The 43838-nt window shown below is 68.7% G+C and carries 43 protein-coding genes (1 of these 43 running past the window's edge); 14 read left to right on the top strand and 29 right to left on the bottom strand.

Features of this window, described 5'->3' with window-relative positions; genetic code table 11:
• On the top strand, positions 1-153 hold the 3' portion of the coding sequence (locus ACLJO0_RS32330; protein WP_410582690.1) for a hypothetical protein. It extends 417 nt beyond the left edge of the window; 153 of the gene's 570 nt are visible here — the last part of the coding sequence; its start codon lies off the left edge, out of view; its stop codon occupies positions 151-153.
• An 8-nt stretch (positions 154-161) separates the two neighbouring features.
• The gene (locus tag ACLJO0_RS32335; RefSeq protein ID WP_410582692.1) at positions 162-287 is read left to right on the top strand and encodes a hypothetical protein; all 126 of its coding nucleotides are present in this window, start codon (positions 162-164) and stop codon (positions 285-287) included.
• Between the two features lie 59 nt (positions 288-346).
• On the opposite strand, the gene ACLJO0_RS32340 is transcribed toward ACLJO0_RS32335, so the two are convergent.
• The 3 genes from ACLJO0_RS32340 to ACLJO0_RS32350 form a co-directional block, all read right to left on the bottom strand.
• Positions 347-979: an FMN-dependent NADH-azoreductase gene (locus ACLJO0_RS32340; RefSeq protein ID WP_410582694.1), complete on the bottom strand. Its 633-nt coding sequence runs from the start codon at positions 977-979 to the stop codon at positions 347-349.
• A 252-nt stretch (positions 980-1231) separates the two neighbouring features.
• The gene (locus tag ACLJO0_RS32345) at positions 1232-2053 is read right to left on the bottom strand and encodes an ABC transporter permease (RefSeq protein WP_410582696.1); all 822 of its coding nucleotides are present in this window, start codon (positions 2051-2053) and stop codon (positions 1232-1234) included.
• Positions 2053-2994: an ATP-binding cassette domain-containing protein gene (locus ACLJO0_RS32350; protein WP_410582698.1), complete on the bottom strand. Its 942-nt coding sequence runs from the start codon at positions 2992-2994 to the stop codon at positions 2053-2055. Before ACLJO0_RS32350 ends, ACLJO0_RS32345 begins: the two co-directional genes overlap by 1 nt.
• 85 nt (positions 2995-3079) lie before the next feature.
• On the opposite strand from ACLJO0_RS32350, the gene ACLJO0_RS32355 reads away from it, so the two are divergent.
• A complete protein-coding gene (locus tag ACLJO0_RS32355; RefSeq protein WP_410582699.1) occupies positions 3080-3871 on the top strand; it encodes a TetR/AcrR family transcriptional regulator in 792 nt (263 codons plus the stop codon).
• 218 nt (positions 3872-4089) lie between these two features.
• Here ACLJO0_RS32355 and ACLJO0_RS32360 read toward each other — a convergent pair whose 3' ends face one another.
• Complete coding sequence (locus ACLJO0_RS32360; RefSeq protein ID WP_410582771.1) at positions 4090-4371, bottom strand: hypothetical protein; 282 nt, start codon at positions 4369-4371, stop codon at positions 4090-4092.
• A gap of 417 nt (positions 4372-4788) precedes the next feature.
• Between ACLJO0_RS32360 and ACLJO0_RS32365 the strand changes: the two genes are divergently transcribed.
• Together ACLJO0_RS32365 and ACLJO0_RS32370 are read left to right on the top strand one after the other, a co-directional pair.
• On the top strand, positions 4789-5733 hold the full coding sequence (locus tag ACLJO0_RS32365; RefSeq protein ID WP_410582700.1) for a hypothetical protein: 945 nt from the start codon (positions 4789-4791) through the stop codon (positions 5731-5733).
• 110 nt (positions 5734-5843) lie between these two features.
• A complete protein-coding gene (locus ACLJO0_RS32370; protein ID WP_410582702.1) occupies positions 5844-6077 on the top strand; it encodes a hypothetical protein in 234 nt (77 codons plus the stop codon).
• Positions 6078-6089: 12 nt separating this feature from the next.
• On the opposite strand, the gene ACLJO0_RS32375 is transcribed toward ACLJO0_RS32370, so the two are convergent.
• From ACLJO0_RS32375 to ACLJO0_RS32465, 19 genes are all read right to left on the bottom strand, one after another.
• Entirely contained in the window at positions 6090-6446 is a 357-nt protein-coding gene (locus ACLJO0_RS32375; protein WP_410582703.1) for a histone-like nucleoid-structuring protein Lsr2, read from the bottom strand.
• Positions 6447-6568: 122 nt separating this feature from the next.
• Positions 6569-7591, bottom strand: a complete 1023-nt coding sequence (locus ACLJO0_RS32380) for a hypothetical protein (protein WP_410582705.1) — start codon at positions 7589-7591, stop codon at positions 6569-6571.
• A gap of 137 nt (positions 7592-7728) precedes the next feature.
• Positions 7729-8226, bottom strand: a complete 498-nt coding sequence (locus ACLJO0_RS32385; protein WP_410582707.1) for a hypothetical protein — start codon at positions 8224-8226, stop codon at positions 7729-7731.
• 172 nt (positions 8227-8398) lie between these two features.
• The gene (locus ACLJO0_RS32390) at positions 8399-12709 is read right to left on the bottom strand and encodes a trypsin-like peptidase domain-containing protein (RefSeq protein WP_410582708.1); all 4311 of its coding nucleotides are present in this window, start codon (positions 12707-12709) and stop codon (positions 8399-8401) included.
• A 2-nt stretch (positions 12710-12711) separates the two neighbouring features.
• Positions 12712-13038, bottom strand: a complete 327-nt coding sequence (locus ACLJO0_RS32395) for a CU044_2847 family protein (RefSeq protein WP_410582709.1) — start codon at positions 13036-13038, stop codon at positions 12712-12714.
• Positions 13039-13076: 38 nt separating this feature from the next.
• The gene (locus tag ACLJO0_RS32400) at positions 13077-13574 is read right to left on the bottom strand and encodes a type II toxin-antitoxin system RatA family toxin (protein WP_410582711.1); all 498 of its coding nucleotides are present in this window, start codon (positions 13572-13574) and stop codon (positions 13077-13079) included.
• Positions 13574-15151, bottom strand: a complete 1578-nt coding sequence (locus ACLJO0_RS32405) for an aldehyde dehydrogenase family protein (RefSeq protein ID WP_410582713.1) — start codon at positions 15149-15151, stop codon at positions 13574-13576. The genes ACLJO0_RS32400 and ACLJO0_RS32405 overlap by 1 nt, the downstream gene beginning before the upstream one ends.
• Positions 15148-16530 (bottom strand): FAD/NAD(P)-binding protein, encoded by a 1383-nt coding sequence (locus ACLJO0_RS32410; RefSeq protein ID WP_410582715.1) that lies wholly within the window; start codon positions 16528-16530, stop codon positions 15148-15150. Before ACLJO0_RS32410 ends, ACLJO0_RS32405 begins: the two co-directional genes overlap by 4 nt.
• Positions 16523-17812, bottom strand: coding sequence for a sulfate adenylyltransferase subunit 1 (locus ACLJO0_RS32415; RefSeq protein ID WP_410582716.1), 1290 nt, complete (start codon positions 17810-17812; stop codon positions 16523-16525). The genes ACLJO0_RS32410 and ACLJO0_RS32415 overlap by 8 nt, the downstream gene beginning before the upstream one ends.
• A complete protein-coding gene (gene cysD / locus ACLJO0_RS32420; RefSeq protein ID WP_410582718.1) occupies positions 17812-18726 on the bottom strand; it encodes a sulfate adenylyltransferase subunit CysD in 915 nt (304 codons plus the stop codon). Before cysD ends, ACLJO0_RS32415 begins: the two co-directional genes overlap by 1 nt.
• Positions 18723-19271: an adenylyl-sulfate kinase gene (cysC, locus tag ACLJO0_RS32425; RefSeq protein WP_410582720.1), complete on the bottom strand. Its 549-nt coding sequence runs from the start codon at positions 19269-19271 to the stop codon at positions 18723-18725. The genes cysD and cysC overlap by 4 nt, the downstream gene beginning before the upstream one ends.
• A gap of 28 nt (positions 19272-19299) precedes the next feature.
• Complete coding sequence (locus ACLJO0_RS32430) at positions 19300-20445, bottom strand: acyl-CoA dehydrogenase family protein (RefSeq protein ID WP_410582722.1); 1146 nt, start codon at positions 20443-20445, stop codon at positions 19300-19302.
• A 15-nt stretch (positions 20446-20460) separates the two neighbouring features.
• Positions 20461-22110 carry an AMP-binding protein gene (locus ACLJO0_RS32435; RefSeq protein WP_410582724.1) on the bottom strand — a complete coding sequence of 550 codons (1650 nt, stop codon included), beginning with the start codon at positions 22108-22110 and terminating at the stop codon, positions 20461-20463.
• Positions 22111-22125: 15 nt separating this feature from the next.
• On the bottom strand, positions 22126-22884 hold the full coding sequence (locus tag ACLJO0_RS32440) for an SDR family oxidoreductase (protein ID WP_410582726.1): 759 nt from the start codon (positions 22882-22884) through the stop codon (positions 22126-22128).
• The gene (locus ACLJO0_RS32445; RefSeq protein ID WP_410582728.1) at positions 22884-23801 is read right to left on the bottom strand and encodes a hypothetical protein; all 918 of its coding nucleotides are present in this window, start codon (positions 23799-23801) and stop codon (positions 22884-22886) included. Before ACLJO0_RS32445 ends, ACLJO0_RS32440 begins: the two co-directional genes overlap by 1 nt.
• Positions 23798-24706, bottom strand: coding sequence for a family 3 encapsulin nanocompartment shell protein (locus ACLJO0_RS32450; RefSeq protein ID WP_410582729.1), 909 nt, complete (start codon positions 24704-24706; stop codon positions 23798-23800). Before ACLJO0_RS32450 ends, ACLJO0_RS32445 begins: the two co-directional genes overlap by 4 nt.
• Before the next feature lie 42 nt (positions 24707-24748).
• On the bottom strand, positions 24749-25537 hold the full coding sequence (locus ACLJO0_RS32455) for a 2-amino-3,7-dideoxy-D-threo-hept-6-ulosonate synthase (RefSeq protein ID WP_410582731.1): 789 nt from the start codon (positions 25535-25537) through the stop codon (positions 24749-24751).
• Between the two features lie 16 nt (positions 25538-25553).
• The gene (locus ACLJO0_RS32460) at positions 25554-26807 is read right to left on the bottom strand and encodes an aspartate kinase (protein WP_410582733.1); all 1254 of its coding nucleotides are present in this window, start codon (positions 26805-26807) and stop codon (positions 25554-25556) included.
• 249 nt (positions 26808-27056) lie between these two features.
• Complete coding sequence (locus ACLJO0_RS32465; protein WP_410582735.1) at positions 27057-29849, bottom strand: LuxR C-terminal-related transcriptional regulator; 2793 nt, start codon at positions 29847-29849, stop codon at positions 27057-27059.
• Between the two features lie 402 nt (positions 29850-30251).
• Here ACLJO0_RS32465 and ACLJO0_RS32470 point away from each other — a divergent pair, with 402 nt between their 5' ends.
• Entirely contained in the window at positions 30252-32036 is a 1785-nt protein-coding gene (locus ACLJO0_RS32470) for an MFS transporter (protein ID WP_410582737.1), read from the top strand.
• 3 nt (positions 32037-32039) lie between these two features.
• On the top strand, positions 32040-32783 hold the full coding sequence (locus ACLJO0_RS32475) for a 3'(2'),5'-bisphosphate nucleotidase CysQ (RefSeq protein ID WP_410582739.1): 744 nt from the start codon (positions 32040-32042) through the stop codon (positions 32781-32783).
• Positions 32784-33858: 1075 nt separating this feature from the next.
• On the opposite strand, the gene ACLJO0_RS32480 is transcribed toward ACLJO0_RS32475, so the two are convergent.
• Positions 33859-34821: an AraC family transcriptional regulator gene (locus tag ACLJO0_RS32480; RefSeq protein ID WP_410582740.1), complete on the bottom strand. Its 963-nt coding sequence runs from the start codon at positions 34819-34821 to the stop codon at positions 33859-33861.
• 91 nt (positions 34822-34912) lie between these two features.
• Here ACLJO0_RS32480 and ACLJO0_RS32485 point away from each other — a divergent pair, with 91 nt between their 5' ends.
• Positions 34913-35833 (top strand): NADP-dependent oxidoreductase, encoded by a 921-nt coding sequence (locus ACLJO0_RS32485; protein ID WP_410582742.1) that lies wholly within the window; start codon positions 34913-34915, stop codon positions 35831-35833.
• 47 nt (positions 35834-35880) lie between these two features.
• On the opposite strand, the gene ACLJO0_RS32490 is transcribed toward ACLJO0_RS32485, so the two are convergent.
• The gene (locus ACLJO0_RS32490) at positions 35881-36072 is read right to left on the bottom strand and encodes a hypothetical protein (RefSeq protein WP_410582744.1); all 192 of its coding nucleotides are present in this window, start codon (positions 36070-36072) and stop codon (positions 35881-35883) included.
• A gap of 484 nt (positions 36073-36556) precedes the next feature.
• Between ACLJO0_RS32490 and ACLJO0_RS32495 the strand changes: the two genes are divergently transcribed.
• Positions 36557-36763 (top strand): heavy-metal-associated domain-containing protein, encoded by a 207-nt coding sequence (locus ACLJO0_RS32495; RefSeq protein WP_410582745.1) that lies wholly within the window; start codon positions 36557-36559, stop codon positions 36761-36763.
• A gap of 5 nt (positions 36764-36768) precedes the next feature.
• Positions 36769-37002, top strand: coding sequence for a CDGSH iron-sulfur domain-containing protein (locus ACLJO0_RS32500; protein WP_410582746.1), 234 nt, complete (start codon positions 36769-36771; stop codon positions 37000-37002).
• Between the two features lie 50 nt (positions 37003-37052).
• On the opposite strand, the gene ACLJO0_RS32505 is transcribed toward ACLJO0_RS32500, so the two are convergent.
• Positions 37053-37334: a metal-sensitive transcriptional regulator gene (locus ACLJO0_RS32505; protein ID WP_410582747.1), complete on the bottom strand. Its 282-nt coding sequence runs from the start codon at positions 37332-37334 to the stop codon at positions 37053-37055.
• Between the two features lie 186 nt (positions 37335-37520).
• On the opposite strand from ACLJO0_RS32505, the gene ACLJO0_RS32510 reads away from it, so the two are divergent.
• Genes ACLJO0_RS32510 through ACLJO0_RS32525 form a run of 4 tightly spaced genes read left to right on the top strand, consistent with a single transcriptional unit; the run spans position 37521 to position 41331 of the window.
• Positions 37521-37802, top strand: a complete 282-nt coding sequence (locus ACLJO0_RS32510; RefSeq protein WP_410582749.1) for a metal-sensitive transcriptional regulator — start codon at positions 37521-37523, stop codon at positions 37800-37802.
• Between the two features lie 21 nt (positions 37803-37823).
• The gene (locus ACLJO0_RS32515; protein WP_410582750.1) at positions 37824-38030 is read left to right on the top strand and encodes a heavy-metal-associated domain-containing protein; all 207 of its coding nucleotides are present in this window, start codon (positions 37824-37826) and stop codon (positions 38028-38030) included.
• 50 nt (positions 38031-38080) lie between these two features.
• A complete protein-coding gene (locus ACLJO0_RS32520) occupies positions 38081-39049 on the top strand; it encodes a hypothetical protein (RefSeq protein WP_410582751.1) in 969 nt (322 codons plus the stop codon).
• 26 nt (positions 39050-39075) lie between these two features.
• Positions 39076-41331, top strand: coding sequence for a heavy metal translocating P-type ATPase (locus tag ACLJO0_RS32525; RefSeq protein WP_410582752.1), 2256 nt, complete (start codon positions 39076-39078; stop codon positions 41329-41331).
• Between the two features lie 504 nt (positions 41332-41835).
• Here the strand turns inward: ACLJO0_RS32525 and ACLJO0_RS32530 are convergent.
• The 3 genes from ACLJO0_RS32530 to ACLJO0_RS32540 form a co-directional block, all read right to left on the bottom strand.
• Complete coding sequence (locus tag ACLJO0_RS32530) at positions 41836-42108, bottom strand: hypothetical protein (protein ID WP_410582754.1); 273 nt, start codon at positions 42106-42108, stop codon at positions 41836-41838.
• Between the two features lie 239 nt (positions 42109-42347).
• Positions 42348-42884, bottom strand: coding sequence for a DUF4396 domain-containing protein (locus ACLJO0_RS32535; protein ID WP_410582756.1), 537 nt, complete (start codon positions 42882-42884; stop codon positions 42348-42350).
• Positions 42874-43431, bottom strand: coding sequence for a carboxymuconolactone decarboxylase family protein (locus tag ACLJO0_RS32540; protein WP_125792468.1), 558 nt, complete (start codon positions 43429-43431; stop codon positions 42874-42876). Before ACLJO0_RS32540 ends, ACLJO0_RS32535 begins: the two co-directional genes overlap by 11 nt.
• Between the last annotated feature and the right edge of the window lie 407 nt (positions 43432-43838).

The following is a 43838-nucleotide window of genomic DNA, read 5'->3' on the forward strand; positions in this document are numbered from 1 at the left end:
CACACAACCGCTCGGGCTTGGGGATACGACGCACTCGGGCAGGTCACCACGATCGACTACGCCTTCACCCTTGTCGCGCGGGCGGGCCGCTGGGAAGTGAGCGGGATCGACCCCATTCCGCTGCTCGCCGGAGTATCCCCAGCCGGAAAATAGGAGAAGAGATGTCGACCATCGTGCTCGCAGCCGACGTCAAGACCTGGATCGACACCAACCTCGCCTGGGGAGACCAGGCCGTTCGCCGGCTGATCCTGCTCGCGGCCGTCGGTTCCGCGCCAGCAGCAAAGTGAAGCAGAGAGCCTGCAAGCATGATCGTTGGCCGCCGGCTCCTCGATTCAGACAGACGATGTCACTTGGCTGCGGTTTCGCGGCCGGCATCGCGCGCCGCAGCCAGGGCTTTGGTATGCAGTTCACTGGCGAGGTCTTTGAGGTGTTCCATGCCGGGGGAGGTGGCGGCGAGGGTGAGCTCGCGTTCGATGATGATGAGGTCAGCCTGCCACACGTCGGCGAGGATGCGCTTGAGGTACGGGGTGGAGTGGTCCCAGCCTTCGCGCGGAGTGCCGGGGGCGTAGCCGCCGCCTCGCACGGTGGTCAGGACGGTCGGCTTGCCCTTGAGTATCGGGCTGCCCAGGGGTGCCCCGGCGATGACCAGATCGACCCAGGTCTTGAAGTGCTGGGAGACACCGAAGTTGTACAGCGGCACGGCCAGCACCACCGCCTCGGCGGCCTCGAGTTCCGCTGTGAGCGACCCAGCGAGGGTAAGCGCGTCGCGCTGGGCGGGAGTGCGGTCGGGTTCGGGCGTCAGGTTGCCGATGTGGGCGTGTGCCCAGGCGTCGGCGGGCATCGGATCGGTGCCCAGGTGGCGGCGTACCACCGGCGCGTCCCGGTGGACTGCGGTCCACTCCGATTCCACGAGGTCGGCGAGTTCGGCGCTGTCGGAGGTGCCGGGAAGGATGCTGGCGTCGAGTCGGAACAGGCTCATGGCGTCTCCATGGTGTGGGTGTAGGTGTTGGTGGCAAAGCGATTCCGGTGGTTCGCGTCGTTCGACGCGGTGTGATGTGCGGTCTTTCATCGGTCGAGTTGTTGGTGTCGTTGCGCGGCGTTCCGGCGCGGTGAGCGGCGATCAGGCTGTTCGGCGGGACCCGAGCGCTGTGCCGGGTGAGTCGCGGTTGCTTGGGTTTCGGAGGAGAGCCATTCAGGAAGAGAACATGCGGTCTGCGAAAGCCCGGAGGGTTCAGCGTCCTCTGCGTGTGTAGGCGCGGAGCGACAGCGGGACGAAGATGACCAGCAGCGCGGCCGACCAGAGCAGGACCATGGTTACCGGATGCGCGAGTGGCCAGGCCACGTTTCCAGACGGGGCGCCTGGGTTGCCGAACAGCTCCCGTGAGGCGGCGGTGAGCGCGCTCACCGGGTTCCAGTCGGCCAGGAAGCGCAGCCAGCCCGGCATGCCGTCGGTCGGGACGAACGCGTTCGACAGCATCGTGAACGGCAGGCCCAGCGGCACCATCGCGTCGGCGATCTGCTCATTCTTCACCGCCAGGCCTGCGTAGACGCCCACCCAGCTCAGCGCGTACCGCAGCACGATGATCAGCAGGAACGCCTGGGCCGTGGGGATCAGGCCGTGGTGCGGTTGCCAGCCCACCAGCAGGCCCGTGACCACCATGATGGCCAGCATCAGAAGGCCGGTCAGCAGGTCGGCGCCGGTCTGCCCGAACGGCACCGCCAAACGCGCCATCGGCATGGAGCGGAACCGGTCCATCACACCGCGGGCGGCGTCGGCGGCCATCCGCGTCATGACTCCCAGCCACGCGGAGAACGTCACCATCGCGAACAGGCCGGGCATGAGGTACTCGCGGTAGTCGCCGCCGTCCGGCACCTGGATCGCGCTGCCGAAGACGTACCCGAACAGCACCACCATGACGGCCGGGAAGAACAACGCCGCGATGAGTTCGCCGGGATTGTGTCGCAACCGTCCCAGTTCGCGGCCGACCAGGGTCAGCCCGTCGGTGAACGTCCACCGCAGGCGGCGGCCCAGTGGCGGGGCGAGGTCGGTCATCAGACCAGTTCCTTTCGGTCGGTGAGGCGCAGGAACACCTCGTCGAGGGTGGGACGGCGCAGCCGCACGTCGGCCGCGGCGACCCCGGCGCGGTCGAGCGCGCGCACGATGTCGGCGAGCCGGAAGCCGCCGCCCGGTAGGGCGATGCTGAGCCGGTCGGCACCGGTCATCGTGGGATCGGCCCCGGCCAGGGCGGTCAGCACGGTCGCCGCCGGATGCAGAGCGGCAGGGTCTTCGAGCTCGACGTCGAGGCGGTCGCCGATCGTGGCCTTCAGCTCGTCCGGTGTGCCCGTGGCGATCACCTGTCCGTGGTCCACGACGGCGATGTCGTCGGCGAGCTGGTCGGCCTCGTCGAGGTACTGCGTGGTGAGCAGCACCGTGGTGCCGTCCGCCACCAACTCACGGATGCTGTCCCAGATCTCGCCGCGGCTGCGCGGGTCAAGACCGGTGGTCGGCTCGTCCAGGAAAAGGACCTCGGGGCGCAGGATGAGGCTGGTGATCAGGTCGAGCCGGCGCCGCATACCGCCGGAGTAGCCGGCGACCTGCCGATCGGCGGCGTCCAGCAGACCGAAACGTTCGAGCAGCTCGTCAGCCCGCCGGCGCGCGTCGTGCCGGGACAGATGGGACAAGCGCGCGAACATGCGCAGGTTGCCGCGGCCGGTGAGCTTCTCGTCCACAGCGGCGTGCTGGCCCGCGAGCCCGATCCTGGCACGCACCTTGCCGGCCTCGCGGACGACGTCGTAACCCGAGATGCGGGCGTACCCGGCATCTGGGTCGGACAGGGTCGCCAGGATGCGCACCGCGGTCGTCTTGCCCGCGCCGTTGGGCCCCAGCACGCCGCAGACCGTTCCTCTCGGGACGCTCAGGTCCAAACCTCGCAGGGCATGGGTATCGCCGAAGGACTTGCGCAGCCCTTCGGCGATCACGATCGGATCAGGCATAACTCCCCCACTGGGTACGGTGTACGCGGTCATGGCGGACACGTTAGATCACCGGGTACGATGTACGCAACCAGGGAGGTGGACGGTGCCCGACGCCGAGTACGTGAACATCTGGATGCGCCCCGAGCGCGCCGCCTACGGGCCGTCGCCGGTCTACAGTCGCGCGCAGATCACCGAGGCGGCCGTCCGGATCGCCGACGCCGAGGGGCTGGAGGCCGCCACCATGCGGCGGATCGCCGCCGAGATCGGCGCTGGCGCGATGTCTCTCTATCGGTACGTCCCGAGCCGCGAGAACCTGGTCGAGCTCATGGCCGACCAGGTGATGGGCGAGATCGACCTCACCGGTATGCCCTCGGCTGACTGGCGCGCCGACCTGACCCGCTACGCCGACGGGCTGCGGGCCATGTGGATGAGGCATCCGTGGATCGCCACCGTGCAGCGGTCACTTCCCAGCTTCGGCCCCAACCAGCTGCTCCTGGTCGAACGGCTGATGGGAGTGCTCGATGCCTTCGTCTCCATCGACGAGAACCTAGGTCTTGTGGCCCTGCTGAACGGCTACATCGAGGGCACGGTCCGCGAGGAGATCAGCTCGGCCCGGGAACTCCGCCGTAGCGGGCTCAGCGAGTCGGCGTGGATGGCGCGGAGCCACCAGTACATCGACCAGCTGACGAAGAGTGGGAAGTACCCGATCTTCACCAAGATCGTGATGGAAGCGCGCCAGCCGCACCTGAGCCGCGACGACCAGTTCCGGCACGGGCTCCAGCGCGTCCTCGACTGCATCGCCGCAGCCCTCCCGGAAACGGCCGAGTCTTCGATATCGGCGCACCGAAAGGAACGGAAAGAGCACGAGCGCGGTGCTCATCCTGATCGAGTTTGAGGCTAGCGATGACTGGCTGGAACTCCCCATATTCTGCTAGCCGGGATTACCGGTAAAGCCGGGGTGATTGTAGAGCTTCTTAGGTGGTCTCTGCAATCTTTCTTGTGAAGCTTAGTGAGGGCACTGCGGTATGTTCGACCGTAGAGATCAGAGTCCTGATTTGCGCAAAGCTTCCACACTGCTACTGCCCTCCGAGAGCGTCAAGTGACGCTTTCGGTTCACTCAATTGTTGGTGGCAGTTTTCCAAGTTCATGACCGCTATCGTCGACGACCTGTCGAGCTGGGTCAGCGACTCGCAGAATCTCGCCTGCGTGGGCAAACGGCTGATCGAGGCGCCCGAGGCGCACGCGCTGGGCGCCTTCCGTAAATTGCTGCGTGCCGGTGGCCAGGAGCGCGAACTGGCGGCCGTGGATGTAAGAGGCGTAGGCGGCGCCGAGGGCGACCAGGGCGGTGCAGCCGCATTGAATCCAAAGGGTGAGGTCCCTAAGGGCGCTGTTCATGACGCGGATCCACCGCGGTCTCGGCGGAGTCGGTTGGTCCTCAGTGTGGCGGAAAGCCGCAGCTCAGGGGGCTGAGACGACGCGTGGTTGCTGCCGGCACCTCGTCGACGGCGAGCTGATGCTGGTGGACAGTGCCGGGTGTCGGCAGGGGAGTGGCTGCCACGCTGCCGTGCAAGGCCACGCGGACTTTGCCGCGTTCCTGCCAGCGCCTGAACTGCGAGTCGGTTTCACTGTTCCAGTGCGAAGACGGTAGGATCGGATCCGGCAGAAGCGCCTGCCTGATCCGAGTGATCCCCGCCCACGTCGGCGGTCACGCCGAGGACAAGGTTCTCTGAATCGCGCAGTACGGTCCGCATTGAAGTCATCGAACCCACGCGGAACGGGACGTGGGGACGTTTCGCAGCTGGGATGTTGACGATGACCAGGGAACGTGTCGACAAGCGCGCCGTGCGCGATCTGCAGGAGGCCACCGGCGTCGCCTACGCCGATGCTGTCCGGCTCAAGGCTGCCTTCGAGAAAGTCCTCGAGGAGCAGCCCCGCCTGACGTACTTCGGATTCGGGATCTTCCAGCAACGAGGCCAGACCCTGCAGGAGCGACAGCAGGAGTTCGCGCAACGCCGCACGCGGCTGGCTGCCGCCTTGCCGAACGTGGTGAAGGTCTATCTGTGGCTTCGCCGGAACGTTCAGCCGATCAAGACTCCCGCACAGGGCAGCTACGGCCTCAAACACCTCGCCGAGAACGTGCTCGGCGATTACGTGTCCAACGGCGAACTGATCGCCGCGGCGATCATGGCCGGGTACCCCATGAGCACTCCCCATGGACCCAACGCCAACTTCGCGATGAGCAAACGCGACATCGACCGCCAACGCGCCCGCGCGCGAGAGGAACGACCGTCCCAGCGTGACGTGTACCAAGGACGGGCAATCCTCGACGAGTTCTCCCACCTCCCGCTGATCTCGGACCGGGACGGGGATCGCTGGCCGTGTCCGACCGTCGGCCAGCACCGCGCGGCCCTCGGCGCGATCGAGCTGGCGCTGCGCGACAGCTGGATCCTCGACGGCGTCCAGCAGCGCGACCGGTGGCGCACGATCGACGGCCACATCGACCTCGACTGGGTCGGCGGCCCGTACGCGTGGGAAGTCGTCCGCGAGCTCCTGTACTTCGCGGAGAACCCGAACACCGGCACCATCGAGCCGGGCGAACTCTCGCCTGGGATCAACGCACTCGGCGAGCTCAACGCCGTCTGGCTCGACGGAGTCCGAGTCCGTTTCCGGCCGTTCCGGCCGACCGGACTCGCTCGCTCCCGCATTGCGATGTGGCGACACGCGGAGCAGGACGAGCCATCGCCGACTCCGGCTTGATCCGTTTCGGTAAACCCTAACTCGGTATCAGGTGAGAAGCGTTCCCGGCGTCGGCACGGCGCCGGGAACGGCCGTAAATCGCCAGCTAGTGGGCGGCTCGGCTCAGCGCGATGTCGTCGTTCGTCTGCGACCATCCGGCGCAGGCCTCCGTATCCCAGCCCGTCGGCGCCGGCATCGGCGGCGACCTGCGCGATCGCGTTCGTCAGCACCTGGCGCAGGAGCGGCTCGGCCCAACCAGCCAAGGCGGCCGCGGAACGAGACTCGGCACTCCTGATCAGCATCGCCGCCGCTGGCCCGCCGAGGTCGCACCTCAGCACGCCACCGGCGGCGACCAGGACTCGTGAGCGCGCGAGTCGCTAGTGCTTCTTGTTGTACGCCTCGGCGATCTTCGACGAGATCCGGCCACGGTCCGATACGGAGAAGCCGTTCTTCCGGGCCCATTCACGATGGCCTGGTTCTGCTCGCGATCCGTCGAAGCCCGCACCGGTGCCGTCACGGGAGCTGCCGCCGTCTTGACCGCCGTCCGCTTTGCGGCCACCCACACGTCGAGCGTGCTCCATGAACTGCGCGAGTGAGTCACGGAGCTCGGCGGCGTTCTCCTCGGAGAGGTCGATCTGATAGTCGACGCCGTCGAGACCGAAGTGGACGGTCTCCTCGGTCTCGGACCCGTCGATGTCGTCGACCAACGCGACGACGACGACGTGCTGCGCCATGAAACACCTTTTAGGAAACCGGTCGTCTACTGCTCGTGGGATCGTAGGCTGGGAATAAACGCGACCAGGCGGCGGAACTGGGCATCGTGCGACGTCTGGCAGACCTGCACCGTCGGACCGGTTCAGCCGACGCCGCTCGCTGGCAGGCGCGGCTGGACGAACTCACCGGTCAAGGTGACGGTGACTGAACCGGAGAGCCGGCCCGCCCGGACAAGGATCTCGCCGCTCCGGCGCTTTTGGTGACTGAGCAGCGCGTAGAGCCCTGCCACGCTCAACGCGTTGTCCCAAGACGCGTCGTCGGTCGCGGTGGAGATCGTCGCGCGGGTGCCGTCGCGGAACCACACATCGAGTGTGCCGTCCCCGGACGGAGCCGCGACGAACAGACAACCGGGAAACCGGGCCAAGGTCGTCGTGGCCCGATCCTTGCCGGGTTCGTCGGTGACGATCGCTCCGGCGTTGCGCAGGATCGTTTCGTCCGGCTCGTCGTCGTAGGCGAGCAGATATCGGTGAGTGGGTCCCTGGTGGGCGAGCCGCGCCGGAATCCGGTGCAGGCGCATGGTTTCCGGTTCGCCCGGCACCGGTTCGGCCCGGACCTGGAACGAGCGGGGATTCCGCGGAGACGGGAGATCCGGCAGCCGGGTGGCCGGTACCGGGGGATGGGCGGGCTCGGGGAGATCGAGCAGGTCGTACACCCGCCGCCGGATCCGTGCCAGTGCCTCGCCGGGATGGCTGAACACCTGGTCGGCGAGATCGGTGAGCAGGCGGGTGTTCGGGTTGTCGAGGGCGTGCTGGAGCTGCTCGCCGAGGGACCTGTGACGTTCCAGGCGGGGGATCTTCTGCCCGAGTGACGCCATCGCGGTGCCCGGTGGCACCTGCGTTTCGTCGAAGGCCGCGAGCAGCAGCGGATGCCCGAGGCCGCTGGTGTAGGCGGAAAGGGAACCGTGGTCCCCCAGAACGGCATCGGCCGTGACGAGGCCGAGATGCCAGGGACCGTCCGGGGACAGCAGGATCAACCCGGCGTCGGTGGCGCGGGTGAGCCAGTGCCGCACCTGCCAGCTTCCGTGGTAGGTCCACACGTTCGGGTGAAGTACTGCGGCGACCCAGTAGCGGTCGTGATCGAGCTCGGTGAGCAGGTCGGCGGGCAAGGTCGCAGCGACCCAATGCCGACCCCGGTCCCCAAGTCGACGTCACGGTGATCAACCGCTGATGTGGCCCGACGCCGAGCGCGGCCCGATGCCGGGCACGGTTCAGGGACAAGGCTCGGAGCCGGTCCATGCAGGGGTCACCCGCGACGAGCGCCAGTGCGTCGGCGTCCGGTGTGGCGGCCCGGAGCAGGTCGAGCTGATTCGGGTGGGACAACGCCACCGAGGGCAGGCACCGTGCGCTCGCCGTGGCGCAGCGCGGAACCGGTCAGCCCGGAGAGCTCGCGGCGGTCGCCGGCGCTGTGCACGGTGTACTTCTGGTAGCCGGCTCCGTGCGGCAACAATACGAGTGGCCCCCGGAGCAGATGGAGGTCGCTGTGATCGCTGGCCGCGATAATCGCGTCGAACTCGCGGCTGATGGCCTCTTCCCAGCCGATCACCCGCATTCCAGTGGCCTGCAGGTGCTCCGGGAGACCGACACTGAATACCGATCCCTGGTCGACTGTGAAGATCACCTGGACACGGGGATCGTCGGCGAAGATCGGCAGGACATCGCGGATCCGGTCCAGCGAGGTCCAGGTTCTGGTGACCGCCAGTACTCGACGGTCAGCCGGAACGGTCGACCACGACACGGTCACCGGGCCGCCCGGTCAGCTCCGGAGCTCCTTTGCACCATGATCGTTACCCTGCGTAGTCGCCAGTTATCTTCTCTGTGTGCCGGATATGCGTCCGCGACCTCGTCGATGTGCCGGGCGAGGGGTGCGGACCTCGGCCCAGCGCGAGGGGGAACGGCCACCGCGCCGTCGTCGGTCAAAGGCGGTACCGGCGCCGTTCGGCCGGGGTGAGGTCTCGCACCAGCCTCGGCTTCGCTTCAGCGACGAGCGAGGCCGTGTCGACGTGGGAGACACGCATGTCCCGTCCCCCGAACGTGATCAGGTGTCCCTGGCGAGTGAAGTCGGCGCGGAAGACGTGTGCGCCCTCATGTTCGATGAGGCACAGCAGTTCTCCGCTTTCGGTATCGGCGACCGAGGCCGCGCTGTCGCTGACGAACGCCAGCCTCCGGTCGTCTTGCGAGAACGCGAATCCTCCCCAGTTGCGGGTTTCGTAGGTGGCTATCGTGGTTCCGCGCCGGGTATCGACCAGTGTCAACGGACCGGCGCGGTCGGCGAAGACGACCCGTGTCCCGCGAGGACTGACCAGCAAGTCCCTCGCTTCCACCGACAAGTCCATGGTCCAGAATGGACTTCCGTCGAGTCGGAGTTTCGACAGTGCACCTTCCGACAGTGCGGCGATCCAGCCCGGGCCGATACCGACCGACTGCCCGTCGTTCCAGGCTTGGAACCGGCACCGTTCCACCCCGTCTGCCAAACCGAAAACCGAATGGGAGGCCACACTCGGATCTCGGTGGAGTGCGAATTCCGCGCGTTCCTGGGCAAGCACGACAGCGGACACGCCGTCCCGGGTCAGCGCGATCACGTCGCCCTCGAACTCGACGGACGATCTGGCCACCCCGGTGCTCAGGTCGGTCACTCGTACGATCGACCGAGCGGTACCCCAGCCGTCAGGTTCGGCGTAAGCGGTCGTGACGAGCCCGCCATCCGAAGTGAAGGAGACGGCGCCTATCCTGCGGCCGCGTTCGTGGTTGATCACCAGTGCTGGTTCCGGCGGGTATACGCGCACTTCGTCGCCTTGGGTCAACGCCATCAGCCCGCCGTCGGCGCTGGTGGCCGCGACGACCGCGTCCGCATGATGCCGGAGCCGGTAGTGCTCCTGTCCGCTGACAGGGTCGAGCACGACAGTCTCCCTTTCCCTGACCTCGGGCGGGCGACTGTAGTCATAGAGCGAGGCGAACACCCGACTGCCGTCCGGGCTGACGTTGATGAAACCGCCGTACTCCCAGTTCGTTCGCGAGACCTCCACACTCCTCGATCGGAAGACGCGGGTCGGGCCGATGTGGGCCTGAGTGACGGTGACCAGCCGGTCACCGTCACCGGTGAAGGCCGCTCCGGCGAGATCGTCCTCGTGATCGACGCGGACGAGTTCCTCGCCGAGACCCGTATCGAAGACTCGCGCCGACCACTCGCCGGCGAACATCACCCGCGAACCGGTCGCGTCGAAACACGCGGTGACCACTTGATAATCATGATGCAGACGACGGTGCTCCCGGCCGGTCCTGGCTTCGTACAGCAGGCCTCCGCCGGGATGCCTCCGGAAGCGCGTATCGCCGAGTGCCACGGCGAGCCACCTTCCCGTCGGGTCGAACGTCAGCGCCGAGATCGGGACGTATTGGTACATCCGATAGAGCTGTCTGCCATTTTCGAGAAGACCGAACACCTCGACGTTGGCGTCGTTCGCGGTGCCCTCGCCATCGACGTTGTTGGCGCCTGCGGCGAGCAGCGTGTTGTCCGGGCTGAACACGAGCCGGCTCCAGACCGACCCGGTGTGCTCCAGATCCACGGGCGCGCGTTGCCCGGTGAGGTCGTGCACCCTGGTGTGACGGTCATCGAGAGCAAAGGCCACGAGGCTGCAGTCGGCACTGAAGGCCAAGTCGTCTTGAACGGTTCCCAGTCCGACGACGTGCAAGCTGGTCGTCGTGGTGAGGTCGATGACCGTCACCACCGTTTCGTGGAAAGCGGTTCTCCTGCTCGACTCCACGGGAGTTCCGCGTACGACGGCCAGGGTCGTCCCGTCCCTGCTGAAAGCCGTCGAGATCACGGGGATCCGCCCGTGATCTTCGAAGAGATCAGCGCCGGATTCCACCTCGGCCACCGTGACCCGCTTGCCGTCGGTCCGCACCGCGAGCCGCCCGTCCGGGCCGAACCGAACCGCCGCCTGGCCGTCGAAGAGGTGGACGAGCGCGCAGTCCCGGCGGTACCGCTCGGTGCCGTCCAAGTCGTAGAGCCGCATCTGCCTGCGCATCCGGTTTCCGCTGTCGTTGACCACCTCCCGGATGAGGTGTGAGCCGGTGGTCGTCAGCCGGGCGAAGACCCGTTCACCCGCGGCTTCCGGAATTTCGGCGGCGACGACCGGCGCGGTACGCATAGCGCGCCGCAACGCACCGTCCCCCTCGAGTGTCCACATTGTTCTGATCGACTCGATGGCGAGCGTCAGCGGCACCGTCCTCCCGCGCTTCGTGGTGGCCGTGGCCAGCTCGGACGCGGCGGCCAGCCGACGTGCCTCCGCCTCGGCACGGGCCGCCTCCACCTCGGCGATCCGTTGCCGCCACACGGTTCGGCTGCGTTCGACCAGATGAACGACTTCGGCCGGGATGTCGGCCTTCCGCGTGTCCAGCCACTGCTCCGCGGCACCGATATGCGATTCGCTCAGGAGGTCGTCGTCGGCAGCGCGTTCCTCCACCGTCGCGAGCCAGCGCTGGAAGTCGGCGTCCTCGTCGACCCAGCGCGCGAACCGCGACCAGGACCGGATCAGCGACTCGTGGGCCAGCCGGACCAGCGGCACACCGTCGGAGTCCACGACGAGCAGGCGCTCCTTGACGAGGTCGTCCACGATCGAGACCTCGAACCGGTCCAGCGGGACGGCCCGGCCGCCCGCCTCGGCGGCGCCGCCGCGAGTCCTGACCAACGCGAGCATGATCGCCTTGACCTCTGAGTCCGCGCCCAGCCGCTGGTGGACGCGCTCCGCGTACCGGTTGATCGCACCGGTCACGCCGCCGAACTCGTGGTAGTCGGAGAAGGTCAGCCGCCGTTGGCGCTGATTCTGCCAGAGTCGTGACAGGGTGAAACCCATCAGCGGGAGACTGCCGGGCCCGCCCCCGGCGTCCGCGGCGATCTGCCCGGCGAGGCCTGCCTCGTAGTCCACCCCGCAAGCACGAGCCGGCTCGGTGATCGCACGTTCCAGCGCGGGAACGCTCATCGGCGACAGCAGAAGGACACCGTGCTCGATACGCGGGCCGAGACCGGGCAGGCCGAGCAGGGACGGCAGGAAGTCCGCACGCATCGTCGCCACGACCCGGCACCGCTGGGACACGTCGCGTGAGACAGGGAACAGGAAGTCGATCAGGCCCGCGCGTTCGTCGGCCCGTGTACCCGCGAGCAGCTCCTCGAACTGGTCGAAATGGATCAGGATCGAGGTGTCGATCGCGCCGGCCCGTCGTGCCACCGCTTCGATGAGACCACCTGACGCGGTGCCGAGATCCCAAACGTCCTGCCCGGTCTTCACTCGGAGCGCGGCCTCGAGATCCAGCAGGATCGACTCGCGTGGCCGCGCCGTCGACGGCCCTGGCCGGATGGTCACGGCGATACCGCCCGACGCACGCCAGCGCGGTATCAGCCCGGCGTTCACCAGAGAGGACTTGCCGATTCCCGACGGGCCGACGACCAGCGCGAGTGTCTCGGTCTCGACCATGGAGAGCAGCCTCTCGACGTCGTCCTCCCTGCCGACGAAAATCCCTTCGTCGGCCGAGGTGAACGGACGCAGCCCTGGGTAGGGGCACGGCGGGATGACGGCCAGAACCTCCGGCCACGCCTCGATCAGCCGGTCGACGGGTATCCCGTAGGCGTCACGCCGGTCGTCACGGGTGCTGGCGACGGAGAGCATCCCGACGACGACGTCGTCGCCCTTCTCGGAGACGACCAAGGGCGAGCCGCTGTAGCCCGGCTGTAGGCGCACTGCGGACGTCAGCTCGGAATCGACTTGCAACATGTCGCCACCGACCCGGCCACGCACCCGCGCTGTGGCCCAGGCGCCACCGTGTCGCGCGGCGGGCTGACCGAACACGTGCGCTTCCGACCCCACCGCCAGTTCTTCGGGCAGCCGGGCCGCCCCGGCGGACCGGGGCACGTCCTCCCCGACAACGGTGAGGCCTGCGATGTCGTCCCCGGTCGTGCCCGTCACCGGGGGTGGCAACCAGCGCGAGACCTGACAAAGTCGGATCGGGGCTCCAGCGGCGTTACCCAGCAAGGGAAAGTCGACTGGCACGCGGACGTCGTGCTCCGGTGCGTCCTGCGTGCGTTCCGGCCGGCCGAGCGCCGTGTTGATCACGTGCGCGCAGGTGACGAGATGCGAGCCGTCCACCAGAAACCCCACACCGACGGGCTGGTGGTTGCCGACGGCGAGGACACGGACGAGGAACCCCGCCCGGTCGACGTACCGCCGGTTCACGGCTACTCCGCTGTCCACACCAACGTGAGTTTGAAATTCGCCTCCGCGGTGCCCTTGGCCACGATGACCCCGGTCTCGCCGCCCATCTTCAATCCGAACTCCAGCTTGGTCTCCGAAGGAGCCAGCTCCTTCACCAGCGCCGCGACCTTCACGAGCGACGGCTTCACCTGGTTGAGCGCGGCCTCCAGCGACGTCTGCGCGCGCCCGAACACCGCGGTGCTGTCACGCGACGCCAGAACGAGGTCGTCGGACAGTTCGTCGGCGTCGACCTCGAACGTCACCAACGCCTTCGTGTCTTCACCGACCGGGAACTCGACCAGTTTCGTCACTCGCGCCTCCACTTCCGCGTCCAGAAGATCCTTATACCTCAATCTCCCGTGCGACGTGCCCGGATGTTCGCCGCTGCCCCCGCTTGGCCTAATTGCGAGCGGAGCGCGCGTTCGCCGTCGAGGATCTCCACCGGTCCGGTGAGTCCGGTCACCACCTCGACGGCGGCCCGCAGGAGGACGCGGCCGACCATCGGGTCGATCGCCCCCGCCAGCTGGGGGACGCTGGTCCGGAACGTCACCCGGTAGGTCACGGTGCTGCCGCCCGGGGCGTCGGCGAACTCCCACGAACCGCCGAACGAGACGAAGTCGCCGTCGGTCTGGTCGAACCGGAGCCGGAGCGGGCCGGTCTCGGTCGCCTGGGTCCAGCGGGCGACGCCGTCGCGGAAGGCGAGGACGTACCGGTGGACGTCGGCTTCGGCCGCTTCGACGGAGATGATGTCGCCCGCGACCTCCGGGAACCGTTCCTGCTCGCGCACGAGCGCGAAGACCTCCGCCGCGGGACGGCCGGTGGACAGGGTGAGCGCGTATTCGGTCATCACGAGCCTCCGGTGACGATGTTGACACCTTGCAGATGCGTCGTCCGCAGCATCAGGTAGTTGGCCTCGCCGAACGCGCCGCCGGTCAGGCCGGTGCCGCCGTGGGTTGGCAGGAACGGCCGGAACGCCGAATGCGAGTCGTTGACATTGACGACGCCGCAGTTCGTGACCTCGCCGGCGATCTTCCGCACGACCCGCTCATCCCGCGCCCAGAAGGAATTCCGCAGACCGTAGGCGTTCTCGCCGACGAACCGGAGCACCTCGTCCAGCATCGTCCCGTCGTCGCCGGGTTCCGGGACCACCACCGGCACCAGCGGCGAAAAGGTCTCCTCGCGCACGGCTCGGGTCTCCCGTGCGACCCGCAGCCCGTCCACGCGGAGCACCGCCGGTTCGACGAACAGCCCGGTGTCGGACAGCGCGCCGTCGACTTCGAGCCGCCGCCCGCCGTGCAGAAGCCTCGCGCCCTTGTCGAGGGCGTCGGCGATGTCGGCGAAATGGGTTTCGGCCATCAGTACCGGGGTGAGCACGGTCTCCGGGTCGTCGGGGTAGCCGGGTTTGGTCTTCGCGGCGGCGTCGGTGAGGCGTTCGAGCAGTTCGTCCGCGATGGCGGGATGGGCGACGACCTGGTTGGGGATGTTGCAGATCTGCCCGGACTGGCGGAAGTTCTCGGTGATGGACGCGACCGCGCCGTCGAGATCGGCGTCGCGCCAGACCACACAGCAGTCGTTGCCCGCCAGTTCGAGGATCGGCTTCTTGCCCGCCGTGACGGCGGCTCGTTCGAACTCGAGCCCCTTCGCGCTGCCACCGACATAGACGATGTCGTCGACACAGGGACTGGTCAGCCACAGGTCGGTCATCGGCGGTCCACAAAGGACGTTGAGCACCCCGGGCGGCGCGCCCGCCTCTTCGAGAACGGGAACGACCACCTCGCGCAAGGTGTGCGTGGTCGCCAGCGGGACCCCGCGCGGGGCGCGCACCACGACCGCGTTGCCCGCGAGCAGCGCGGTGACCCCGAAAAGCGCGTTGGGGGTCGACGCGTTCTGCGGCGGGTTCACGCAGACGACCCCGTCCGGCGCCCGGCGGACGGTCGCCAGCCGGTTCTCCGTATGCCGGGTGAACTCCATCTGCCCGGCACACCAGTCCAGCGTCTCCGGACTGAAGTCGGCGCGCCAGTATTCGTCGAGCGTCGGACCGGCCAGCGCCCGCGGTTGGCCCTCGGCGACGAGCAGGTCCACGAGGTCGTCTCGCCGCTCACGCAGCCGTTCGCCGATCCGGACGCCCAGCGCGACACGGTCCCGCAGGGGGACGCGGGCCCATTCCGGCGCCGCCCGCGCCGCCGCTTCCACGGCCTGCCGCGCCATCGCCTCGTCCGCCACCGCGCACCCACCCGCGACATCCGGACCCGCCGAACGCGGATCCACGAGCCCCGCGTCGAGGTCGCGTTTGAGCGCCAGCGCGCCGAAAGTGTCCTCCAGGACCGCCCGGGCGGTGACAGTGTGCACGTAACGGCCCTCGGGATGGTCGACGTCCTTGCCGTCGATGTAGGCCGGATACATCAGGAGCTCGTTTGCGGTCATCGCCGCGTCACCTCTTCCTCGCGGGCCCCGACCGTGGCCGCGGCGATGGCCGCCGCCTGGCTCCGGATTTCGGGTACCGCGGTGCTTTCGAACTCTTCGCCACGGCGGAGCGCGCCGAGGGTGTAGATACGCCGTCCGTCGCCGTGCCGTCCGAGTACGCGGCCGTCCCGGCCGGTGGCCATGCCGAGGCCGATCGGATCGGGCTTGGCCGTACCTTCGGTGAACAGGCGTCGCAGCAAGGGATCGGGATCGTCGCGGACCTCCGGCCGGAACCCGGTGGCGTTGACCAGCCACCCCACCGGGAGCTTCCGGCTGCCGGACGGGGTGGCCAGGCCGACGTCGAAGCCCGTCGTCGTCGGCCGCACCCGCTCGACCCGGCCGCGGTGCAGCCGGAGCCGTCCGGATCGCAGCAGTTCACGGATCCGGTGGTGGGTCGCCGGGGCGGCACGATGCCGGTGCACGTCCCAGAACCGGTTGACGCGGTCGAGGAAGCGGCGCCGTTCACCGAGGTCCAGTTGCCGCCACAGCCGCGCGGTGTGCGGCCGCATCCGGTCGACGAACTCGCGCCAGTGCTCCGGTTCCCGTGCCAGGCACCGGCGCGCGTACCCGAGCAGATCCCGCAGGGAGTCCAGTTGTTCCGGTGGTTCCGGCACGGACACGGCCTCCGACGCGCGGCCGGAGCGATGGGGCCTCGGCAGCAGCCCGTGCCTCGACACGGCGTGCACCACCGTCTCCGGATGCGCGCGGGTCACCGAAACGGCGATGTCCATCATGGACAGACCGGTGCCGAGGACCAGCACCGGCGAACCGTCCGTCGCCGCTTCCGGTCCCGCGCCCCGCCAAGGATCGGCCACGTACCGATCCGCCCCGCCGGGCAGCAGGCCCGCCAGCGGATCGCCGTGCCCGGCGCCGGGAGCCAGTACGACGGTGTCCGCCCGGATCGGGCCGGGCCCGTCCAGTTCGACGGTCACCCCTCCCTCGTCCGTCGCCAGGCCGACGGCGGTCGCGGTGACCCGCTCGACCGTCGCCACCCCGGCCGCCCGCCGTTCTTCGGCCACCAGCGTTTCGGTCAGGTAGCGGCCGTAGTCGCCACGGGGCAGGAACGTGCCGTCTCCGGCTTCCCATCCCCGCGCCCGGCTCCAGCGGACGAAATGCCCGGGATCGTCGTCGAGCGCGCTCATCTTCCCCGCCGGGGTGTTGAGCAGGTGCTCGGGATCGGTGGTCCGGTAGGCGACACCGGGGCCGAACTCGCCGCCGCGGTCGACGAGCACGAGCCGCAGCCGTCGCCGGTGTTCGACGGCCGCGCCGAGCAGATGCGTGGCGGCCAGCGCGCCGCTGGCGCCGACCCCGATCACGGCGACCCGCGCGGGCTCAGTCATCCGCGCTCCGCCGTCCGGTGGTCACCGCGGCCAGGGTGTCGCCGAGCATCCCGGCGGCCAGGGTGTCGCCGTCCTTCGGGTCGATCAGCAGGAAGGAACCGGTGGCCGCGCAGTCGACGTACTCGTCCGCGGGCAGGGAATCGGCCACCCGCAACCGGACCTGGCCCATGTCGTTGAGCGTCAGTTCGCCTGGACCGTCCACAAGGGACAACTGCTGCTCGTCGAACCGGGAGAGGAGATCGGGCACGACGCAGGACGTGGTCCGCGTGCCGTGCTTGAGCAGGGCACGCGCGCCCGGTCGGAGCGGGGTTCCGGCCAGCCAGCAGAGCGTCGCGTCGAGCTCTTGGCGCACCTCGGGACGGCGGGCCGCCGCCGCGATGAGGTCGCCCCTGGAGATGTCGAGTTCGTCGGTCAGCACCAGGGTCACCGGACTCCCCGCCGTCGCCTCGTCGACCTGCCCGTCCGGAGTGTCGACGGTGGTCACGGTGGTGGTCGTCCCTTCGGGCAGGACGACCACCTGGTCGCCGGGCCGGACCACGCCCGCCGCGACCTGACCCGCGTAACCGCGGTAGCCCTGGTCGCCGTCGCGCAGCACGTACTGCACGGGCATCCGGAAGCCGACGTCGCAGCCGCGCTGGTCCGGCGTGATCTCTTCGAGGTGCGCCAGCAGCGTGGGCCCGCCGTACCACGGCGTCCGCTCCGACGCGGTCACGACGTTGTCCCCGGCGAGCGCGGAGATGGGGATCGTGGTGACCTGCTCTTCGGTGTAGCCCAGGGAAAGCGCGTGCGCGACGAACTCGGCCCGGATCGCCTCGTGGACACCCTCGTCGAAGTCGACGAGGTCCAGTTTGTTGACCGCGAGCGTGATTCCCGGAACGCCGAGCATGGCCATCACCGCCAGATGCCGCCGGGTCTGCGGCAGGACACCCATCCGCGCGTCGGTGAGCAGCACCGCGTGGTCCGCGGTCGACGCGCCGGTGACCGTGTTCCGCAGGTACTGCACGTGCCCCGGGGTGTCGGCGAGCACGAAGGTCCGCCCGGCGGTGGCGAAGTAGCGGTAGGCGACGTCGATGGTGATGCCCTGCTCGCGTTCCGCGCGCAGGCCGTCGACCAGCAGGGACAGATCGGGGTCGGTCAGGCCGCGTTCCGCGCTGCTGCGCAGCACCGCGTCCAGTTGGTCGCTGAGCACGGACTTGGTGTCGTAGAGCAGCCTGCCGACGAGGGTCGACTTCCCGTCGTCCACGCTGCCCGCGGTCACCAGCCGCAAGAGGTCCGTCGTCATCAGAAGTAGCCCTCCCGTTTGCGGTCTTCCATGGCCGCCTCGGAGATGCGGTCGTCCGCGCGGCTGGCGCCGCGTTCGGTGAGCCTGCTGGCCTTGATCTCGTCGATGATCCCGGCGACCGTGTCGGCCTCCGATTCGACCGCGCCGGTACAGGAGCCGTCGCCGACGGTCCGGTAGCGCACCAGCCGTTCGACCAGTTCCTCGTCGTCGGCGGGGCCGCCCCATGGTCCGGGCGTGAGCCACATACCGTCGCGCCGGTGCACCTGGCGGCGGTGGGCGAAGTACAGCTCGGGCAACTCGATGTCGCGGTGCTCGATGTAGCGCCAGACGTCCAGTTCGGTCCAGTTGGAGATGGGGAAGACCCGGACGTGCTCACCGGCCTCGTGCCTGCCGTTGTAGAGGTTCCACAGCTCGACCCGCTGACGCTTGGGATCCCAGCGGCCGAAGGAATCGCGGATGCTGAAGACCCGTTCCTTCGCGCGGGACTTCTCCTCGTCGCGGCGCCCGCCGCCGATCACCGCGTCGAAACGCTGACCGGCGATGGTGTCCAGGAGCGGCACGGTCTGCAGCGGATTGCGCAGCCCGTCCGGGCGTTCCTGGACGGCGTCGCGGTCGATCCAGTCCTGGACGGCCGCCACGTGCAGCCGCAGCCCGAACCGTTCGACCAGGTCGTCGCGAAAGGACAGCACCTCGGGGAAATTGTGCCCGGTGTCGACGTGGACGAGGGTGAACGGCGGGGTGATCGGCGCGAACGCGCGGATCGCGAGGTGGACCAGCACCGTGGAGTCCTTGCCGCCGGAGAACAGCAGGGCGGGCCGGTCGAATTCGCCCGCGACCTCGCGCAGGACGTGGATGGCCTCGGCCTCCAGCGCGGAGATCCCGGCCGTGACCCGGTCGGTGGCGGGCGCGCTCATCGGACGATCGCCTCCTGTCGCTCTCGTTCGCAGCGGTCCAAGGCCCGCTCGATCATCTGAAGGCCCTCTTCGACGTCGCAGTCGGACGTGTCGACCCGGACCTCGGGGCTCGCCGGGGCCTCGTAGATGTCGCTGAATCCGGTGAGCCCGGCGACTTCGCCGCGTTCCGCCTTGGCGTACAAGCCCTTCACGTCGCGCTGGACGCAGATGTCGATGGGGGCGTGCACATGGACCTCGACGAAGTTCAGGCCCTGGTCCTCGTGTTCGGCCCGGACCTCGGCGCGGGCGGTGCGGAACGGCGCGATCACGGAGACCACGACGAGTACGTCGTGCGCCGCGAGCATCGAGGCGATCTTGCCGATCCGGCGGATGTTCTCGATCCGGTCCTCCCGGTCGAAACCGAGTTCGGGGAACAGCTCACGCCGGATGACGTCGCCGTCGAGATGTTCGACCTCGCGGTGCCCGCGATGGCGCTCCGCGAGTTTCTTGCCCAGTGTCGACTTGCCCGAACTGGGTAGTCCGGTCAACCACAGCGTGGTGGTCATGGGACTCCTTCCTCCTGGTGTGCGGTCGTCAGGGCGCGTACTCGCGGCCAAGCAACTGCCGGGCGACCACGAGTTTGGTGGCGTTTTCGGTGCCGTCGGCGATTTCCTGCCCGACGGCGTCGCGGAGACGCCGGCCGGCCGGGTTGCTCTCGTCCCAGCCGCGGTGGCCGAAGGTGAGCAACGCCTGATGGGCGGCTTCGACGCCGACCCTGGGCGCCCACCACTTGGCCATATTGGCCTCGGTGCGGTGGTCCAACCCGGCGTCCTTGCGCCACAAGGCTTCGTAGGCGAGCAGCCGGGCGGCGTGGACGCGGGTGGCGTGCTCCACCAACGGGAACGCCACGCCCTGGTGCTTGCCGATGGGAACGCCGAACGTGGTGCGCTCGCGAGCGAAGGCCAGCGCGTCGGTCAGCGCGGCGTCCGCCGACGCGACGGCGAGGATCGCGATGAGCGCCCGGGAATGGTCGAAACCGCGCATGACACCGACGAATCCTTCGCCGACCTCGCCGACGACGTCGTCCCGGCTCGCGGGGTAGCGGTCGAATTCGATCGTCGCCCGTCCGCCGGCGCGGGCACCGAGGTCGGTCAGTGCCTCCCGCCGGACCCGGGGGTGGTCGAGCCCGACGTAGAAAGCGGTGACCCCGCGGGCCCCGTCGTCGCTCGTCCTGGCGAAGACCAGGCCGTGTGTCGCGTGCGCGCCCAGCATGATCGACGTCTTCGTGCCGGTGAGCGTCCAGCCGTCGCCGTCGGACTCGGCCCGCAGCCCGATCGCCGCGGCGTCCGTGCCGTGCTCGGGTTCGGTGAGCACCAGCGCGACCACCGAGTCACCGGACGCGACCGGGGGCAGCCACTTCGCCTTCTGCGCGGCGGTGCCGTCGCGGTCGATGATGCCGCCGATCAAGGCCGCGTTGAGCACCGGATAGCAGGCCGTCGCTTCGGCCTTGGCCAATTCCTCCACGGCGACGCCCACTTCGACGGCGCCGAGTCCGCGTCCGCCGTACTCCTCCGGGACGCAGAGCCCGGTCAGTCCCGCGCGGCCGAGTTCGCCGAAGAAGCCCGGCGGGAAGGTCCGTTCGCGGTCGTTGCGGGCGGCGCCGGAGGCGATGTGCTGTGCGGCGAAGGTCCGCACCTTCTCGGCCAGCGCCTGTTGTCCGTCGGTGAATGCGAAATCCATGTCGTCCTCTCCAGCTCAGCCGGCCAGTCGCTCGCGCAGCTTGAACTTCTGGACCTTTCCGCTGGGCGTCTTCGGCAGGGCCTCGGCCTCTTCGAGACGCTCGGGCCAGTACTGCTTGGCCATGCCGAGGCCGTCGAGGTGTTCGCGCAATTCGGGTAGCCGCGGCATGCCGTCCGACGGCACGATCACCGCGCACGCCCGTTCGCCCAGCCGGTCGTCGGCGTAACCGACGACGGCGACGTCCTTGATGGACGGATGCCGCAACAGTGCCGCTTCCACCTCGACCACCGGAACCTTCTCGCCACCACGGGAGATGACGTCCTTTTCCCGCCCGGCGATGCGGATCCCGCCGTGGCCGTCGTCGCGGGCGAGGTCGCCGGTGTCGAACCAGCCGTCGGCGGTGAGGTTCTCGGCGTAGACCTCGGGACGGCGGAAGTAGCCGAGGCACTGGGTCGCGCCGCGTACCTGCAGGTGCCCGGTCTCGCCGGGGGCGACCTCGGAACCTTCGTCGTCGACGATGCGGATCTCCATCCCCGGTACGGGGGAGCCGTCGCTTTCGGCGGCACGCAAGGGCGGGTCTTCCGGCCGGGTGATCGTGGGCGCGCCGTTCTCGGTCATGCCCCACAACGCGTACAGCCGGCAGCCCAGGACGTCGCGAGCCTGCTCCACGAGCACCGGTGGGATCGGCGCGCTGCCGGTGGCGAAGGTCCGCAGCGCGGACAGATCGCGCCGCCGGGCCCGCTGCCGGTCGATCAGATCGACGAGGAACGGGGGAGCGCCCATGAAGAAGGTGACCTTCTCCTCCTCCAGTGTCCGAAGCATCTCTTCGGCGTCCCAGTTGTCGATCTGCACCCCGGTCGCGCCCAGCAGCAGTGGCATGGTGAAGTTCCACGTCCACCCCGCGTTGTGCGTGGTGGGGGACCCCATCGCGGTGACCTCGCCGCCGCCGAGGCCCAGGGCGTCGATCTGCATCCGGTTGGTGGCGTGCAACGTGTTGTGGCTGTGCAGCACGCCTTTCGGCTCCCCGGTGGTGCCGGAGGTGAACATCAGGTAGGCGATGTCGTCCGGCCCGGCGCCGCGGCCGGTGATGTCGCCGGTGATCGCGCCGTCGGTACCGGGTTCGCCCAGCAGCGCGGTGTCGAAGTCCAGCGCGCCTTCGAGCCCGGCGGAGTCCGCGGGTTCGCCGGTGGCGCCGACGAGGACGCGGTGTTTGAGGGTCGGCGTGGTCTCGGCGACCTCCGCGCTCAGCCTCGCGTGCGAGAAGTTCCGGTGCCGCACCGGTCCGATGTAGACCGGGCTCTCGGTCAGGCCGGTCATGAACGACAGTTCGCGACGGCGCATGATCGGCAGGACCGGACCCGCGACGGCGCCGATCCTGGCGCACGCCAACGTGGTCGCGACCAGTTGCCAGGAGTTCGGCAACTGCAGGGTGACGACGTCGCCGTGCTCGACGCCCAGCCCCGCGAGGCCGGCCGCGATCCGCTCGACCCGGCGTTCGAGTTGGGCGTAGGTCAGGGTTTCCGTCGCGCTGCCGTCGGTGTGCCGGACGACGATCGCGCGGCGATCGGGATGCTCGCGGGCCGCGCGGCGCAGGTCGTCGAGGAGGGTCTCCTCGGCGCGCCACCAGCCTTGGGCGAGGTAGTGCTTCGCGAGTGCTTCGGACATGATTCCTTCCTCCGGTCAGACGACCGCGCGGGTGTTGCCGCCGTCGGCGAGCAGGAGCGTGCCAGTGACGAACGACGCCTGCCTGCTGGCCAGGAACGCCGCCAGCGCACCGAAATCACCGGGATCGCCGACCTTGCGCACCGGCACCTCGGCGGCCGCGGCGCTCGGATCGGCGCCGGACGGGCCGCGCAGGGCCGGGGTGTCGTGATAGCCGGGGGCCAGGACGTTCACCGTGACCCCGCTGTCGCCGAACGCGTGCACCAGATTCCGTGCGTAGCCCAGCAGACCGAGCCGGGCGATCCCGGACAGCGCGTTGTGCGGCATCGGCTGCCGGACCGACTCCGAGGTGATCATCAGCACCCGGCCCCAGCCGCCGCGTTTGAGATGCGGGGTGGCCGCGTTGACCAGCGTGACGTGCGGGATGAACGCCGTGTCGAACGCCTGCCGGAAGTCTTCGACGCCGAAGCCTTCGACCGGGCCCTGGTTCACACCGCCGGTGTGGCCGACCACGATGTCGATACCGCCGAATTCGATCGCGGCGTCGGCGACCCAGCGCTCGACCGCGGCGACGTCGGCCATGTCCGCGACCTGGCTGTGCACCCGGCCGCCGCCGATCGCTTCGAGCTTTCCGTGTGCGTCGGCGAGCCTGTCGGCGTCGCGGGCGCAGATCGAGACGTTCGCGCCTTCGGCGGCGAGCGCCTCGGCCACGCCGAAGCCCAGCCCGCTGCTCGCGCAGGCGACCAGCGCGGACTTGCCGTCCAGTCCGAGTTCCATCAGTGCTCCTCTCCGGCGCGGACGCCGTAGCCGTAGCGGAGCAGTTGCGGCCCCGCGGCGACCGTGGTCAGCGCCTTCGGTTTCCAGTCCAGTTCGGTATGCCACCGGCGGTCGGCCCGGATGGGCACCCGGCCGTGGCGGAACCGGTCGGGATTGCCGGTGACGGTGTGGTTCACGCCCAGTTCGACGGTGCCGTCCGGGGCCACCGGGTTCATCCCGCCGATCCCGGCGAACCGCATCACGTCACCGATGACGTCACGGGGGCTCTCGGCGAAGTCCTCGTGGCGGATCCGGAGGTACCGTTCCCGCCCGGTGACCGCGAGCAGATCGGACGCCGCGTTGACCGCGGTCCAGTACCCGGTGCTGCGCGCGGCGCTCATCCTGGTGACGTAGTCCTTGTCCTTGCGATAGGAGAACGCCGTCGCGCGGGCGTCCCGGACGACGTGCAGCACCCGGACGTCGAGGTCGTGCCTGCCCAGCAGCGCCGCGGCCTCCGCCGGGTACTTCGAACCGTCGACGACGACGTCGGCGTCCGCCGCTTCCGCCGTGGCGCGGTAGAGCCCGGCGGTCAGCCCGGTCAACCAGGCCACGTCCGGCGGGATCGACCGGACGCCGAGCGATTCGGCCAGCCGCGCCGGCGTGTGCCGGGCCCGGAAACGGGCCGACTGGACGGCGTCGGCGGCGGCCGCGGCGTGCCGGTCGGCGACGACACCGTCCGTCAGCACCTGTGACCACAGTGGACAGTCGGTGACCGGACCGCCGCAGCCGCAGCTGGAATTCGTCCCGGTGCCGAGCACCCCGTTGCGCCACAGGTAGTACAGCTCACCCGCGTGCAGGGTGCGGTGTGCCTCGCCGAGGACGTTGCCGATCATGGTGCTGCCGCAGCGCAACATCCCGGTGATGTAGAGCACCTTCATGTCCCGGCGCCTTCCTGGGAGAGCAGGACCAGATGCTGCGGGAGATGCACGGCGAGCCCCATCCGGCTGCTCGCCTCGATCAGGTCACCGCCGTCGGCCGCCGCGCCGCGCCGCAGGGTCAGGGTGGACACCTCCGGATCGAGGAAGGTCGTGGCGGCCCGGAAATCACCGAGCAGTACCTGGTTCCTCGCGATCATCCTGGTCCGAGAGATGCGGATCCCGGCCTCGGCGAGTTTGCCGAGCAGCCCCGATTCCACGGCCTGCCAGTACACCGCGTTGTGCGCCACGATGCCGTCGCACGATCCGCCGGTCTCCTCGACCATCGCGGCGGCGTGGGTGAGCATGTCCACCGGTTCCCGCTCGGTCCGCAGCGTCCGCGAACCGGGGAGGCCGACCAGCCCGGAGATCAGACCGTCGTCGCTGCCGTGCAACAGAACCTGGTTTTCGGTGGTGCCGAAGCGAACCAGCAGCCGGTAGTCGATGAAGGAGGCGAGCAGCCGCGGGTGATCCAGCAGCCCCGGCGGAACCGGCAGCCCGACCCCGATGTCGGTCAATTCCGCCTCGCCGAGTTTCGGTTCGAACTGCGCTTCGGGCGAGGTCGCGAACGTCGTGCCCGAGACCTCCCGTCGGTTCTGTTCGGGCCGCGGTTCGTGGATGTAGTGCGCGTTGCCGTCGCGAATCGTCGCCATCTTCATCAGCTGACGCACGGTGTAGCGGGGCCGGTCGGCGAAGAGCGGGAACGCCGTCGGCAGGTAGGCGCGGAAGGTGACGGTGACGTCGTCGCTACCTGAGCCGAGCGTGGCCGCCTGCGCGAATTCCGAACCCGGCGTGCTTTCCGTCATCGCGGGATCGGCGAGCAGTTGGCGCTTCTGCTTCGTCGGGGGCGTCGTCTGTGCTGTGGTCATCACTGCCTTTCTCGGCCGTTCGGCCGGGCTTCGGTTGTGGGGTCAGGCTGCGACGGCGACCCGGCCGTGCACGACGTCGCCGAGCTGGCGGGCGAGCCTGCCGGGATGCGGGTCCTCGAAGATGTTGCGGCCGATGGCGACGCCGGACGCGCCTGCGCGCATGGCGGACGCCACCCGGCGCAGGAGCAGCTTCTTCTCCGGTACCGGCGGGCCGCCCGCGACGACGACCGGGATCGGGCACGCCCGGACCACGTCCGCCATCGCCTGCCCGGAACCCGGATGGCTGACCTTGACCAGATCCGCGCCGAGGTCGGCGGCCAGCGTGGCCGAATGGGTGACCAGTTCGGGATCGCTGGCGTCGCTGATCCGCGGTCCGCGGGCGTACATCATGGCCAGCAAGGGGATTCCCCAGCGGTCGGTGTGCTCGGCGACGCGGGCGAGGTCGGCGACCTGCGACGCCTCCTCCTTGGAGCCCATGTTCACGTGGACGCTCACCGCGTCCGCGCCCAGCCGCAGCGCGGCTTCGACGCTGGTGACCAGATACTTCGCGTCCGGGTCGGGGGCGTGCGCCGTACTGGCGCTCAGATGCACGATCAGCGAGGTGCTGGCGAAGCGTGCCGGGTCGAGATGCCGGGCGGTTCCCTTGTGCAGCACGATCGCGTCGACGTCGGCGTCGGCGAGTTCACCGACCAGCTTGTCGAGCGAGTCGTCGGGGGTGACCGGCCCGTTGGCCACGGAATGGTCCAGCGGGACGATCATCAGCCGTCCGTCGCGGTTGTCGTCCATCCGGTCAAGGCGCAGCCGCGCGCCGAAGGATTGAGGCTGACTCACCGGAACTCCTTTCTGCTCAAGCCGGGATGACCGGCGTGGTGGTGTCCGCTTCGTCGAGGCCGAAGCACTCGTAGAGCACGGTCACCGCTTCGTGGACGCGGTCGCGGGGGACCAGGAACGTGGTGCGGGCCTGTGCGCAGGACACGCATTCCGCCGCGATGTCGGCGGCGGCCAGCGCGGACAGGCCCAGCGCGGTGAGTCCCGGCCTGCTGAGCAATCCGGTGCCCACGACCGAAACCCGGCCCAGCTCCCGCCGGACGACGACCGAACAGTCGAGCGCTTCCCGTACGGCTTCCACCGCCGCGTCCCGCAGGACGTCGGACACACAGAACTCCATCCGCAGCGGGGCGTCCGGTGGTGAGGACCAGACGACCGAATCGACCGGGATCTCCACCCGCGACAACGCGTCGAGGATCTGGGCGCTACCGCGCACCCGGTCGCATTCCGCGTCGATCGCCACGACCGAGACCCGTTCGTCGTGGGTCACGGCGATGACGCCTGCCCGTCCTTCCAGGACTTCCGCGTCGAGCATCGATGCTCCTTTTCCGATGATGGTGCTGCCTTGGCCACGGCCGGTCGCGTCGCGGACGACGATGTCGATCCCGTGCGCTGCGGCGAGTTCCACCGAGCGCGGATGCAGCACCCGCGCCCCGGAGAACGCCATCTCCGTCATGACCGGTGCGGGCAGACTGCGCAGCAGTCCCGCTTCCGGCACCACCCGGGGATCGGCCCGGCGCACGCCTTCGACGTCGGTGTAGATCTCGCAAACCGGCGCCCGGAGCGCGACGGCGAGGGCCACCGCGGAGGTGTCGGAACCGCCGCGGCCGAGGGTGACGACCGCACCGGTGGGATCCAGGGCCTGGAAACCCGCCACGATCACCACCTGTCCGCGGGAGAGCCGTTCGTGGAGGCGGTCCGCCTCGATCGACGCGATCACCCCCGCTCCCGGCCTGCCGACCGCCCGGAGACCGGCGTCCGGCCCGGACAGCGACACCGCGGGAATCCGCAGGTCTCCCAAGGCGATGGCGAGCAGTGCCGCCGACGCCAGCTCGCCGGTGGCCAGCAGCTTGTCCAGTTCCCGTGGATCCGGGGTGTTGCTGGCTTCGACGGCCGAGCGGACCAGGTCGTCGGTCGTGTCGCCACGTGCGGACACGACGACGACCAAGGGCATGCCTTCGCGGTGGGTCCGCGCGATCCGGTGGGCGACGGAGGCGGCTTTGGCCGCGTCGGCCAAAGACGAGCCTCCGTACTTCTGGATCCTGATGTCCATTTCGCTCCGTCCCCAGGAATCCTTTTCTCCCGTCGGGAATTGGGTGCCCACCGCGGTGGGCACTCCCACTCGCGTAAATCCGTGAACCTCGGGAGCGAGGGCGCCGGGCGCGAACCCCGGCAAGCGGAGTCCCGGTCACTGAAACAGGGGAGTGCGGATGGCGTAGTCCCCTGTTTTCATAGAAAAAGGCCGCTTCTCTTGCGCTATCGGCAAGAGAAGCGGCCTTGGCTGACGATCTCGTTGGTCGGGTCAGTCCAGCGCGTGCCGCCCCTGTTCGTAGGCGATCACCCGGAGCGCGAGTTCCACACGATTCGTCACCTGGAGTTTGGTGAAGGTGTTCCGGACGTGGGTGTCGACCGTGTGCCGGGAGAGGGTCAGCTGCGCGGCCACGGCCTTGTTGGTCAAACCCTGCGCGACCAGCCGGGCGACGCGCAGTTCTGTCTCGGTCAGGTTGGACCACCGGGCACGGGACACCGGCGGGATCATCTCGGTACTGACGGCGACCGGGGTTTCGGCCGGGGCCTGCTCGCCATGGCCGTTGCTCCACGACCGGTGGATGCGGGTGGCCTCGTCGGTCAGGCCTTGCGCCCGCTCGTGATCACCGAGTCCCATCGCCAGTTCCCCGGCGTCCCGCAGCGCGAGGGCCCGCGCCGGGCGCCGGCCGCTGATCCGGTGCAGCTCGGCGGCGGAGGTCAGCGCGCCGAGGTCACCCTCGTTGAGGCCCGCGGCGTGCGCCGCGGCGGCCGCGGTGGAGGTCACCCCGGGATTACGGGCGGCCAGGTCCCGCGCGGTACGGACGATCTCGTCCGCGCGCGGACGGTCACCGCGGCGAAGGGTCAGTTTCACCAGTACCGGCGCGATCATCGGGCCACCGGTCGCGGTGAAGGCGACCGGATCGGTCGCCGCGTGCAGCCCGTTCGCGACCTCGGCGGCCTCGTCCTCCCGCCCGGCGGCCCAGAGCCAGAGCGCTCGCCGCCAGGTCAGATGGGCCACATGCGCCCTCGCGCCGCCCTCGGCGAGCGCTTCCGCCTCACGCAGGTTCGCGTCAGCCTCTTCCAGCCGGCCGAGGCTGACGCGAACCTCGCCGAGAAGACACAGCAACCTGCTGAGCAACGCGCCCGCGGGCTGCTCCCGAGCCGCGCGGACACCGGCTTCGGCGTCGGTCTCGGCTTCGGAGAACGCGCCCCGCGCGGCCCACATCCTCGCCCAGTGGTGATGCCAGGTCGGGGTGGACCACGAGGTGCCGAGGTGCCGGGCCTCGCGGCGCGCCAGGGTCAGGGTCGACGCCACTTCGTCGAAGCGGTCGAGCGCCATCAGCGGACGGCACAGCCACAACCTCGGGTGCCGTTGCTGGGCGCGCGGGCCGATCCGGTCCGCCGCGCTGACGGCGGCGCGGGTCAGCGTCAGCGACCGGTCGAACTCGCCGCGCCTCAACGCCGTCAGGCCTTTCGCCGCCGAGCCGAGCATGATCGCCTCGCCGAGGCCGAGCGCGCTGCCCGCGGCGAGACTGTCGTCGGCCGCGCGCTCGGCCAGCGCGATGTCGTCGTCCGAGCGCGCGAGGCTGTAGGCCTGGACCGCGCGCAGTTCGGTGCGGTGGACCGGAGTGAGATCGGGCCTGGCCAGCGCGAGCCGGGTGTACTCCGCCACCGCGTTGTCACCGCCCCAATCGTGCGCGGGTTCGGCCAGTTCCGCGAGGGTGCGCACCATGGTGGTCGCGGTGTCCGCGTCGGCGGCGCGGTGCACCGCCCGCTCGGCGAGTTCCCAGGCCAGCCTGCCGTCGCCGGTGACACTGAGCAGCCGCACCGCCTCGACGGTCAGGGATTCCGCCATCGGGTGGGCGTCGCCGAGCAGATGCAGGAGCCGCAGCACCAGGCGGGCGGCGACCTTCGGTTTCCGCTCCGCGTTCCGGCGGACCTCCGCCCACAGCAGGTCGATCGATTCGCCGAGGCTGCCGCGTCCGCTGCGCACGAGGTGGTCCAGCACGTCGTCGGGTTCCCTGCCCTCCGCGCGGACCACCGTGGCGGCCTCCCGGTGCAGCGCCATCCGGACCGGTTCGTCGAGTCCGGCGTACAGCGCCTTCCGGACGAGTTCACTGCGGAAGCGCAGACCCGCCGGTTCCGGGGAGAGCACGCCCGCTTCGATCGCCTCGGTCACCGGGCCGACGAGTTCGGTCGCGGGCCGTCCGGTGAGCCCGGCGACCTCGTGCACGGTGAACGTCCTGCCCAGTACGGCACCGGTCTCCAGCAGGGTCACGACCGGCTCGGACAGATCGGAAAGCCGGGCTCGCATCTTCTGCGCGACCGCTTCGGGCATCGGCAGCAGTTCGGCGTCGGGGAGGAGTTTCGCCTGCCTGTCACGCACTTCGACCTGACCCGCGCTCAGCAGCCAGCGAACCAGTTCCTCGGTGAGCATCGGGTCCCCGCCACCGCCCGCGGCGACCTCCAGCACGTCCTCGTCCGGGACGGCGCCCAAAATGGCTTCACAGAGCCGTTTCAGCTCGGCGGCGGTGAGTCTGCCGATCGTGACACGCCGGGCGCCCTCGGCCGCGAGCGCGTCGACGACGCCGCGAACCGCGGGCGGGGCCAGCGACGGCCGCGAAACCAGCAGCCACAGCACGGGGGAGGAGGCGAGCGCGGGCACCAGGACCCGCAGCGACAACGCGGTGAGTTCGTCCGCGTGGTGGAAATCGTCGAGACAGAGCACCAAAGGACGTTGCGCCGAGAGCCGGATCAGCCGCTCCCGCAACCGGTCCAGGGAGGCCAGCCGGTTGCCGTCGAGATTCCCGAGATCCGCCGTCGCCTGCCGGGTCCACTCGCTGCCGCTCAACGTCGCGACCAGCGTCGACAGCGAGGCGGCGCGATCGGCGCGGGTGGCCCGGCCGTGCGCGACGGTGATTCCGCGGCACCGGGACGCGTTGATCGCGTACTCGGTGATCGCGCCCTTGCCCATGACCCCCGAACGTTCGGCGATCACCACCGCGCCGCGGCCGGATTCCACCGTGGCCAGCGCGTCGTCGACACAGGCGACGGCCTCGGTGCTCATGAATTGCGAAGTGCAACGCTCAGCCGATCGGCACCCTTGATCGGGCACGGTCAACTCCCTCCAGCGTCCGGCGACAAGACGACCGCTCCGGCCCCCATGCCTTTCCTCGAACAGTTCGCCTGATCGTCAGCTCCCCAGTGAACCGCGCTCCCTTCGCCGGTGCGAATACCCAGCGGCCGTAATCGGACTACTACGCTATTCGAGTGAAAAGGATTATTCGCCCCAATGGTACGACGAAAGCGCACTCATCCGCCGTGCACAGGAGAGATGCGGTCGTATGGGGCGAGCGTGAGCGGCTCCGAGACGGGGACACGTCGCCGATCCGGTGAATGAGCTTCGGCTCGTCGGGTACTAGTGGATCAACTGCCAGCACGATCCGATCCGAATCCGCTGGAGGATGGAGTGAAGAAAATCTGGATCTGGGCCCTGTTCGCCGGCGCGTTCGCGGTGTCCTGCACTGAATTCGTCGTCGTCGGACTGCTTCCCCAGATCGCGACCGATCTCGAGGTGTCCGAGGCGGTGGCGGGGCAACTGGTCACGCTGAACGCCGTGGCGTTCGCGGTGGGAGCACCCGTACTGGCCGCCGCTTTCCATCGGATGGACCGACGAAAAGTTCTCTTCGGCAGTCTGGTCGTATTCGCGCTCGGACACGCCACCGCCGGACTGGCGCCCAACTATCCCGTTCTGCTCGGGTCACGGCTGCTCTCCGGCGGAATGATGGGTCTTTATCTGGCGACCGCGATCGGAACGGCCGCCCGGTTGACCGAACCGGCGAAACGCGCGTCGACGATGGCACTGATCGTCGCCGGGGTCAGTACCGCGACCGCGCTGGGTGTCCCGGTCAGCACCCTGATGGGGCAGCACCTCGGCTGGCGCGCCCCGATGCTGGTCATCGGCGGGATGGCCTTGGCCGCACTGGCCTTCATCGCCGCCGTCGTCCCGAAGACCGGCGCCGACGACGGCCCGCCGCTCGGCGAGCGTGTCCGTGCGCTGGGTGCCAAGCCGGTGGTCGTCGGGCTCAGCGCGATCGTGCTGTTCTGGGGCGCTTCCTTCACCGTCTACACGTATTTGGTGCCGCTGCTCGAACAGCGCTCCGGTGTGCACGGCACGCTGGTGATCGTCGTGCTGTTCATCGCGGGACTGTGCGCCGTGCTGGGCAACATCATCGGCGGCAAGGGCGCCGACAAGAACTCCCGGCTCACGTTGCTGCTGACCGCGGGGATCACGGCGGGCTCGCTGCTGCTGGTGCTGCCGCTGTCCACCGGCCCGGTGCAGGCGATCGTCCTGGTCACCGTCTGGCAGCTGGCCGCCTGGTCGTTCGTGCCCACCGTCCAGGCCGCGCTGTTCCAGGCTGCGGGCAAGGGCGGTGAACTGGCCGTTTCGTTCGCGGTCTCGGCGTTCAACGTCGGTATCGTCGCGGGCGCCGGCTTCGGCGGGATCGCGCTGGCCCGCGCCGGGCTGCCCGGAGTCGCGATCCTCGGCGCGGCCTTGGGCGTGGTGGCGCTGATCCTGGTGATCCTGCTCGTCCGCTTCGTCGGCAAGGCCGAATCCGAGCCGGTCCGGCACGAATTCGACGCCGTGCTGTTCGATCTCGACGGCACCCTCATCGATTCGACCGCCGCGGTCCGGCGTGCGTGGCGGCGATGGGCGGAAGACGTCGGTGTGGATCCGGAGCGGCTCGCCGGGACAGCAGGCAAACCCGCGAAGGACATCGTCGCCGCTTTGCTGCCACCGGACCGCTTCGACGAGGGCCTGGCCCGCTACGCGCACATCGCCACGCACGACCTCGAAGGCGTGGTCATCCTGCCCGGCGCGCGGGAAGCGACCCAGGCGACCGGGGAACGTAAGGCCATCGTGACCTCGTGCACCCGCGACGTCACCGATGCCCGCACCGCGGCCGCGGGGCTGCCGTCGACCGACGTCCTGGTCACCGCCGACGACGTCGAACGGGGCAAACCGGAACCGGCGCCGTACCTCCTCGGTGCCGAACTTCTGGGCGTGGACCCGCAACGCTGCCTCGCCGTCGAAGACACTGCGTCCGGCCTCGCTTCGGGAACCGCCGCGGGCTGCGTGACCCTCGGTATCGGTGACGCCGACCGGCTCGACGCCGACATCGTCGTCCCCGACCTGTCACACGTCAGCTTCGAGGTGGTGGGGGACAAGGTCGCCCTCACCGTGGGGAGCTGACCCGTGGACGACCACGCGCTGGCCAGGCGGCTCGCGACGGCCGCGGGCGAGCTCCTGCTCGGACTTCGCGGCGACCACCCGGACCTGACCGGTGCGGAGCTGGGCAAGGAGGGCGACCGGCAAGCGAACACCTTGCTGCTCAAGGCCCTCGCCGAACACCGGCCGGACGATGCCGTCCGTTCCGAGGAAAGCGAGGACCAGGTCGCCACACCGGGACGGGGCCGGTTGTGGATCATCGATCCGCTGGACGGCACTCGTGAGTACTGCGACCGCGACCGGAAGGATTGGGCCGTGCACGTGGCCTTGGCCGAAGACGGACGGCTCGTCGCCGGGGCGGTCGCCGTCCCGGCCGCCGGTCGTACGTTCGCCACCGACCGGCCGGAACCGCTCGCCCCGGCCGGTTCGCCTCGGCGCCCCCAAGTGGCCGTCAGCCGCGGTCGTCGCCCGGCCCTCGTCGATGCCTTGGCGGACAAGATGGCCATCGACGTGATCCCCATGGGCTCGGCGGGAGTGAAGGCGGTCGCCGTCCTCACCGGCACCGCGGACGCGTATCTCCACGCGGGTGGTCAGTTCGAATGGGACAGTGCCGCACCGGTCGCGGTGCTCGACGCCGCGGGCGCGCATACCTCGCGGATCGACGGAAGCCCGCTGAGATACGGCAATGCCACGCCGGAGTTGCCGGATCTGCTGATCTGCCGTCCGGAGCTCAAGGAGGTATTGCTCGCCGGGGTCGCGGTTGTTTCGTGAGCAAGGATCCTGCATCGGAAGTTCGCGCCGTGAATCCGTATCGATATCCGGCGCGTTTCGCGCCTGGTCCGGGGGTCGTGAGTGGCGATTCGGGTTCTATTGAGGGGTAAGTCAAACGTGTCTTGGCGTGGGGCCGGTGTCGTTGCTGCGTACGCGTTCTCCTGGTAGTGAAAGCCTCTTTGCCTACTCTGAGGGTAGTGAAGGAGGCTTTCGCTACCGTCGGATGTGTTCCCTGGTGACGGTTGTGACCTCCGTGGCTGGTCGTGAAGTACATGAAGGCCCCCTTCCTTGCGCTAGGCGCAAGGAAGGGGGCCTTCATGTACTTCGGTAAGGCGTGACTCGCGTGCCTGGATGCCGCACTCGGGAGTGCGGAGCCTGAACACACGAGTTCCGTCTACGAACACGCGAGATCCGGGTTTGAACACGCGAGTACGGGTGTCACGTCACCCAGCCCACCGTCTCGCCCGAGACACGACACGTTTGCCTTACCCCTCAATAACCCCACTCAAGACGAAGTGCTCACGGCCTCAGCCGACAGCATCTTCACCGCACGAAACAAGGAACAAGATCCTTCGGCACCACACCGAATCACCACACGAACTTCCGACTCGGGACAGCGCTTGACCTGGTACGCGGGCCTTCCGGAGCGCGGGGTCGTCGCCATCGACGCCGGCAACCGGGCCGGAAACCCTTCTCCTGCAGATCGCCGCGCAGCCGCGGGGTTCGACCATCCGGCCATGGCCTCGACCGACGTCAGCGGCGTGCGGCAGCTTTCGCTGGGCGCCGCACCGCTTCCGCCACGGCGGCCGGTTTCCCCGACTCTGAACAGTTCTTCGAGAAGAACGTCCGCACGGCGTTCGCCCTACGTCACCAGGACCTGAAGCGGCAACGCGACTACGACCCAGCCTTCCTGGACTGGATCTTCTGGTGGTACCTGGCCACGATCGAACTCGGCGACCACTTTCCGGCACGCCCCGCCTCGTAGGAACCGATCTCCCTGTCCCCACCCGTCAAAGACAAGACCCGGACGGACTTCCACCATGAACATGGATCCGGATATCTGGCCCAATCCCGGTCAGGTGAACTGTCGTTGGTTGCTGCCGTTGCTGTGTTCTGCTCGTCGGTACTGACCTGGTGGAGTGCCGTGGGCGCGTTTGAAGGCGGCAGCGAAGGCGAATTCCGATGAGTAGCCGACCTTGGTGGCGATGTCGTGCAGGGGTGCGGTGGTGTCGCGGAGGAGCCGGGCGGCGGTGGTCATGCGCCACCAGGTGAGGTAGGTCAGGGGCGGTTGGCCGACCAGGGTGGTGAACCGGCGGGCGAATGGTGCGCGGGATAGTCCGGCTTGGGCGGCGAGACCGGCCACGGTCCAGGGGTGTGCGGTGTCGCGGTGGATGGCGTGCAGTGCGGCGGTCACCGATGGGTCGTTCAGCGCTGCGGCCCAGCCGCCGGGGTTTTCGCCCGGCTGGCACTGGATCCACGTGCGCAGGATGTATACCAGCAGGGTGTCCAGCAACGAAGGGATGGTGGCGTCCACTCCGAGATCTGGCTGTTCCAACTCGGCACCGAGCAGTTCCACCGCGGCTCGCAGCCGAGGGTGCTGGCCAGGACCGGCGGGCAGGTGGATGATCTCCGGCAGACCGAGTAGCAATGGGTGGGCGCGCGTCGGATCGAGTCGGTAGGCGCCGCAGAGTGTGATGGTGACCGGTCCGTCGCTCCTGACCGGGTCGACAGTAGCGGCGTGGCGTTGGGCGAACTGCGGATCGTCAGGGTCACAGGCTTCCGTGCTCAACGGGGTTCTCGGGTCGTCGGAAAGCGCGTGCCCACCTCCGTGCGGAAGGAAGACGACATCGCCGGGCCCCAACGGGATTGGGGCGGCCGCGGCGGGGAGAAGCCAGCAGTTGCCTTGCAAGACCACTTGAAAGCCCGATGCTCCTGGCACCGGCGCGAACCGTTGCCCCCAGGGCGCGTGCCAGGTGACCCGCGCCGACTGTGGTCGACCGGCTCGCATCACTGTGATCACGTCACTGAGGATGTCCACGCGGCCAATCTACCCGTCTGCGAGACGAACGCATATAAAATCGGGACTCAGCCGCATGGATCGTCTTCTGTGGCCGTCGTAGGTTCGTGGCATGAAGATCGCCAGATTCCACCAGCACGGTGCGGTGTCCGTCATTCGCTACGACGATGTCGAGATTCCCGAGCCGGGGCCGGACGAGGTGTTGATCGAAGTCGCGGCCACTTCGTTCAACCCGACTGAGACGGCACTGCGCGCCGGGCTGCTGCGGAAGATCACGCCGGTGTCGCTGCCCTACACCATGGGATGGGATGTGGCAGGCACCGTCGTGGCGGCCGGAGCCGACGTAAGCACGACCTCGGTCGGCGACCGCGTCATCGGTTGGCTGGACGGTGGCGCCGCAGCCGAGTACGCCACCGCACCAGCCCATCTGCTGACGTCCGCACCCGCCACGATCCCGCTCGCCGACGCCGCCACCCTGCCGCTGGCAGGGCTGACAGCGTGGCAGGCGGTCTTCGATCACGCTCGGGTCACCAAGGGACAGCGCGTCCTGATCAACGGGGCCGGTGGGGGCATCGGCGGGTTCACCGCCCAACTGGCCAAGCACGCCGGGGCCGAGGTCATCGCCACGGCAAGCCCACGCAGCGCGGACAGGGTTCGCAGGCAAGGCGCGGACCACATCATCGACTACACCGCCACCGCTCTCGGTACAGCCGTGCGATACCCCGTCGATACCATTATCAACCTCGTACCACTCGGCCCCTCGCAGGCTGACGAACTCATCCCGCTGGTGCACCCCGGCGGCGCCATCGTGTCGATCACCGGCCAGTTCCAGCCACCACCCGAAGCCCGGATCGTCGCCACCCACTTCATCACCCGCAACGACATCGCCCAACTAGACCTCTTGGTGAAACTGGTCGACACCGGTGCGGTCACCGTCGAGGTGACTCAGTCCTACTCGCTCACTGAGCTTGACGACGTCCATCGACACAGCGAGGCCGGCAACGTCCACGGCAAGATCACGATCGTTCCCTGAGTGATCCCGACCGAACGCGCCCCGGTGCATACAAGCCCAAACGCGCGTTACCCGCTGATGGAATCGTCGCTCCAGCGATGCGCTTCCAGACCAACGGTCGCGTACTCGTCCTGGCCCGGCGGGTCCTCCATGTCATTCGTGCAGGTGAACGATGGGCCGAAGAACACCTTTTCGTCTGCCCATCCCACGGCAGCCTGCAACCCTGCACCGCCGAAGAACTCACTGTGGACGTAGAGCACCTGCCTACTCTGCGACAGCCGCCGTGCCCAGCGAACCAGTCCTCCAGTCCGGTTCAGCAAGGAGAGCCCCACTCAAGATCAACGCGTTGATAGTGCTTGCCACTGGACCATCGTGGCTTGACGTGCCGAACAGCGCCGGCACGTCAACGTCCGCTCTTGCCGCCATGAGGACCTTCGAGCAGGTGGCTGTACCGGCCCACGTTGCCGGTCGCCCCGGCCGTCGGGCTCACCAGCTCAGCTGAGGAAGTGTCTTCTTCGTCGAATGCGGTCCGGCACTCGTCCATGTTCGTGGGAAATGACCTGAGGACCTGCGCGGTCTAGACGTTGTTCGCTGCCGGAGCACGACCACTGTAGCCGATCCTTGTTGTGGGACAAGGACAACAGCTTCTTTACATACCCTACGGGGGTAATGTTAGTGTGGCGGCGTGACGGCGAAGGGGTCGGTCGCCGTGAAACGAGTTGTCGAACCGAAGGGTGAGAGCTGATGAACACCACCGTGTACGCGGTCAAGGGCATGACCTGCTCGGGTTGCATGACCAAGGTGACGACGGCGGTGAACGGTGTCGCCGGGGTCAATGAGGTGGACGCGGACGTCGCGACCGGCGAGGTGACTGTCGTGAGCGAGGGGCCGGTCGACGCGCAGCTGGTCCGAGCCGCGGTCAAGGAGGCGGGCTACGAGGTGGTCGGCTGACGTCGATGGCCGAGGAGACCGGAACTGAACCGGCTGTCGTCATCAAGGTCGTGAACAACGGGCCGTACCAGGTGAAAGGGCCCGTCCGGCTGGTCGACCACGACGGCGAGGAATACGAACTGACCGGACGTACGCAATTGCTGTGCCGGTGCGGGAATTCCGCGAAGAAGCCGTTCTGTGACGGCGCCCATGTCCGGACCGGGTTCACGGCGACCAGGGCAGTCGTTGAGGCGGAATAGAAACGGGCGGGTGACGTGAAGTCACCCGCCCGCTCTTCGTGTTGAAGGAGTCAGGAGCGAACCAGGCGTGCGATCGCTTCGGAGGCTTCGCGGATCTTCCGGTCCGCCTCGGCGCCGCCCTTCGCCGCAGCGTCGACAACGCAGCTTGCCATGTGCTGTTCGAGGAGTTCGAGGGAGAACGACTTCAGTGCCCGGGTCGCCGCGGAGACCTGTGTGAGGACATCGATGCAGTACTTGTCCTCTTCGACCATTTTCTGCAGTCCGCGGATCTGCCCCTCGATGCGCCGAAGGCGCTTGAGCTGACTTTCCGTGCCGGCGTCGTGATCGGCCACGCTCACTCCTCGAGTCGGGATTCCGCGTACGTCCCAATCATGCCCGGTCAGGAGTCGCACGCGCAGGCGGGTTTCGAGGATTCAGGGAGGCGGATGCGGCCGGAGCCGGCGTGGCATACGTCACGGGGGTATGCCGGTTGCCCTACCCCCCTAGGGTATGTAAAGTCGGTTTCAGGAGGTCGAGAGATGCACGGATACACGCAAGGCAAAGAGGAATACGTGACCCGGCTGCGGCGGATCGAGGGTCAGATCCGGGGGTTGCAGCGGATGGTCGAGGAGGACAAGTACTGCATCGACATCCTCACGCAGGTGTCCGCGGCCACGAAGGCGTTGCAGTCGGTGTCGCTGGGGCTGATGGACGAACACCTCAAGCACTGCGTGTCCGACGCCATCGCCAAGGGCGGCGCCGAAGCCGACGAGAAGATCCAGGAGGCGAGCGACGTCATCGCCCGCCTCGTCCGTTCCTGATATTCCGCAAGGAGAACCACGATGAGCGAGACCATCTACACCGTCACCGGCATGACCTGCGACCACTGCGTCCGGTCGGTCACCGAAGAGGTCGGGAAGATCGCGGGCGTCACCGGCGTCCGGGTGGATCTGCCGACCGGCGCGGTGACCGTCGTCAGCGCGGAGGAGCCCGCGGTCGCGGATGTGCGTGCGGCCGTCGAAGAAGCCGGATATGAGCTGACCGCCTGATTCGCGGTCCGGCTCCCGATCGCGGGCATGGCCCGCACAAGGGACTTGAGATGAACACAGTTGCGAAGCTCTCTGCCTACGGTGTGGCGCTTGCCCTGGTCGCCGGTGGCGGCTGGGTCGCGGGCACCGCTGTCGGTCCTTTCGCCGGCGCCGCCGGCCTTCCCGGTGGCGAGGACGCCGGGCATGGGGACGTTCACAGCGGCACCGTCGCGGAGGCGGCGCCGACCGACGAGCCCGGCGGGCTCGCGTCGTCCAGGGGCGGCTACACCCTCACGCCCATCACCACGACGCTCACCGCGGGCACGACCCAGCCTTTCTCCTTCAGGATTCTCGGACCGGACGGCAAACCCGTCACCGGCTACGACGTCGAACACGAAAAGCGGATGCATCTCATCGTCGTCCGCCGTGACACGGCCGGTTTCCAGCACGTGCACCCCGAACTCGCGTCCGATGGCGTGTGGAGTGTCCCGCTGGCCCTGCCCGAGGCGGGTAGCTACCGGGTCTTCGCCGACTTCAAGCCGACGGGCGGCTCGGCCTCGACACTCGGTGTCGACGTCGCCGCAGCCGGAGATTTCAAACCCGCCGAGTACCAGCCGTCGCGCGTCGCGAACGTCGACGGCTACCAGGTCCGCCTCGACGGCGACCTGGCGCCGGGCAAGTCGTCGAAGGTGACGTTGACGGTGACGAAGGATGGCCGTGAGGTGACCGATCTGGAGCCGTACCTCGGCGCTTACGGACATCTGGTGGCGTTGCGCGGCGGCGACCTCGCGTATCTGCACGTCCACCCGGACGGCGAACCCGGTGACGGCCGTACGAAGCCCGGTCCCGCGGTGACCTTCTTCGCCGAAGTCCCGTCGAACGGCACTTACCGGCTGTTCCTGGACTTCCAGCATCAGGGCAAGGTCCGCACGGCGGAGTTCACCGTCGCCACTACGGGCACCCCTGCCCCGGCCCCTTCGGCCACCCCAAACCAGACCTCACCTCCGGCGGCCGATGACGGCCACGGCGGACACGGCTGACCGCGAGCCGGAAAGGAGTGACCACGATGACTTCCGATCTGGACCAGGCCACCACGGCCGAGGTCGAACTCGCGATCACCGGGATGACCTGCGCGTCGTGCGCGATGCGCATCGAGAAGAAACTGAACAAGCTCGACGGCGTCACCGCCACGGTCAATTACGCCACCGAGAAGGCGAAGGTCACCTACAGCGGTGACATCGAGCCCCAGCGGCTGATCGAGCAGGTGGAAGCGGCCGGATACACCGCCGCCCTGCCCGCTCCGCCGAAGCAGGACCAGCCGGACGGGCCCGCCGAGGAGGCCGATCCGATCGCGCCGTTGCGGCAGCGGCTGATCGGTTCCGCGGTGCTGTCGGTGCCGGTGATCCTGCTGGCGATGGTGCCCGCACTGCAGTTCACCTACTGGCAGTGGATTTCGCTGACGCTCGCGGCGCCGGTGCTGGTGTGGGCGGCGTGGCCGTTCCACAAGGCGGCATGGGCGAATCTGCGCCACGGCGCGGCGACCATGGACACGCTGATCTCGATGGGCACGCTGGCGGCGTTCCTGTGGTCGTTGTACGCGTTGCTGTTCGGCAGCGCGGGAACGCCGGGGATGACGCACGCTTTCGAGCTGACCGTGGAGCGGATGGCCGGTGACGGCAACATCTATCTCGAGGTCGCGGCCGGGGTGACGACGTTCATCCTCGCCGGGCGGTACTTCGAGGCGCGGTCCAAGCGCCGGGCCGGTGCCGCGCTGCGGGCGTTGCTGGAGCTGGGTGCGAAGGACGTCGCCGTCCTCCGCAACGGCAAGGAAGAACGCATCCCGGTCGACCAGCTGGCCGTGGGCGATCTGTTCGTGGTGCGGCCGGGGGAGAAGATCGCCACCGACGGTGTCATCACCGAAGGCAGCTCCGCCGTCGACGCGAGCATGCTGACCGGCGAAAGCGTGCCCGTGGAAGTCGCGCCGGGTGACGCGGTGGTCGGTGCGACGGTCAACGCGGGCGGCAGGCTCGTCGTGCGGGCGACCCGGGTCGGCGCGGACACGCAGCTGGCGCAGATGGCGAAACTGGTGGAGGACGCACAAACCGGGAAGGCGCAGGTCCAGCGGCTGGCCGACCGGGTGTCGGGTGTGTTCGTGCCGATCGTGATCGCGCTCGCCGTCGGCACGCTGATGTTCTGGCTTGGGGCCGGTGGTTCGGTCGCGGCCGCGTTCACCGCGGCGGTCGCCGTGCTGATCATCGCCTGCCCGTGCGCGCTCGGTCTCGCGACGCCGACCGCGTTGCTGGTCGGCACCGGCCGGGGCGCGCAGCTCGGGATCCTGATCAAGGGCCCGGAAGTGCTGGAATCCACCCGCGCGGTCGACACGGTCGTCCTCGACAAGACCGGCACGGTCACCACCGGACGGATGGCGCTGGTCGAGGTCCACGTCGCCGACGGTGTCGACGCCGACGAGGCGCTGAGGCTCGCGGGTGCGCTGGAGAACGCTTCCGAACACCCGATCGCCCAAGCCATCGTGGCCGGCGCGCGGGACCGGGTCGGTGAACTCCCGGCCGTCGAGGACTTCACGAACGTCGAAGGCCTTGGTGTGCAAGGGATCGTCGACGGCAAGGCGGTACTGGCCGGCCGCAGCTCGCTGCTGGAGGACTGGGCACATCACCTGCCTGAGGCTCTGGCCGAGGCGAAGGCCGCTGAGGAGAAGGCGGGCCGGACCGCGATCGTGGTCGGCTGGGACGGCGCGGCCCGCGCGGTCCTGGTGGTGGCGGACACGGTGAAGCCGACCTCTGCCGAGGCGATCACGCAGCTGCGGGCGCTCGGGCTGACGCCGGTCCTGCTGACCGGGGACAACGAGGCCGTGGCGCGCGCGGTGGCGGCGGAGGTGGGGATCACCGAGGTGATCGCGGAGGTCCTGCCCAAGGACAAGGTCGACGTGGTCAAGCGGCTCCAGGCCGAGGGCAAGGTGGTCGCGATGGCGGGCGACGGCGTCAACGACGCGGCCGCGCTGGCACAGGCCGACCTCGGCCTGGCCATGGGCACCGGCACCGATGTCGCCATCGAGGCGTCGGACATCACCCTCGTCCGCGGTGACCTGCGGGCGGCGGTGGACGCGATCCGGCTCTCCCGGCGGACCCTGCGCACCATCAAGGGCAACCTGTTCTGGGCCTTCGCCTACAACGTCGCGGCGCTGCCACTGGCCGCGGCGGGGCTGCTCAACCCGATGATCGCCGGCGCCGCGATGGCGTTCAGCTCGGTCTTCGTGGTCACGAACAGCCTGCGGCTCAAAGGATTCCGCAGCACAGCGAGCTGACATCCGGTTCAGCGTTCTACTGAGGGATAAGTCGAAGGTGTCGTGGTGCGGGGCTGGTGTTGCTCCTGCGTCTGGTAGTGAGGGCCTCTTTGCCTACTTTGACGGTAGTGAAGGAGGCTTTCGCTACCGTCAGATGTGTTCCCTGGTGACAGTGGGACGGCTGTAGCCTCGGTGGCCGGTTGTGAAGTACATGAAGGCCCCCTTCCTTGCGCTAGGCGCAAGGAAGGGGGCCTTCATGTACTTCGGTAGGGCGTGATTCGCGTGTTTGGATGCCCGCACTCAGGGTGTGCGGAGTCTGAGCACGCGAGATACACGTTTGCCTTACCCGCTAGCCCGAAACGCCACTCACGACCCCCTCGCGCCTGACCAGTGCCAAGGCTCCCCTCGTCGCATCGGACGCGGCGAAGGGAGCCTCCAGAGTGCTCGACAGGGAAACCGGCGCGAGACGCCCATCGGGTATGACGCGGGCGGCGTTCTCCGCCAGCGCGGCCGGATGCCGTTCGTTCATGCCGGGGAAGACCAAGGTGGGGACCGTGATCGCGGCGATGCTCGCGGGATGGCGTCACGCACGAGCGCGCCGATGACGGGAGCGAGCTCGGGCAGAACCGGCGCCCACGCCGCTTCGATACCGCCGGTCCGGACACGTTCGGTGAACGCGTCCATGAACGCGATCTCGGCTTGTTTCGCTTCGTCGTCTTCGATGTCTTCGACGCTGATCAGGATGGCGGCGCGGACCCTGCCGCTGTTCGCCGAGGTGGTCGAGAAGCGCCGCGACATCGTCGGAGTACTGGGTCCAGGTGTGCCGGGCCGGGTCGGCGCATACCGATCGGCCGTATCCGCGCACGTCGGGGAGAACGATCGTGTGGCGGTCCGCCAGCCGCTCGGCCAGCGGGACGAGGCTGTGATGGTCAGGGCCGCCCCGTGCGGAAGCACAAGGGGCGGCCCTGATCCGATGGAGATCGCGTGGAGCGGGCAGCCGTCACCGCCGTGGTACGTGATTCCATTGTGGACTTTTCTCAGTGGTGGTAGGCGTGCACGACCGCGTGTCCGGAGCCGCGGCCGATGAGCCACTTGTTGACCGGGGTGGTGAGCAGGAAGGCGACGAAGAGGGCGAAGGCGAGCGCGCCCCAGAACAGCCAGCTGGCGAGGCCGGCTTCCATCGCGCCGGGTACGACGAGCATCACTCCGTTGTCGATGATCTCCATGACGAGGATCGACACGGTGTCCGCGGCGAGGGCGACCTTGAGGGCCTGCTTGAAGCCAACGCCCGCGCGGAGCACGCCGCGCATGGTCAGTGCGTAGCCGAAGACGAACGCCAGCGCGACGGCGAGCACGATGGTCGCGACGTTGCCCCAGCCCAGTGCGGTGCCGATCACCATGCCGAGCACCTCGCCGATGGCGCAGCCGGTGAGGCAGTGCAGGGTGGCCGACGCCGCCATGCCCCAGGAGACCTTGCCCGGCTGGTGATGCTCGTGGCCCCCGTTACCCGCATGTCCACCGTGGTCGCCGTGGTGCTGGTGTTCGTGGTGCGAGTGGCCGTGCTCAACCGACATGGTCGTGTTTCTCCTTTGTGGACTGCTCGGCAGGCGCGGGTTCGAGTCCTGCGACGAGATTGAAGGAACCAGTGAGCAGGTTGAGCGACACCAGTCCCACCGTGTCGGCGATGATCTGATCGCTCCAGCCGTGCTCTCGCAACTCGGCGATGTCCTCGTCGCCGAGCGAAGACGGTTCGGCGAGGACCCGCACGGCATACGCGATCAGCGTGGCCTCACGCCGATCAGTGGAGGTGCCCTGCCGGGCCAGCGCGATGTCGTTGTCACTGAGCCCAGCGGCCTGTGCGGCACGGCTGTGTGCCTGCAGGCACAGCGCGCAACCGATCCACTCCTGCAGGGCGAGTGAGATCTTCTCGCTGAGTGCCCGGGGAAGCTTGGCTCGCTTCATGGCCCGCGAGAAGTCGAGATAGCCCTGAAGGAGTGCGGGGGAGTTGGCCATCGCGGACACCATCGGGCCTACCGAGCCACGCCGTTCGATGATGTCGCCGAGCAGCTCGGCGGACTTGGCCGGCGCGTCGGCCGGATCAAGCGACTGAAGACGCTGCACGGCTCCTCCTCCTGTTGTCGGTCGGTCTCGGGAACTTTATACCCGTAGGGGGTACCTGTCCAGCGTCGATGGTGCCAAGTTGTCGATGCGGGTCCGACTTCCTCTGGGCGACCGCCAATGAGGTCTTCGATGTTCTACGTGACGACTCATTGCCGCGCAACGGGTTTTGCTATCAAAACGGCGTCTGTGACGATCGCTACACCAATACCCCCGTAGGGTACTTGCGCAGCGTCCTGAAGCGGCCTACGTTCATCTCCGTCAGATACCCCCTAGGGGTAACTAGGTTGCGAAAGGACGGTTGTCATGGCGGAGTCATCCCCGGACCCACGGCGGTGGTGGGCGTTGGGGCTCATCGCGTTGGCTCAGTTCATGGTCATCATGGACACTTCGATCATTGGCGTCGCTCT

Source organism: Amycolatopsis sp. lyj-108 (assembly GCF_046549005.1).
Classification (GTDB): Bacteria; Actinomycetota; Actinomycetes; order Mycobacteriales; family Pseudonocardiaceae; genus Amycolatopsis.

Excerpts from the sequence above, each read along its gene's own strand:
- ACLJO0_RS32435 (WP_410582724.1), bottom strand. The coding sequence starts at position 22,110 with ATGTCCGAAGCACTCGCGAAGCACTACCTCGCCCAAGGCTGGTGGCGC.
- ACLJO0_RS32440 (WP_410582726.1), bottom strand. The coding sequence starts at position 22,884 with ATGGAACTCGGACTGGACGGCAAGTCCGCGCTGGTCGCCTGCGCGAGC.
- ACLJO0_RS32360 (WP_410582771.1), bottom strand. The coding sequence starts at position 4,371 with ATGAACAGCGCCCTTAGGGACCTCACCCTTTGGATTCAATGCGGCTGC.
- cysC (WP_410582720.1), bottom strand. The coding sequence starts at position 19,271 with ATGACCACCACGCTGTGGTTGACCGGACTACCCAGTTCGGGCAAGTCG.
- ACLJO0_RS32405 (WP_410582713.1), bottom strand. The coding sequence starts at position 15,151 with ATGACCGCAAACGAGCTCCTGATGTATCCGGCCTACATCGACGGCAAG.
- ACLJO0_RS32340 (WP_410582694.1), bottom strand. The coding sequence starts at position 979 with ATGAGCCTGTTCCGACTCGACGCCAGCATCCTTCCCGGCACCTCCGAC.
- ACLJO0_RS32335 (WP_410582692.1), top strand. The coding sequence starts at position 162 with ATGTCGACCATCGTGCTCGCAGCCGACGTCAAGACCTGGATCGACACC.
- ACLJO0_RS32430 (WP_410582722.1), bottom strand. The coding sequence starts at position 20,445 with ATGGATTTCGCATTCACCGACGGACAACAGGCGCTGGCCGAGAAGGTG.
- ACLJO0_RS32485 (WP_410582742.1), top strand. The coding sequence starts at position 34,913 with ATGAAGATCGCCAGATTCCACCAGCACGGTGCGGTGTCCGTCATTCGC.
- ACLJO0_RS32375 (WP_410582703.1), bottom strand. The coding sequence starts at position 6,446 with ATGGCGCAGCACGTCGTCGTCGTCGCGTTGGTCGACGACATCGACGGG.
- cysD (WP_410582718.1), bottom strand. The coding sequence starts at position 18,726 with ATGAGCGCGCCCGCCACCGACCGGGTCACGGCCGGGATCTCCGCGCTG.
- ACLJO0_RS32535 (WP_410582756.1), bottom strand. The coding sequence starts at position 42,884 with ATGTCGGTTGAGCACGGCCACTCGCACCACGAACACCAGCACCACGGC.
- ACLJO0_RS32520 (WP_410582751.1), top strand. The coding sequence starts at position 38,081 with ATGAACACAGTTGCGAAGCTCTCTGCCTACGGTGTGGCGCTTGCCCTG.
- ACLJO0_RS32365 (WP_410582700.1), top strand. The coding sequence starts at position 4,789 with ATGACCAGGGAACGTGTCGACAAGCGCGCCGTGCGCGATCTGCAGGAG.
- ACLJO0_RS32370 (WP_410582702.1), top strand. The coding sequence starts at position 5,844 with ATGTCGTCGTTCGTCTGCGACCATCCGGCGCAGGCCTCCGTATCCCAG.
- ACLJO0_RS32510 (WP_410582749.1), top strand. The coding sequence starts at position 37,521 with ATGCACGGATACACGCAAGGCAAAGAGGAATACGTGACCCGGCTGCGG.
- ACLJO0_RS32500 (WP_410582746.1), top strand. The coding sequence starts at position 36,769 with ATGGCCGAGGAGACCGGAACTGAACCGGCTGTCGTCATCAAGGTCGTG.
- ACLJO0_RS32415 (WP_410582716.1), bottom strand. The coding sequence starts at position 17,812 with ATGACGACGGACCTCTTGCGGCTGGTGACCGCGGGCAGCGTGGACGAC.
- ACLJO0_RS32515 (WP_410582750.1), top strand. The coding sequence starts at position 37,824 with ATGAGCGAGACCATCTACACCGTCACCGGCATGACCTGCGACCACTGC.
- ACLJO0_RS32525 (WP_410582752.1), top strand. The coding sequence starts at position 39,076 with ATGACTTCCGATCTGGACCAGGCCACCACGGCCGAGGTCGAACTCGCG.
- ACLJO0_RS32495 (WP_410582745.1), top strand. The coding sequence starts at position 36,557 with ATGAACACCACCGTGTACGCGGTCAAGGGCATGACCTGCTCGGGTTGC.
- ACLJO0_RS32465 (WP_410582735.1), bottom strand. The coding sequence starts at position 29,849 with ATGAGCACCGAGGCCGTCGCCTGTGTCGACGACGCGCTGGCCACGGTG.
- ACLJO0_RS32410 (WP_410582715.1), bottom strand. The coding sequence starts at position 16,530 with ATGACTGAGCCCGCGCGGGTCGCCGTGATCGGGGTCGGCGCCAGCGGC.
- ACLJO0_RS32345 (WP_410582696.1), bottom strand. The coding sequence starts at position 2,053 with ATGACCGACCTCGCCCCGCCACTGGGCCGCCGCCTGCGGTGGACGTTC.
- ACLJO0_RS32530 (WP_410582754.1), bottom strand. The coding sequence starts at position 42,108 with ATGTCGCGGCGCTTCTCGACCACCTCGGCGAACAGCGGCAGGGTCCGC.
- ACLJO0_RS32350 (WP_410582698.1), bottom strand. The coding sequence starts at position 2,994 with ATGCCTGATCCGATCGTGATCGCCGAAGGGCTGCGCAAGTCCTTCGGC.
- ACLJO0_RS32460 (WP_410582733.1), bottom strand. The coding sequence starts at position 26,807 with ATGGACATCAGGATCCAGAAGTACGGAGGCTCGTCTTTGGCCGACGCG.
- ACLJO0_RS32450 (WP_410582729.1), bottom strand. The coding sequence starts at position 24,706 with ATGACCACAGCACAGACGACGCCCCCGACGAAGCAGAAGCGCCAACTG.
- ACLJO0_RS32445 (WP_410582728.1), bottom strand. The coding sequence starts at position 23,801 with ATGAAGGTGCTCTACATCACCGGGATGTTGCGCTGCGGCAGCACCATG.
- ACLJO0_RS32400 (WP_410582711.1), bottom strand. The coding sequence starts at position 13,574 with ATGACCGAATACGCGCTCACCCTGTCCACCGGCCGTCCCGCGGCGGAG.